The organism is Streptomyces sp. MB09-01 (assembly GCF_033794505.1).
Lineage (GTDB): Bacteria > Actinomycetota > Actinomycetes > Streptomycetales > Streptomycetaceae > Streptomyces.
In genome coordinates, this window is sequence record NZ_JARAYQ010000041.1 from 1 (window position 1) to 40,846 (window position 40,846).

Sequence of the window (40,846 nt, forward strand, 5' to 3'; positions counted from 1 at the left end):
GCCCGGCGCGCCCCGCCGCGGCGGCGGGGCGCGCCGGGCAGCATGCTCCCGGGCCCGGTTGAGTCTCCCGTGGGGGGAGACCTCAAGCTGGGGGCATGGACAGCGACGTGCTCCATTCCATCGGAGAACTATCCCGCCGGACCGGCCTGACGGTGAAGACCATCCGGTTCTATTCCGACCAGGGCATCGTCCCGCCGACCGACCGGAGCCCGGCGGGCTACCGGCTCTACGGCCCCGACGCACTCGCACGCCTGGACCTGGCCCGCACGCTGCGCGATCTCGGGCTCGATCTGGCGACCGTGCGCAAGGTGCTGGACCGGGAGGCGTCCGTCGCGGACGTCACGGAAGCGCACGCCAACGCCCTGGACGTGCAGATCGAGACGCTCCGCCTGCGCCGGGCAGTACTCCGCGCCGTCGCCAGGCGCGGCCCCACCACCATGGAGATGGACCTCATGCACCGACTTGCCACGCTCTCCCAGGCCGAACGACGCCGACTGGTCTCCGGCTTCATCGACGACGCCTTCAAAGGCCTTCACACCAACCCCGAGTTCGTGACCCTGATGCGATCCGCGATGCCCGAGCTCCCCGACGATCCCACGCCCGAACAGCTCGAGGCCTGGGTGGAACTCGCCGGACTCTGCCAGGACGCCGACTTCCGCGTCGCGCTGCGCCGCACGGCCGAGGACCAGGCGGAAGAGCCCTCCCAACAGGACGTCGGCACTCTGCACGACGCTCTCGACCAAGCGATGCGTGAACGCATCGACGAAGCCGTGTCCGCCGGCCTCCTGCCGGCCTCCGCCCGAGGAGCGTCCCTCGCCGACTCGTTGGGCAGCCTCTACGCCCACGCGTTCGAGCGTGCCGACGAAGCCGATCTCCGCCGCTGGCTCCTCGCCCGCCTGCAGACGACCGCCGACCCGGACGCCGCGCGCTACTGGCAGCTCCTGGCAACGATCAACGGATGGCCCCCCTCACCCACACTCGCTCCCGTCCACTCCTGGTTCACCACCGCCCTCACCGCGAACGAGGACGACCGCAGCAAGGGTCTGACGCGATGAGGAGGCGCGACCTGAAGTTCGGCTTGTACGCGGACGAGCAGGGGCTGGCCTGGGTGAGGCACCTGGTCGGGGACGCCGTCGCCTCCCGGAGTGCGCGGGTCATCGGTGAGACCGCCGCGCACACTTTTTCCGGGAGCGACCTGTCGACCGCCGACGTCTACGACTTCCTGGCGGAACAGTGGGCCGTGGAACATCCCGCTCGGAGCAGCGGCACACGCCAACCGATCGAACTGCGCGTCCACTTGGTGTGTTCCCTGCGGACATGGCGGGCGATCCGCAAGGAAGTGATCAAGACCTTGTGTCCGGAGGGAACGGCTCCGCACACCTGCCGTGTTCCGTGGACGGCTGCCTGACACCGGTCACGAGCGGATCGTGAGGCGGGGGAGGAGGTCCAGGTGCTGGCGGGGGGCAGCGTCCGGGGCGGCGGCCGACAGGCGGTCCAGGAGGAGGGCGGCCGCTCGCGCGCCCACCTCGTGCTTGGCCGGTGCCACTGCCGAGAGGGGTACGTCGGCCATGCCGGCCACCTCGTCGTCGTACGTGATCACCGCCAAGTCCTCCGGCACTCGCACGCCGCGCGCCTGGAGCCTCGGGATCAGCATGATCGCGTCGGTGTCGCTGTGGACGAGGGCGGCGGTCACCCCGCCCGCCGTCACCGCCTCGCAGAGGTAGTCCAGCGTCCGGGCGAACATGTCAGCGTCCGAGAGCGGGCCCGGGCCCGCCGCCGGCCACGGCGGGGCCGGTTCCAGTCCGAGCGCGGACACGGCGGCCTCGTACCCGGCCCGCAGCCGTGCCGTGGTCGGGGTCGCGCGGCTGGCCAGGGCGATCCGCCGGTGACCCAGCTCCACCAGGTGCTGCACCGCGCGGGCCGCACCGTGCGCGTGGTCGGAGGCCACCCGGTCCAGCGAGGCCGCCGGATGCCCCGCCGGTGCCCAGCGCTCCACCAGTACCGTCGGAACCGGGAGTTCGGCAGTCCAGGCACCCTCACCGGGCCCCGGCGACCCGGCTTCCCAGTTCGGTGTCAGCAGCAGCCCGTGTGCCCCCGTGGACAGCAGCCGGTCCGCCTGCGTCCGGTCCTCGCCCGGCAGGTACCGGGTCAGTCCGACGGTCAGCCGCGCACCCCGTGCCTCGACCGCTTCGCGGGCCCCGCGGACGACATCGGCGTAGTAGTACTCGGTGGTCGGGACGACCATCCCGACCACCAGCCCCACTGCGGCGCCTGCGCCTGCACCTCCGCCCGCGCCCGCGACGGCAGCGGCCGGAGGAGCCGGAGCCCGGCCCGGGTCCGCCCGGCTGATCCCCCCGTGCATCCGCTGGATCTCGCCCCGCGCCGCCATCGCCTCGATGTCCCGGCGCAGGGTGACGGGGGAGACGCCGAGCTCCCGGGCCAGGTCCGCCACGCGCACGGTGCCGCGTGCCCGGACGAGCTCGAGCACCTGTGCCTGACGCTGGTTCACGTGTCTTCTCAAGGTGTCCCCCTGCAATCCGCCGGAGTGGCTGGTGTCGGCGACATCATAGGGAATCGAATCGATCGATTCGATCGAATCCGATCAATTGGTCATTGACGGCTCGGACGGTGCGTTCATATATTCGGCGGCGTTCCGTACTTCTCGGCATCTCGACCTCTCTCGGGAGTCAGCGCATGCTCACGTACGACCAGGACGGATTCCGGCGCGCGGGCCGCCCCCACCGCATCCTCTCGGGCGCCCTCCACTACTTCCGGGTCCACCCGGACCTGTGGGAGGACCGGCTCACGCGCCTGCGCGCCCTGGGGGCGAACACCGTGGACACGTACGTCCCCTGGAACTTCCACGAGACCGCCCCCGGCAAGGCCGACTTCACCGGCTGGCGCGACCTCGGCCGGTTCCTGCGCCTGGCCCAGGACCTAGGCCTCGACGCCATCGTCCGCCCCGGCCCGTACATCTGTGCCGAATGGGACTTCGGCGGCCTGCCCGCACGCCTCCTCGCCGTCGACGGGCTCCACCTGCGCTGCTCAGACCCGCGCTTCGAGGCCGAGGTGGACGGCTGGTTCGAGCTCGTCGTCCCGGAACTGCTGCCGTTGCTCGCGAGCCGGGGCGGCCCCGTCGTCGCCGTACAGATCGAGAACGAGTACGGCTCCTACGGCAACGACACCCACTACCGCGCCCACGTGGAGCAGTCCCTCGTCGAACGCGGCGTCGACTGCCTGCTGTTCACCGCAGACGGCCCCGAGGACGCCATGCTCCAGGGCGGCATGCTCCCCGGCCGGCTCGCCACCGCCACCTTCGGAGCCCGGCCCGCCGAACGCCTCGACGCCCTGCGCGGCTACCAGCGGACCGGCCCGCTCGCCGCCATGGAGTTCTGGATCGGCTGGTTCGACCACTGGGGCGAGGACCACCACGTCCGCGCCGTCGATGACGCGGCCGGATCACTCGACGAACTCCTCGCCACCGGCGCCTCCGTCAACCTCTACATGGCCCACGGAGGCACCAACTTCGGCTTCTGGGCCGGCGCCAACCACACCGGATCCCGGCCCGGAGACGCCGGCTACGAGCCCACCGTCACCAGCTACGACTACGACGCACCCATCGGCGAGGCCGGCGAACTCACGCCGAAGTTCCACGCGTTCCGCGAGGTCATCGGCAAGTACCTGCCGCTCCCCGACGCACCGCTGCCCGAGCCGCCGCCCCGGATCACCCCCGCCCTGGCCACCCCCGCGGGCACCGCGGACCTGCTCGACCGCCTCGACCTCCTTGCCGGGCCTGCGGTACTGCGCCCCGCCCCCGAGCCGATGGAGCGGCTCGGACAGAGCCACGGCCTGATCCACTACCGCACCGCCGTCACCGGCCCGCGGCCCGCCATGCCCGTCAGGATCGACGGCCTCGGCGACCGCGCGTACGTGTTCGCCGACGGAGTGCCGCTCGGCGTCCTCGACCGGAACACCCCCGACGAGGGGCTCCACCTGGCGGTCGGCGAGAGCGGAGTGGTCCTCGACGTACTGGTCCGGGCCCAGGGGCGGGTCAACTACGGCCCGCTCCTCGACGACCGCAAGGGCATCTGGCGCGGAGTACGCCACGGTCACCAGCAGCTGTTCGAGTGGGAGATCCGGCCGCTGCCGCTCACCGATCCGACCGGAATCGACCGGCTCGACTGGTCCGGGAACCACGCCGCGGCCCCCGCAGCGGACCGGCCGGCCGGACGCCCCGCCTTCCACCGTTTCACCCACGCGCTCGCCGACGGCCACGGGCCGGCCGACGCCTTCCTCGACATGTCCGGCTGGGGGACCGGGCTGGTCTGGCTGAACGGCTTCCTCCTCGGCCACTACGACACCCCGCGCGGCCCGCAGCGCACCCTTTACGCCCCCGGACCCCTGTGGCGCGACGGAGAGAACGAGATCGTCGTCCTCGAACTGGAGCGCCCCGGCACCGAGCTGCCGCTGCGCGACCGGCCCGACCTCGGCCGCACGACGGTCGTCACGCTCCAGTAGCCCTGTCCCCCCGCCGGCCCAAGGCAACCTGTGCTCCCCGATGTCCCTCCTCCCTGACGGAACGGTCGGGTGAGACAGGGGAGTCGGGGACATGAACAGCCGGACACGTCGGATCAGCCGGATCAGCCGGACTCGCGGGATCGGCCGGACCCGCGGGATCGGCCGCACCGCGCCCGCAGCCGCCTTCGTCGTATGCGCCGCGGCCCTGGCGGTCGGGGCCGCGGCCACTCCGTCCTGGGCGAGCGGATGGGCCTCCGCGGAGCAGGACGGCCGCGCGGGGGAACTCGTACCGGTGATGGCCAAGGACGATCCGCAGCACGAGGCCCGCGTTCCCGCGGGGCGGCAGCTGCGCGTGGTCAAGGTGAGCAGCCCGGTCCTGACGGAGGAGCCGGAGGACAACCAGATCGGCTACAACGGCCGGTCCTACCTGGGCTGGGCGCGGATCAGGGCCGACGCGCGGCCCGGTGAGTATCCGCTCTCCGTCACCTTCGACTACGTGAACCCGCTCGACTCCGGCGACACCGCGGGGAGCCGCCCGTACACCGCCGGGGGCGGCACGGTCACCGTCGTGGACGCGGAAGGGGACGGAGAAGGGGACGAGGAAGGGGGCAGCGCCGGCCGCCCCGAGGTGTGGGCCCTGGCCGGCGCCGCGCTGGCCGGGCTCGCGACACACGGTGTTCACGTCGCACGGCGCCGACGCCGTACCGCCACCGCACCGGGCGGCCTAGACTGACCACTTGGTTGATCATGTACCCGACGAGTCTGAGGAACGAAACGCATGCGCTATCTCCCCCTGGGCAGTTCAGGTCTGCAGGTCTCCGCCGTCGGCCTCGGCTGTAACAACTTCGGTGGCCGGCTCGACGCCCAGGCCACCCGCGCCGTCGTCGACGCCGCCCTGGACGCGGGCATCACCCTCCTCGACACCGCCGACATCTACGGCAACGCGGGCGGCTCCGAGGTCCACCTCGGGAAGGCCCTCAAGGGCCGCCGCGACCAGGTCGTCCTCGCCACCAAGTTCGGCTACGACGGGGTGGACATGAAGTACGGGCCCGCCGCCGGATCCCTCGGCGGCCGCGCGTACATCCGGCGGGCCGTCGAGGAATCGCTGCGCCGCCTCGACACCGACCACATCGACCTCTTCCAGCTGCACAGCCCCGACCCGGCCACCCCGATTGCCGAGACCCTGGCCGCGCTGACCGAGCTCGTGGCGGAGGGCAAGGTCCGCTACATCGGCCACTCCAACCTCTCCGGCTGGCAGCTCGCCGAAGCCGCCCACGTCGCGCGCGAGACCGGCTCGGTCCCCTTCGTGTCGGCGCAGAACGAGTGGTCGCTGCTCGAGCGGTCCGTGGAGCGCGAGCTGGTCCCGGCGGCCCTGCACTACGGCGTCGGCGTGCTCCCGTACTTCCCGCTCGCCAACGGGCTGCTGACCGGCAAGATCCGCCGCGGCGCGCCCGTCCCGGCCGGCTCCCGCCTCGAAGGCCGCGACGCGTACCTCACCGACGAGCGCCTCGACGTGGTCGAAGCCCTGGCCGCGCTGGCCGAGAAGCACGGCCGCACCGTCCTCGAACTCGCCATCGGCTGGCTCTCCGCCCAGCCCGGCTGCGCCTCCGTCATCGCGGGAGCCACCTCCGCCGAGCAGGTGCGCGCCAACGCGGCCGTCGCCGACCGCCCGCTCGACGCCGAGCTGCTCGCCGAGATCGACGCCATCGCCCCGGGCACCGGCGCGTGACGGGCGGCGGGCGGCGGCCCCTGCGCTGTGCGCTCCTCGACGACTTCCAGGACGTCGGGAGCACCGCCGCGGACTGGTCGCCGCTCGCCGGCCGTGTCGAAGTGGTCGCCTTCAACGACCACACGGACGACGAGGACGTGCTCGCCGGACGGCTGGCCGGCTTCGACATCGTGGTCACCCTGCGCGAACGCGTCCCGTTCCCGGCGTCGCTCCTCGACCGGCTGCCGCGCCTGCGCCTGCTCATCGCCTCCGGCATGCGCAACTCGGTGATCGACTACGCGGCAGCCGCACGCAACGGCGTGACCGTGTGCGGGACCGGCAGCTCCTCCACGCCGCCCGTCGAACTCACCTGGACCCTGCTGCTGGGCCTGGCCCGGGGCCTGGTCCAGGAGAACGCCGCCCTGCGCGGCGGCGGCCCCTGGCAGCAGGGCGTCGGCGCGGACCTGCACGGGCGGCGGCTGGGGCTGCTCGGCCTCGGCAAGATCGGCAGCCGGGTCGCCCGCGTCGGGCTCGCCTTCGGCATGGACGTGGTGGCCTGGAGCCCGAACCTCACCGAGGAACGCGCCGACGAGGTGGGGGTGGCCCTCGCCCCGTCCAAGGAGGAGCTGCTGGCGAGCAGCGACTTCGTCTCCGTCCACCTCGCCCTCGGCGAGCGCAGCCGCGGCCTGATCGGCGCCGCCGAGCTCGCGCTGATGCGGCCGACGGCCTACCTGGTCAACACCTCCCGGGCGGCGATCGTGGACCAGGCGGCGCTCCTCGAAGCCCTGCGCGCGGGCCGGATCGCGGGTGCGGGCATCGACGTCTTCGACATCGAGCCGCTTCCCGCCGAGCACCCCTTGCGCACGGCCCCGAGGCTGCTCGCCACACCGCACCTGGGCTATGTGACACGGTCCAACTACGCCACCTATTACGGCGAAGCCGTCGAGGACATCCAGGCGTTCCTCGACGGCTCACCCCTCCGCGTCCTGCAGCACCCAGGGCCGTTGCCGCACTGAGCCCCAGGCGCCGTGGGGACCGCTATCCCTTACGGCTCAGGAGGACGAAACCGTCCTTCTCCTTGACGGTGCGGTAACCCCGGATGCGGGCGAAGTCGAGGGCGATCAGCTCCTGCCGGACCGACATCGGCCAACGGTGGTTCGGCGCGACCTTGGTGTCAACGATGATCCACTCGGGATCGGGGCGGCTGTCCCCCCAACCGTAGACGCTCACGCTGGTGCGGTCGGCGAGGTGGGGCCCCAGGTTGTTCGACGCCTGGACCGTGGCTCCGTCCGGGATCTCGGCCATCACACTGCGGGCCACCGCGCTCCGGGGATCGGTCTGCCAGGTCGCCGGCTGGACCAGCTGCCACAACGGGAAGTGCGGCAGCAGCAGCAGGGTGACCGCCGCGGAGCCCGCCAGGTACCGGTACAGGCTGCGGCCACTCGCACCCCGTCGGTGCAGGGCGTCGATGAATGCCGCGAAGACGATCGGCATGATCAGCAGCCCGTAGTGGTAGCTGGTGCCCCAGTGCGCCGGGTAATCCGAGGCGAGGCGCCACATCACGGTGGGCAGCGCGATCAGCAGGAGCGGCGAGCGCAGCGCCAGGAACAGGGTGGGAGCCAGCATGAGGATGAGGGTCGTCACCTTCTCCTGCGGGGTGATGAGACCGAGCGTCCCCTGGTGGAGGAGTTCCACGAAGCCGCCGTCCGACCCGCTGTCCGCGCCGCCGCCGGGATTGTGGGAGGCGAAATAGCCGTCGAAGCCGCCCGGATGGAAGGAGGCCAGGGTCAGCACGGCGAGCGTGGCCGCAGCCAGCCCGGCCGCGGCCGTGACGAGCCCCAGCCTGCGGCCACGGCGTCCACCCCGCCACGCGATGACCACGCCGATCACGGCCACCGTGAGGCCGAGGTCCTCCTTCACCAGCACGAGCGGCAGCGCCCAGTACGCGGCGGCGCGCAGCCGGCCGCTGCCGAGGGCGGTCAGGGAGAAGGCGAGCAGCGGAACGGCGAAGGCCCATTCGTGGAAGTCGTAGGCGACCCCGCTCGCGATGCCCCACGAGACGGCGTAACAGCCGCCGATGACCACGGCGGCCGCGGATCCGAGAGTCCTTCGGGCCCAGAAGGCCAGTGGCAGCACGCTCGCGGCGACCAGGGCGGCCTGCGCGACGAGCAGTAGCTTCACCGACGGCCACAGCCAGTACAGCGGCGCCAGAACGGCCAGGATGGGAGAGAAGTGGTCGCCCAGGACGGGGAAGTCCGGCCCCTTGACCTCGGAGACGGGCAGGTGCCCGTCTGCGTAGGACCGCACGACCTGTACGAAGATCCCCAGGTCGAACGAGTGGGAGAGCAGATGCTCGTGGATCCGCAGGGACAAGGCCGTGTAGGCGAGGAACAGCGTTCCCGCCATGGCCCAGATCCACCAGGTGGCCCCGGGGCCGCTGGCCGCGGCCGGCTCCGGAGCCGCCTGTTCCGCGGTACCCGACTGTTGCGGTGGGACTGTGGCGGCGTTGCCGGTGGGTGCTTGCATGAACCCTCAAGATGCCAGCAACCACACGGGCCGGATGCGGAGCTGCGGCCCGTGGGGGCAGTTTCCTTCGAATGGCGGACGCCACAGGACCTCCGCGCCACCCCCGACCCCTGCCCTACCGGGCCGGGTCCGGGGGTGTCCGCTCACGACACGATGTCCTTGCGCGAGAACCCGCGGAACGCGAGCGCGAAGAGCACCAGCGCGTACGACACCGACACCACCGCCCCCTTCACCATCCCGCCCCACTCCAGCTGCGGCTGCAACGCGTCCGCCCACGCGAACTGCCAGTGCGCCGGCAGGAACTCGCGCCACGATCCGAGCGCCGTCACCGCGTCCAGCACATTGCCGACGATCGTCAGACCGACCGCCCCGCCCACCGCGCCCAGCGGCGCGTCCGTGCGTGTGGACAGCCAGAACGCCAGACCCGCCGTCACCAGCTGCGACACGAAGACGAAGGCCACCGCCAGCGCGAGCCGCGGCACGGTGTCCCCGGCCGCCAGCGCGACCACCGGCAGCAGCACCATCGCGGCCAGGCTGAAGCCCAGCGCCACCACCAGCTTGCTCCACAGCAGCCGCATCCGCGGCACCGGCGAGGCCAGCAGGTAGCGCAGCGAGGACCAGCTCGCCTCCGAGGCCACCGTGTCCCCGCAGAACAGCGCCACCGGCACCACCAGCAGGAAGCCGGCCGAGACGAACAGACAGGTCGCGGCGAAGTTCGCGCCCGAGGCCGTGGCCGTGTCGATCAGCGTGACGCGGCCGGTCCCGCCGTCCCGGCTGCCCGGACCGCCGCCCACCGCGAACGCGATCATCAGGATGAACGGCAGCGCCGCCAGCACCCCGCCCATCACCAGCGTCCGCCGCCGGCGCCACTGCCGCAGCGCTTCCACGCGCAGCGGCAGCGTACGGCTCGCCCGGTAGCCCGCGGCCACCTCCTGTACGGCGCTCACGCCGAACCTCCGATCAGGGTGAGGAACGCGTCCTCCAGTCGCCGGTGCGGTCCCACTCCGGTCACCGGCACCTCCAGCCGTACGAGTTCGGCGATCAGCCCCGCGGCCGTCGCGCCTTCGAGCCGTACGAGCAGCCCGTCGTCGGCGGCCACCACGGAACCCACTCCCTCCAGTGCCGCCACCTTCTCGACGCCCACCGCGTCCACCGGCTCCGCCAGCGTCACCAGCAGCGTGTCCCCGCCACCGGTGATCTCGGCGACCTCGCCCGCCGCGACCCGCTGTCCGCGGTCCATGACCACCAGGTGCGTGCAGGACTGCTCCACCTCGGACAGCAGGTGGCTGGAGACGATGACCGTCCGCCCGCCGGCGGCGTAGCGGATCATCACGTCCCGCATCTCCCGGATCTGCGGCGGGTCCAGACCGTTCGTCGGCTCGTCGAGGATCAGCAGGTCCGGCATCCCGAGCATCGCCTGCGCGATCGCGAGGCGCTGGCGCATGCCCTGCGAGTACGTGCGCACCGCGCGCTCCAGCGCGTCGCCCAGCCCCGCGATCTCCAGCGCCTCCGCCATGTGCGAGTCCTCGGCAGGCCGGCCGGTGGCCTGCCAGTACAGCTCCAGATTGGCGCGGCCCGTCAGATGCGGCAGGAACCCCGCACCCTCCACGAACGCCCCGACCCGCGACAGCACCGGAGCGCCGGGCCGCACCGCGTGCCCGAACACCCGGATCTCCCCGGCGTCCGGCGAGATCAGCCCCATCAGCATCCGCAGGGTGGTGGTCTTGCCCGCCCCGTTGGGCCCGAGCAGCCCCAGCACCTGCCCCTTCTCCACCCGGAACGACAGGTCCCGCACCGCGTACCGGTCCTGCGCCTTGGCGTACCGCTTCGTCAGTCCGGTGATCTCCAGGGGTACGCCGGCCAGCGCGGCGTCCGGCTGTGCCGGGCCCGGCCGCGTCCCCGCGGCCCCCCGGCCGGTGCGCCGGATCCCGAGCAGCCCCGCGGCCAGCGCCGCCGCGCCCAGCGGCAGCCACCAGGTCCAGGCGGGCAGCCCGGCCGAGGCGGTCCGTACCCCGGTCGCGACGGGCACGGCCAGCGGGCCCTCCACGGAGACCGTGTAGGCGGCCGGCGCGGCCGGGGTGGCGTAGCCGAGGTCGGTGGCGGCGACCACCAGCCGCAGCCGGTGCCCCGCCACGGCGGAGTGGTCGATGGCGGGCAGCTTCAGCTGCACGCTCACACCCTGCTGCGCGTTCTCCACGCGCACCGGGGCGACGAGCTGACCGGGCAGCACCTGCTGCTGCCCGTCGGGTCCCACGTCGTACATCTTGCCGAACAGCACGGCCGACCCGTCGGCCGCTGTCGACCTCACGTTCAGGGTTACGGTCGGGGTCCCGGTGACCTGTACGTCCTCGGTCAGCGGCGCCGACTCGAACCGGGCGTTCTGCCCGGGGAAGTCCAGGGAGAGCCCGGCGCCGAAGGCGGCGAGCTGCCCGCCGATGCCGGGCAGCGAGGACAGGGCCGGAGGCGCGCCGCCCGCCGGATTGGCGAAGGTCTGCTCCCGCCCCGTCAGGGCGAACTGCCGCGGGCCGGAGACCAGCCCGGGGTAGCGGTCGCCGGTCGCGCCGCGCAGCGTCACCTGGCCATCGGTGGAATCGATGCCGCCGGAACGGGAGACCCGGAACGCCGGGCCGGTTTCCGCGCCCTCGTCCCCCTTCAGGTGGCGGTCGAACCAGGCCGCCACCCGGTCCTCGACCCGGTCCGCCTCGCGCATGCCGCCGTCGTGCCCGCCGGCCGCCCAGTCCACGGAGACGGGGGCCCCGTTCGACGCGATGGCCCGGGCCATCGCGTCGGCCTGGTCCAGCGGGAAGAGGGAGTCGTCCTGGCCCTGCACGATGAGGGTCGGCACCTTGATCCGGTCGCCGACGGCCGAGGGGCTGCGCTGTTCCAGCAGGGCGCGCGCCTGGGGATCGGGCTTCCCGGCCACCGCGACGCGTTCGTACATCGCGCAGAGCTCGGGCTGGAACCGGCCGCAGCCGGGAGCGGCCGACGGGTCCGGCCGCCCGGGCCGGGCCTGCTGCATCCCGCCGGACGAGCCGGTGGTGAAGAAGATGCCGGACCACAGCTTCTTGAAGACGCCGTTCGGGAAGAGGGAGTCCGCGAGGTTCCAGTAGGTGATCTGCGGAGCGATCGCGTCCACGCGACGGTCGTGCCCGGCGGCGAGCAGCGAGACCGCCCCGCCGTACGAGGCCCCGGACACGCCGACTCGCGGATCACCGTCAGCGTCGAGCCGCACCTCCGGCCGGGCCGCGAGCCAGTCGATCAGCCGGGAGACGTCCTTGACCTCGTTCTCGGGGTCGTTCAGCCCGATCCGGCCGCCGGAGCGGCCGAAGCCGCGCGCCGACCAGGTCATGACGGCGTACCCGTCGCGGGCCAGCCGCTCGGCCTGCTCGCGGACATCGTCCTTGCTGCCGCCGAAACCGTGCCCGAGGAGCACGGCGGGACGTTTCTCCGCCCCGTTCCCAGCACCGCCCGCCGTGAAGTAGGAGGTGTCGACGGCGGCGCCGGGCATGTCCAGGACCTGGTCCTGACGGTGCACGACCGGAGCGTCGCCGGCCGCCGACGCGGCCGTCCAGGTACCGGCCCCCGCCACGACGGCGAGCGCGGCGGCGCCCGCGAGGAGACGGTCCCGGCGGCGCCGGGGCATTCGGAGCTTCATACGGGCACCCTAAGGGCCCGGCAGCCGGCCTCCGAGCACCCACAGGCGTAACCCCCGACCTTCTCAGGGACTAGGCGGGCGCCCGCACGTACCGCACCTGCGGTACGTGCGGCCGACCTGCACCGCATCCCGACCTGCGCGCCGCGCCGTCCGGCGGGAGGATGGCCGCATGCTGCTGGCCGACGTCGCGCGCGTGTCCCGGGAGGTCGCCGCCGCCTCCGCCCGCTCCCGCAAGACCGCCCTGCTCGCGGAGCTCTTCGCCGCCGCGCCGCCCGACGAGGCCGGTCTGGTCATCTCCTACCTCGCCGGGCGGCTGCCGCAGGGCCGCCCGGGCATCGGCTGGCGCGTCCTCGCCCAGGAGACCGAACCGGCGCTGGAGCCCACCCTGACCGTCCGCGGCGTCGACGCGGCGGTCACCGAACTCGCCGCCGTCGCGGGCCCCGGCGCGCAGGCGCAGCGGCGCCGGATCGTCGACACCCTGCTGGGCGCGGCCACCGGGTCCGAGCAGGCGTTCCTGCGCAGCCTGCTGTCCGGCGAGGTACGGCAGGGCGCACTGGACGCGGTGGCGCTGGAGGGCGTGGCCGCGGCCGCCGGAGTGCCGGCCGCCGACCTGCGCCGGGCGGTGATGCTGGACGGCTCGCTGCCAAGGGTGGCTGCCGCGGTACTCGCCGAAGGGGCGCAGGCGCTGAGCTCCGTCACCCTGCGCGTCGGCCGGCCCGTACAGCCGATGCTGGCGGGCACCGCCACATCGGTCGCCGAGGCGCTGGCCGCGCTCGGGCCGTGCGCGGTCGAGGAGAAGCTCGACGGGATCCGCGTTCAGGTCCACCGGGACGGGGACGACGTACGGGTGTACACGCGCTCCCTGGACGAGATCACCGGGCGGCTCCCGGAGGTGGCGGAGCTGGCCCGGGCGCTGCCGGGGGAGCGGTTCATCCTCGACGGCGAGGTCATCGGACGCGCGGCGGACGGCCGCCCCGTCCCCTTCCAGCAGATCGCGAGCCGGGTCGGCTCCCGCATCGACGTCGAGGCCGCAAGGCGGACGCTCCCGGCCGCCCCCTACTTCTTCGACGTCCTGGCCGCCGGTGAGGACGTCCTGCTCGACCTCCCGGTCCGGGACCGGTACGAGGCCCTGGCCGCCCTCGTGCCCGAGCACGCCCGGGTCCGGCGCCTCGCAGTGGAGGATCCGGGCGCGCAGGCGGCCGAGGCCGAGGAGTTCTGGTCCGAGAGCCTGCGCCGCGGCCACGAGGGGGTGGTGGTCAAGGCCCTGGACTCGGCCTACGCGGCCGGCCGCCGCGGCAGACACTGGCTCAAGGTGAAACCGGTGCACACCCTGGACCTGGTGGTCCTCGCCGCCGAATGGGGCCACGGCAGGCGCACCGGACTGCTCTCGAACCTGCACCTGGGGGCGAGGGCCGCCGACGGCACGTACGCCATGCTCGGCAAGACCTTCAAGGGGCTCACGGACGAGATGCTGCGCTGGCAGACGGGGGCGCTGCGCGCACTCGCGACCTCCGACGACGGCTTCACCGTGCGGGTGCGGCCCGAACTGGTGGTGGAGATCGCCTACGACGGCCTGCAGCGCTCCCCGCGCTACCCGGCCGGAGTGGCCCTGCGCTTCGCACGGGTCCTGAGGCACCGCCCGGACAAGGACGCGGAGCAGGCCGACACGGTGGAGACCGTGCTCGGACAGGAGGCCGGGCCGTAGCCGAGGTCGCGGGACGGCACCGAGCTGCACCTCGCGGTTTTGCCTCAGAGGCAAGGGAGATTGCCAGGCAGGCAAGGTTCTGGCTCAATCGGGGCATGAAACCCGGTCCTGCCCCCGGCCCCGAAGACGCGGCCGACGAGCTGCCCGCCGTGGCGCCGCAACTGCGCGAACTGCGCCGCCGCGCCGGACTCACCCTGGAGGCCGCCGCCGCCCGGGCCCGGCTCTCGCCCGCCCACCTGTCCCGTCTGGAGACCGGCCGGCGCCAGCCCTCGCTGCCGCTCCTGCTCGGGCTCGCTCGCACCTACGGTACGACGGTCTCCGAGCTGCTCGGCGAGACGCCCGCCGTCGCCGATCCCATCGTACGGGCCGGCGGTCCCGGTGCCCGCGAGGCCGACGGGTGGACGTACTGGCAGGCGGGCGGATCCGGCCGCGGCATGCAGGCGCTGCGCGTGCACGTCCCCCACGGCCGCAGCCAGGGCGAGCTGGTCCGCGTACACCCCGGCGAGGAATGGCTGTACGTCCTGGACGGGCGGCTGCGGCTCCACCTGGGCGAGGCCGAGCACCTCCTGGAGCCGGGGGACAGCGCGCACTTCGACTCGCTCACCCCGCACCGGATCGGTGCGGCCTCCTCCGGGGGCGCCGACCTGCTGTTCGTCCACACCCTGCTGCAGAGCAGCCTCGCCGGGCTGTGCCTCGGCGGGACCTCCACCACGCACCACCGATAGCCGAGGAGCCGTACCCATGTCCCGAGGAGAGAACCCCGTCACCGTACGGGCGCGCATCGAGGCCAAGTTCCCGCGCGGCCTGGTGATCCGGCTGATCGCCTACTTGTTCGTCGGCCACCTCTTCGCCTTCTTCGTCTACCTCCTCTTCGTCCTGGGGGCCCAGAACCAGTAGCCCACCGGGGCGAGCGCCCCCGGGCGGCGACCGGGGGCGGCGAGACGGCGCCGCGGGACTCTAGGAAGTTGCAGGTCCTGTGGCTACCCTCCGCGCATGATTTCCACGGTTGTCTGGGGCACCGGCAACGTCGGCCGTCTGGCCATCCGCGCCGTCGAGGCCCATCCCGCGCTGAGACTCTCCGCCGTCATCGTCCACAATCCAGCCAAGGCCGGCCGCGACGCGGGCGAACTCGGCGGCCTCGACCACCTGTTGGGGGTCGAGGCCACCGCGGACATCGAGGCCGTCCTGGCCACCCGCCCCCGGGCCGTGGTGTACGCCGCGTCCGGGGACATCCGCCCCGACGAGGCCCTCGCCGACATCACCCGGGCGATCCGGTCCGGCGCGGTCGTCGTCAGCCCCGCCCTCTATCCGCTCTACGACCACCGCAGTGCCCCGCCGGAGTTCCGCGATCCGGTGCTCTCCGCCATCGCGGAGGGCGGCGGCTCGCTCTTCGCCTCCGGGGTCGACCCCGGCTGGGGCAACGACGTGCTCCCGCTCCTGCTCAGCGGACTCGGCACCACCATCGACGTCATCCGCTGCCAGGAGATCTTCGACTACTCCACCTACGACCAGCCCGACTCCGTCCGCCACCTCGTGGGCATGGGCCACCCCATGGACTACGAGCCGATGATGCTCATGCCCTCGATCCCGGCCATGGTGTGGGGCGGGCAGATACGGATGATGGCCCGGGCCCTCGGCGTCGAACTCGACGGGATCCGCGAGACGTCGGAGCGCCGCGCCCTCGACACCACCGTGACCACGCGGACCATGGGCGACTTCGAGGCCGGCACCCAGGGCGCGATCCGCTTCGAAGTGCAGGGCATCGTCGAGGGCGAGCCCCGCATCGTCATCGAGCACGTCACCCGCATCCACGCCTCGTGCGCACCGGACTGGCCCACGCCGCCCGACGGCGGCGACGGCGCCCACCGGGTCGTCATCGAGGGCCGGCCGCGCATCGAGGTCACCATCGAGGCCACCGACGAGGGCGAGAACCGCTCGGCCGGCGGCAACGCCACCGCCGTCGGCCGACTCGTCGGCGCCATCGACTGGCTCACCGAGGCGGAACCCGGACTCTACGACGCCCTCGACGTCCCGCTGCGCCCCGCCACCGGCAGACTCGGAAGGAAAACGTCATGAGGATCGACATCCCCGAAGGCCAGCACCCGATCGAGTACGTGTGGGGCGACATGGTCCCCGGCATCGGCATGGCCGCCGCGAACTTCTCCCTGTCCGTGTACGCCCACACCACCCTGGGCCTGCGCGAGTTCGAGGCGGCCCGGCTGCGCGTCGCGCAGATCAACGGATGCGTCTTCTGCCTGGACTGGCGTACCGAGCGGGAGGGGGAGAAGGTCGAGGAGGAGTTCTCCGAGGCCGTCACCGAGTGGCGCACCACGGAACGCTTCGACGAGCGCACCCGGCTGGCCGCGGAGTACGCCGAGCGGTACACCCTGGACCACCACGGCCTCGACGACGAGTTCTGGGACCGGATGACCGCGCACTACAGCCAGTTGGAGATCGTGGAGCTGACGATGAGCATCGGGTCCTGGCTGGCCTTCGGCCGGCTCAACCACGTGCTCGGCCTCGACAGCGTGTGCGTGCTGCCCGGCCACTGAGCGGGGCGGAACGAGGAATGACAAGGGGCCGTTCGGTGAATCCGAACGGCCCCGGCCGCTGGGGGGAGGACGCGGCCCTACCGGAGGTCAGTTGCGATGATCTTCTCGATGTTGCGCTCGGCGAGTGCCGTGATGGTGACGAACGGGTTGACGCTGGCGTTTCCGGGGATCAGCGCTCCGTCGATCACGTACAGGCCGGTATAGCCGTGCAGGCGCCCGTAGTTGTCGGTGGCCCTGTTCAGGACGGCGCCACCGAGCGGGTGGTAGGTGAGGGTGTCGTTCCAGATCTTGTTGCCGCCGAACAGGTCGGTCCGGTAGATCGTCCCCTCCTTCGAGTTGATCTTGTCGAAGATCGTCTTGGCCATGCCGATGGACGGCTGCTTCCAGGCGGTCTGCCAGCTCAGGTCGGCTCGCCCCGTCGCGGCGTTCCAGGTGAATTCGGCGCGGTTCGGGTTCTTCGTGATCGACAGGTAGAAGGAGGCGTACGTCTCGATCCCGGTGGGGAGCGGTGCGACCTCGGCGAAGGCGCCGCCGGCGTCCCAGTTGTCGATGCCGGAACAGGGGATGGTGGACTGGAGCTTGCCGGTCGGGTCCCACAGGTGGTTGGCGCGGCCGCACATGACGTTGCCGTTCTCGCCCCAGCCCTTGCCGACCTCGTTGTCGAGGTTCGGCAGCGCCCCGGTGGCCTTCAGCTTGACCAGGAGCTTGCTGGTGCCGACGCTGCCGGCCGCGAAGAACACCCGGTCCGCGCTCACGGTCTTGGTGGCCACGGTGTCGCCGGTGGTGTTGATCTGGTCGATGGTGACCGTGTAGCCGCCGCCCGCCGCGGGGAAAACCGAAGTGACCTTGTGCAGCGCCGAGATGGTGACCTTGCCCGTCGCCCTGGCCTGGGCGAGGTACGTCTGCACCAGCGACTTCTTGCCGTGGTTGTTGCCGTAGAGGATCTCGCCGGCCAGGGCCGACTTGGTGGCGGTGCCGGCGGCCTCCTGCTTCATGTAGTCCCAGTCGTACACGTCGGGTACGAAGGTCCAGGCGAAGCCGGAGCGCTGGGCGTGCTTGCGGCCGACGCGGGAGAACTGGTAGCAGTCCGCGGTGTCGAACCACGCAGGGTCGACCATGCCCACCCCGAGACCCGCGTTGGCCCGGGGGTAGTAGGTCGCGTACATCTCGTCGGCGTCCACCGAGGGGAGCACGGCGGCGAAGTTGGCGCGCTTGGGCGTGACCGCCATGCCGCCGTTGACCAGCGAACCGCCTCCGACGCCGCGGCCCTGGTAGACCGTGATGCCGGCGAAGTCCTCGGCGTCCAGGATTCCCGTGTACTTGGGGACGTCCTTGTCGATGGGGAAGCCGAGGAAGTTGCTGAGCGGGGCCTTGGTCCGGGTGCGGAGCCAGAACGACCGGTAGTCCGGGCTGGTCACCTTCGGGAAGATCTTGCCGTCCGAGCCGGGGGTGTCCCAGGCCATGCCCATCTCGATCATCTGTACGTCCACGCCGGCCTGCGCGAGCCGCAGCGCCGCGACCGAGCCGCCGTAACCGGTGCCGATGACCAGCGCCGGTACGCGGGCGGCGTCGGCTACCGGGCCGGCGGCGGAAGCCGCCCGGGCCGGGGTGATGTGACCCGCCAGGGCCACGGTCCCGACAATGGAACTCGTTCTACCGATGAATCCGCGACGGGAAATTCCTCTGGGGCCGTTTCCGGGCAGGGTTTTGTCACCCATGTGACGTTCCTCACTCTCGGTGGAATGGGAACGAGTTCTACTGCCGGGTGCATGTGAAGTCACTACATACGTCTAGGTAACTTTCGGTCATCGTGCGGCCGGGGAGTGGGTTCCGGGCGCCGTACCCAGCCGAGGCGAGCACGGACGCGACCGCGGCGAAGGCACACCAGGTGGAGGCGAATTCCAGCCGCCACAGCGCTGAGCAGGCCGGCGCGCCGGCCGCCGGCACCGCACCGAGGGTCCGCAGCCGCCGGTCGCCGGCGAGGAGCAGGGAGCAGGGAGCCGAGCGTGGCGAACAGATGGCCCGTCGGTACGAGCGGCGTCCACGGAACATTCACTCCGTAGCCGATGGTGCGGCCCCGGATCTCGGCGGTCACGGGCCGGGTCACGAGGCAGTACGCGAGCACCGCGGCGGTGGCGAGACCCACGGCCACCGGCCCCCACAGGCGGCGCCGGACCCCGGGCGCGGCCGTGAGCAGGACCCCTACCGGCACCCGGACCGGCAGCAGCGGCAGGGCGATCACGGCCCAGGCCGGGGCGGCCACGGAGCACCCGCCGCCCGAACCCCAGACGGCGGCCTCCACCAGCTGGTGCGCGCCCGGCAGTAGCGGAAGCGCGGCGATCGGCAGATCGCGGGCCAGTCGCACGCGCGCCACGCACACGACTCCGACGGCGGCGACGACCGTGCCCGCCGCCAGATCGGCCGTCGCGCTCCAGTGCGCGGGGATCAGCCGGACCCGACGTGGGGCTCACCCGAGTCCCCGCTTCTCCTCCCGCGGGGGTTCGAGCGGCGGGGCCGTCACCGCGCAGTACGTATGGCACTGCGGGTGGCATGCCTCGGGCACGGGGGAGCGCACGGTCGCCCAGGCCACGGCGGCGCCGGCCACGAAGGCCCCGGTGCACCAGAGCATGGCCCGCCCGAAAGCGGCGTCGAACTGCGTCGCCGAGCGGTACGACTCCGGCCCCATTCCGGACAGCAGCGGCAGCGCCGCCACCGCGAGCAGCCCGGCGACGCGCGCCGCCGCGTTATTGATGCCGCTGGCCAGGCCCGCCCGGCCGGGGTCCACCGAGGCCAGCACGGTGGACGTCAGCGGGGCCACCAGGGCCACCAGGCCCATGCCCATCACGACCATCGCGGGCAGCACGTCCCGTACGTACGAGGCCGCGGGCCCCACCCGCAGCATCAGCAGCGTCCCCGCCGCGCACAGCAGCGGCCCCACCGTGAGCGGGATCCGCGGCCCGATCCGCTCCCCGAGCTCACCCGAGCGCGCCGACAGGAGGAGCATCAGAAGGGTCGTCGGCAGCATCGCGGCCCCGGCGGCCAGCGCCGAGTAGCCGGACACCACCTGGAGCTGGAGCACGACGAGGAAGAAGAACCCGCCGATGGCCCCGTACACGCACAGGGTGACGAGGTTGACGGCGGTGAACAGCCGGGACGCGAAGATGTCCGGCGGCAGCATCGGGTCGGACCGCCGCCGCTCCACCTGGACGAAGGCGACGCCCAGCAGGACCCCGAGCACCGCCGCGATGATCACTGCCGCCGCTCCCGACCGGGCTTCGATCAGCGCGTAGGTGACCAGCCCCAGGGAGGCCGCGCCGAGTACCGCCCCGGCCACGTCGAACCGCCCGTGCGCCTGCGGGTCCCGCGATTCCGGTACGTGCCGCAGTGCGACCGGCACGCACACCGCGGCCAGCGGCACGTTCAGCAGGAACACCCACCGCCAGCCCGGCCCGTCCACCAGCCAGCCGCCGAGGAACGGCCCCACGGCCGCGCCCACACCGCCGAACCCCGACCACAGTCCGATCGCCCGCCCCCGGTCCTCGGCGCGGATCGACGCCTGGATCAGGGCCAGGGAGCCGGGCGTCAGCAGCGCCCCGCCGATGCCCTGCAGGGCCCGGGCGGCGATCAGCACCCCGGCGTTCGGCGCGATGCCGCACAGCAGCGAGCCGACGGCGAACCACCCCACGCCGAGGATGAAGATCCGGCGCCGGCCGAAGCGGTCGCTCAGTGACCCGCCGACCAGGATCAGCCCGGCCAGGGTCAGCAGATAGGCGTTCACCGTCCACTGCAGCACCGCCAGGTCGGCGTCGAGGTCCTCCCCGATGCGCGGCAGCGCCACGTTCACCACGGTCCCGTCCAGCATGGCCATGGTCGACCCGAGCACCGTGGTCAGCAGGATCCAGCGGCCGCGCGCGGACGCGATCGGGACACCGGCTCCGGACGGCTCGGCGGGCGCAGTCATGTCTTCAGGCTGGCCCGCGCCGCCGGGAAGGGCCACCGGGAGGGCGTTCTGCGAGGCCGGCTCGATCCGGCTCAATAGGCGCTCTTGTAATGAGCATGACCTCTCCTTCACCATGACCCGCGCACGTCACGCGCACCCTTTCCGCACAACCCGCACACGGCGTACGAGGAGACAACACGTGGCCCAACGCGACAACCGGTCCTCACGAGCCTTAAGGCCCACAAGGTCGACAAGGCCCGCACGGTCCTTACGCGCGGCGCTCGCCGCCCTCACCTCGGTCCTGCTGCTCCCGCTCGGCGCGGGCGTCGCCGCGGCCGCGCCGGACCCCGGTCCCGCCGCACCGAGCGCGGCCGAGCGCAAGATCGAACCCAAGCTCCGCGCCCAGCTCGACGGCTCGGCCAAGGCCGTCTTCTGGGTGTACCTCGACAGCGCCGCCGACCTCACCGCCGCGGGGAAGCAGCAGACCCGCGCCGCCAAGGCAGAAACGGTTCTGCGGACCAAGAGGGACCACGCCGCGCGCAGCCAGGCCGGGATCCTCAAGGCCCTGGAAGGCGCCCAGGCCGAGTACACCTCGTACTGGATCGTGAACGCCGTGCGCGTCGTCGGCAGCGAGAAGCTCGCCGGGGCCCTCGCGGCGCGTCCCGAGGTCGCCCGGATCGACGCCGACGACAAGGTCGAGCTCCCCAAGCCCGCCGAGGGCCAGCGGGAGAAGGCCGCCGCCGACGCCGTCGAGTGGAACATCGACCGGATCAAGGCCCCGCAGGTCTGGGACCAGCTCGGTGTCCGCGGCGAGGGCATCGTCGTCGCCAACATCGACAGCGGCGTCGACCACACGCACCCGGCCGTGAACAACCAGTACCGCGGCAAGAGGGCGGACGGCTCGTACGACCACGCCTACAACTGGTTCGACCCGGCGGGCGTCTGCACCACCGCGGCCCCCTGCGACAACAACGACCACGGCACCCACACGATGGGCACGATGGTCGGCGACGACGGCGGCGCCAACAAGATCGGCGTGGCCCCCGGAGCCACGTGGATCGCCGCCAAGGGATGCGAGTCCAACTCCTGCTCCGAGGCCTCCCTGCTCGCCTCGGGCCAGTGGATCGTCGCCCCGACCGACCTGGGCGGCCAGAACCCCCGCCCCGATCTCGCCCCGCACATCGTCAACAACTCCTGGGGCGGCACGGGCGGCGACGCCTGGTACCAGGAGATCGTCAACACCTGGCGGGCCGCCGGCATCTTCCCGGCCTTCTCCAACGGCAACGCCGGCCCGGGCTGCTCCACCAGCGGCTCCCCGGGTGACTACGCGAGCTCCTACAGCTCCGGCGCCTTCGACATCAACAACGCGATCGCGTCCTTCTCCTCGCGCGGCGCGGGCCCCGGCGGCATCATCAAGCCGAACATCGCCGCCCCGGGCGTGAACGTGCGCTCCTCCGTACCCGGCGGCGCCTACGAGGCCTTCTCCGGCACCTCCATGGCCTCGCCGCACACCGCCGCCGCCGTGGCCCTGCTCTGGTCCGCCGCGCCCACCCTCGAAGGCGACGTCGCGCAGACCGAGTCGCTCCTGGACGGCACCGCCCAGGACACCGACAGCAGCCAGTGCGGCGGCACGCCCGCCGACAACAACGTCTTCGGCGAGGGCAAGCTCGACGTCCTCGCCGCCGTGAACGCCGCCCCGCGCGGGGCGATCGGCGCGCTCGGCGGCGTCGTCCGCTCCGGCGGCCAGCCGCTCGCGGGCGTGAAGGTCACGGCCGACGGCCCGATCGACCGCACGGCGACCACGGCCGCCGACGGCAGCTACGCCTTCCCCTCCCTCTCGGTGGGCGACTACACCCTGACCGCCGCGAAGTTCGGCTACGGGCAGCAGACCGCGACCGCCACGGTGACCGAGAACGGCACCGCCACCGGCGACTTCACCCTCACCCAGGCACCCTCCGGCAAGCTCACCGGCACCGTCTCCTCGGCCGCCGGACCCGCCGCCGGCGCCTCCGTCGCCATCGCGGACACCCCGGTGACCGCGACCGCCGACGCGCAGGGCCGCTTCGAGGTCACCCTGCCGCACGGCACGTACGACGTGAACGCCACGCACGCCTCCCGCTGTGTCACCGGCGGCACCGCGAAGGTCACGGTCGCCGGCGACGCCACCGTCGCGGTGAACCTCCCCGAGCGCACCGACGGGTACGGCTACGCCTGCGCCACCGCCGGCGACCGCCCGTACACCGAGGGGAGCCGGCAGCTCGCGCTGACCGGAGACAACACCACCGAACGCGTCGACCTGCCCTTCCCGCTGCCGCTGTACGGGAAGACGTACGGCCAGGCCTGGATCGGGACGAACGGCACGGTCAGCTTCGGCGGCAACAACACCGGGGACATCAACGGGGACATCCCGAGCACGGCCACGCCCAACGCGGCCCTGTACCCGTTCTGGGACGACCTGGTCGTCGGCGCCGCGGGCAGCAGCTCGGGCGTCTTCACCGGCGTCACCGGCACCGCCCCGCACCGCAGTTACGTGATCGAGTGGCGCCAGGTGTCCCACTGGTCCGCGCAGGCCGACAAGTTCTCCTTCTCGGCGGCGATCGGCGAGGACGGCACCGTCTCGTACTCCTACAAGGGGACCGGCGGCACCGGCATCAAGGGCGGCTCCACGGCCACGGTCGGCGTGGAGAACGCGGCCGGCACCGACGCCTTCAAGTACTCCTTCAACACCGCGGTCATCACGGACGGCCTGTCCATCGCCTTCCGGACCACCAAGAGCGGTGTGGTGGCGGGCCGGGTGCTCGACGCCAACGACGGCAACGGCGTCGCGGGCGCCACGGTCACCGTCGGCTCCGGCGACACGGCGGTCTCGGCGACCACGGCGGCGGACGGCGGATACGTCGTCCAGAGCCCGTCGGGCTCGCGCGCCCTCTCCCTGGCGGCCGCGCAGTACGAGTCCGCCACGGCGACGGTCGACGTGAAGGCCGCCGACGTCACGACGGTGACGCAGTCCCTGCGCACCGGCAAGGTCACGGCGTCCAAGCCGTCCGTGGAGATCGTCCTCCCGGCGGAGCAGAAGCGGACGCGAACCCTGGACCTGACCAATCCCGGCCTCGGCACGGCGTTCACGGTCTCCGAGGACGCGGCCTGGCTGACGGCCACACCGGCCGGCGGTGACCTCCCGACGGGCGGGAAGATCCCGGTCACCCTTTCGGTGGACACGGCCGGACTCGCCCCCGGGACCGTGCTGACCGCCGACCTGAAGATCACCTCGGCGAGCGGCCGCACCCCGCTGCTCACCGTCCCCGTCAAGGCCGTCGTCCCGCGCTACCAGGTCGGCGTGGACGCGGGCTCCGGCTACGGCAGCACGGACGTCCTGGGCGACGCCTGGTCGCCGGACCGCAAGTACACGGCCGGCTCGTACGGCTACCAGGGCAACGGCACGGTCCAGTCCACCGGCCGCACGATCGCGGGCACGGACGAGCAGCGGCTGTTCCGCAACGCGCGCGAGGGCATGTACGAATACCGCTTCGACAACGTGCCGAACGGGACCTACACGGTGGAGCTGGGCTTCGCCGAGCTCTCCTCCACCAGGCCCAACAAGCGCGTCTTCGACGTCCTGGCCGAGGGCACCCAGGTCCTGCCCTCCCTCGACATCTCCCTGGAAGCGGGCACCTACAAGGCCCTGACCCGCGAGTACACGGTCAAGGTCACGGACGGAGTCCTCAACATCCGCTTCGTCACGCACAACGGATTCGGCAAGCCCCTGCTGAACACCCTGCGCGTGACCGACCGCCCCGACAAGAGCTGACGCTCCGAGGGGGCGGGGCGCCCGTGGGCGCCCCGCCCCCTCCGCGTCCCCCGCCCCATTCGGGTGGCGGGGGACGCGAATGCGCCACGACGTGCCGGGAGCCCGGGCCGGGCTCGTTAACGTGGGGGACCATGACGCTCCTGAGCGACCAGGCAGACGACATCCGGGCTCTCGTCGAGTCCGCCGACCCCGGGGCGGTCTGGGCCGTCGGCGGCGCCGAGGGCGTCCACGCGGGGTCGGACTCCGCGGGCGCGGGCACCGGGGACACCAGGGACGCGGTCTTCGACGTCGGCGGTCTCGCCGCCGTCCTCGCCCTCTGGCCGGTCGTGGGAAGCCTCGTGGACGAGGGCGCGCTCCACTTGCACACCCCGCTCGCCGTCTACGGGGACGAGGCCGCCGTCGGCGCCCCCGCGGGGACCACCGCCCACCACCTGCTCACCCGCCCCGGGGGGACCGCCGCCCTCACCCGACTCGCCGAACACGTCTGCGGCAGCCCCCTCGCCGACCTCGCGGTCACCCGGGTCTGGCACCCCCTCGGCATGGCCGGGACCCGGTTCGCCGAAGGCACCCTCCGAGCTCCCCTCGCCGACCTCGTCCGCTTCCTGCGCCACCTCCTCGCGCCGGTGGACACCGGCGGCCCCCCGGAAACCGCCCACGGCATCACCCGCGCCTGGACCGCCGAGTCCCTCCGCATCCGCACCGGCGAACTCACCCCCGCGCGCGGCCTCCTCTGGCACCCGGCCCCGCACGGCGTCTGGACCCACCACGCCCCGCAGGACGGCGGCCCCGCGCTGTGGGTCTCCCCGCGCCACGGCCGCTGGGCGGTCCTCCTCCCGGCCGGCGCCCGCGGCCCGCTGCGCACGGCCTTCCGTGAGGCAGTCTTCGCCCCAACTGCGCGTAGGTGAAGGCTCGTTGTGTGCGATGCTGGGTGCCGCCCCGCCAGGAGGTCCCGGCCGCATGAAGAAGACCCGCCGGCGTGACCGCGACGTGCCCGGGCCGCCGCCCACCTCGTGGGACGAGATCGCGCCGGGACTGTGGATGGGCGGGCACTACCGGACCGACCCGGCCGGGGAGCTGCGTCCCGTCGTGGTGGCGGACGAGTTCGACCTCGTCATCAGCCTCTTCGCCCGGACGGGGCACGGCCCCGGCCCGCGCGCCGAGCACGTGGTGGCGGAGATGCCGGACGCCGAACTCACCGCCGCCCAGCTCCGCACCGTGCAGCGCCTCGCACGGACCACCGGCCTCGCCCTCGACAGCGGCCTCACCGCACTGGTCCGCTGCCACTCGGGCTACAACCGGTCCGGTCTCGTCGTCGCCCAGTGCCTCGTCGACCGGGGCCTGGCACCCGCCGAGGCCATCGCCCTCGTACGCCGCCGGCGCTCCCCGTGGGCCCTGCACAACGAGACCTTCACCTCCTACCTCACCGCCGGACTCGACGCCGCGGCGCTGCTCGTCGGGCTGGACCCCCTGGCGTAGTCGGGGCGCGGAGTGCGCAGCCGGGACGTACGGTGATGCCGACGTCACCGACCGTCGTCGGTCCGGCTGCGGAGGTACACGGATGCGTACGGTCCAAGGGGTCGCCCTGGACGGGCTGAGGGCCCGGGTTCGCGCCCTCGCGGAGCGGACCGGGCTGCCGGTGCGGACCGCTCCCTTCGCCGCGCGGGCGGCCGGAGCGGGCGCCGCCCGCCGCCGCACCGAGCGCGTCGACCGCTCGCCCCGGGGCGGGATGCCGCTCGCGGACCGGAGTCCGGTCGGGAAAGGGCTAGGCGCGGAAACCGCCGACCGCCGGACATGCGTAAAAGAATCGTTTCGGCATCCGGCCGCCGCCCCGTCAGGGCCCGCCACCCCCGCCGTCCCCGGTGTCCTCCGCGCCCTTCTGAGCGGCCTCGCCCCCGCGCGCCCGCTCCGAGGCCCGGGAACGGTGCGCGCGTCCGCCGCCGCGCTGCGCGCCCTGCGCGCCCGGCACGGGGACGCGCCCGCCCTCCTGCGCACCCGCTCCGGCCGGACGGCCCTCGTCCTCCTCGACCCGCAGGACCTGCGGCGGTTCTACGAGGAACCCGTCAGCGTCCTCGCGGCCGACCCGCCCGAGAAGTGCCGGGGCCTGGGTGCGGCGGAGCCCGCCGGAACCGGCTGCTCCCGCGCCGAACTGCGCACGGAACGGCGGCAGATCAGCGCCGAGGTACTGGCCGCCGACCTGCCCGTGCACCCCTCCTGCGAACCCTTCCTGGCGGCCGTCGCCGAAGAGGCCCGGCACCTGACCGCCACCGGCACCCTCGACCTCGCCCGCGCCCGGCAGGCCGTGAACCGGGCCGCCCGGCGGATCGTGCTCGGCGACGCGGCCGCCGCGGACGAGGAGCTCGCCGGCTGGCTCACCCAACTGCGCGCCGAGGGCAAGGGCCTGCGCGGCGGCCGTGTGCGCTCCGCCCGCACCACCCGCTCGGTACGGGACAAGGCACGCGCCCGCATCCAGGAGTACGCCCGCCACGCCGACGGCGGCACGCTCGTCGGGCGGGCCGCCCGCCACGCCGACCCCACCGGCACCCTGGACACCGTGGGCGAGGCCGAGCACTGGCTCCTGGCCATGGGCGCCGTCCCCGACACGCTGATGCGCACCCTCCTGCTGCTCGGTGCGCACCCCGCGGAGCAGGACGTGGCCGCGGCGGAGGCGGTCGCCGAAGCCGGGGAAGGTCCGGGCCGGGGCGAACTGCCCAGGCTGCGAGCCTGCGTACGGGAGTCCCTGCGCCTGTACCCGGTGGTGCCCGACCTGATCCGCGTCACCCGCGCCGAGACAGAATGGCGGGGCGTGCGCTACCCGGCCGGCACCTCGGTGCTGCTGCCCGCCGCGTTCCACCAGCGCGACCCCGAACGGGTCCCGGCCGCGCACGTGTTCGTGCCGGGCCGGTGGAAGAACCCGCGTGCGGACCAGGACATCCGGATGGCGCCCTTCAGCCATGGCGGCGGCCGCTGCCCGGGTGACCAGCTCGGCCTGATGATCACGGCCGCGCTCTGCGCCGAGGTGCTGCGGGGCCATCGGATCGGGGCCGGCCGGCCGGTCCTGGACCCGGTGGGGCCGCTGCCCTCGACGCTCGACCCGCGCGGCATCCGGCTCACCCTCACCCGCCGCTGACGGCGCCGCACGCATCCGTCCGCGGCCCGCCCCCCACTGCCCGACCCTGCTCGCCGCACGCTCCCCGAACCTGCCGAACCTGCCGAACCTGCCGAACCTGCCGAACCCCACGAGGATCCCATGCCCGACGCCGCGACCTCCGCGTCCACCGACCCGGACGTCGACCTGCTCGACGCCCCGTGCCGCACACTTGCCGAGGCTGCTGACGCGGTCGGCGAGGCCGCCCGCTACGCCTCCGGCCTGGCACTCGGCGCCCGGCTGCCCGCGGCCGCCCTCACCCGCGGCGGCAGCGCCAGGCGCGGCTGGCGGACCCTGCTCCGTACGCTGACCGACCCGGCGGGCCTCGGCTGGGCCCCGCGCGGCCGAGGCGTGGCCCGGGCCGGCCGGCTCGCCGGAATCCTGACGAGCCGGGAGAGCCTCGCGATCAGCATCGCCGTCTGCGGACTCCGGGCCCGGATCCGGGCCGCGAGCGCGGGCCGCCCCGAACTCCTGGACGACCCCGGCGCGGCGGCGGTCCTGCGGGCCGTCGAGGCGGGCCTGTTGGCGGAGGCCGTCCGCCTGTTCCGCACGATCATGCGCGACCAGGGGGCCGAGCACGCCTTCTCCCTGCTGGCCCCGTCCTTCGCGGACATCCTCGCCTGGAAGGCCCTGACCGACGCCAACCCCTTCAACGACCACGCCGGCTGGCAGGTTGCCACCGGCCGGGCCGAGACCGCTGAACCGCTGCTCGGGCTGGGCGCCGCCTTCTGGGCCCTCTGCGACCGCGGGCAGGGCCTGCCCGAACGGCGCCCGACGGGGAGCGCACCCGCCCGCCGACCCGCCCGGCGCCGGGTCACGGGCCGGCCGCTCCGGCCGGCGCCGCGACCGCCGGACGGCGGCCTGCGCGGTCACGCCACCGTGCTGCGCACGCACGCGGCCCGGCTGAGCGGGGCGGCCGCTTCCGCGCCGTACTGGCACGGCCCGGACGCCGTGGTCCTGCGCGCCGAGGTCACGAACCTCGCGACCCGTTGCGAGACGGCGGCGGACGGCCTCGCCCTCGCCGCCGCCCAACTGCAGGGCCGGCTAAAGGACCAGTGACAGCAGCAGGACGCATCCCAGACCGACCACCGAGATGATCGTCTCCATCACCGACCAGGTCTTCACGGTCTGGCCGACGGTCATCCCGAAGTACTCCTTGACCATCCAGAAGCCGGCGTCGTTGACGTGGCTGAAGAACAGCGAGCCCGACCCGATGGCGAGGACCAGCAGCGCGGTCTCCGTGGTGGACGTGCCGGCCGCGAGCGGGGCCACGAGGCCGGCCGCCGAGATGGTGGCCACCGTCGCCGAGCCGGTCGCCAGGCGGATGGCCACGGCGATCAGCCAGGCGAGCAGCAGCGTCGGCACGGCCCAGCCCTGCGACAGGTCCAGGATCATCTGGCCCACGCCCACGTCGATCAGGGTCTGTTTGAAGCCGCCGCCGGCGCCCACGATCAGCAGGATGCCCGCGATCGGGCCCAGGGACTTCTCCACCGTGACCGACAGTTGCCCCTTGGTGAAGCCGGCCGCCCGGCCGAGGGTGAACATGCCCACCAGCACCGCCGAGAGCAGCGCGATCAGCGGGGAGCCCGCGACGTCGGTGACGCGCTGCACCGGGTTGGACGGGTCGTTGACCACGATGTCGACCAGGGCCTTGACCAGCATCAGGACCACCGGCAGCAGCACGGTGAAGACCGTCGCCCCGAACCGCGGGCGGTGCTCCACGTCGGCCGAAGGGCGCTGCGCGACCATGTGCTCCGGCGCCGGGATGTCCACGCATCGCGCCGCGTACCGGGAGAAGAGCGGCCCGGCGATGATCACGGTCGGGATCGCGACGACCACGCCGAGCGCGAGCGTGACCCCCAGGTTCACGTGCAACGCGTCGATGGCGACGAGGGGTCCGGGGTGCGGCGGTATCAGCCCGTGCATCACGGACAGGCCGGCCAGCGCCGGGATGCCGATCCGCATCAGGGAGTAGTTCCCCCGCTTGACCACCATCAGCACCACCGGGATCAGCAGCACGATGCCGACCTCGAAGAAGAGCGGCAGCCCGATCACGGAGGCGATCAGCACCATCGCCCAGGGCATGGCCCGGCCCTTGGCCCGCGCGAGGATCGTGTCCACGATCTCGTCCGCGCCGCCCGAGTCCGCCAGCAGCCTGCCCAGGATCGCGCCGAGGGCGATCAGTACGCCGACGCCCGCGACCGTGGCGCCGAGGCCGGCGGTGAAGCTGGCGATCGTCTTGGCCAAGGGCGCGCCCGCGAAGACCCCGAGGGCCAGCGAACCGACCGTCAGGGCGAGGAAGGCGTGCAGCTTGAGGCGGGTGATGAGCAGGACGATGACGGCGATGCCCGCGAGGACGGCGAGCCCCAGCTGGGTGTTCCCGGCCGAGGTGATCGGACCGGTGGCGGCCGCTGCCAGTGTCTCGGCGCTGAGACGGGTCACGGTGGCTTCTACCTTCTTCTTCAGTTTTCGGAGGTGCGGTGCGCGGGACCGCCGCGTTCGTCCGTGCCGAGCCGGCGCAGGGCGGCCAGGGCGCGTTCGGTGATCTCCTGGGGAGAGCCGGACACGTCGACGGCGACGCCGAGTTCGTCGTCCTGGAGCGGTTCCAGGGTGGCGAACTGCGAGTCCAGCAGGGTGGTGGGCATGAAGTGGCCCTTGCGGTCGGCCATCCGCTTCTCGATCAGCGGGCGCTCACCGGTGAGGTGGACGAAGACCGCCCCGGGGGCCGCGGCACGCAGCCGGTCGCGGTAGGTGCGCTTGAGCGAGGAGGCGGCGACCACGCCGCCGCGCGGCCCGGCGCAGTTGCGGATCCACTGGCCGATGGCGTCCAGCCACGGCCACCGGTCCGCGTCGTCCAGCGGGGTGCCGGCCGCCATCTTGGCGACGTTGGCCGCCGGGTGGAACGCGTCGCCCTCCGCGTACGGAATGCCGAGCGACGTCGCGAGCAGCCGGCCCACGGTCGTCTTGCCCGTGCCGGCCACGCCCATCACCACAATGACGCGCTGGGTGCTCACGCCTACCTCGCTGTCCTCGTCGACATCGGGTCGTGCGGCACCACCGAAGCGCATTAAGTACTACTTATTCAAGGGTCGGGTGGCAAACATCGCATCTTTTGCCGGGCGGGGCCTCACCGTACGCTTGCGCCATGACGACCGAAGGCAGTCCTGGGCAGGGGCTCCACTCCCACGTGCTGGACACCCTCGGCCTCGCGATCACGGCGGGGGAGTACCCGCCCGGCAGCGTCCTGCGCACGGACGAGATCGCCGAACGCTTCGACGCCTCCCGCACGGTGGTGCGGGAGGTCGTCCGCGTCCTCGAGTCGATGCACCTGGTCGAGTCCCGCCGCCGGGTCGGCGTCACGGTCCGCCCCACCGACGAGTGGAACGTCTACGACCCGCGGGTGATCCGCTGGCGGCTGGCGGGCACCGACCGGCCCCGGCAACTGCGTTCCCTCACCGTGTTGCGCTCCGCGATCGAGCCGGTCGCGGCCGGCCTCGCCGCGACCCTGGCCACGCCGGAGCAGTGCGCCGAACTCACCGAGGCGGCCCTCGGGATGGTCCGCACCTCGCGCGGCCACCAGCTCGAGGGCTACCTGCGCCACGACATCGCGTTCCACCGCGTCGTGCTGAACGCCTCCGGCAACGAGATGTTCGCCCGGCTCGGGGACGTCGTCGCGGAGGTCCTGACCGGACGCACCGAACACGCGGTGATGTTCCACGATCCCGACCCGGCGGCCGTCACCCTGCACGTCCATGTGGCCCAGGCGGTACGGGAGGGGGACGCGGCCCGGGCGGAGGCGTTGACGCGGCAGATCGCGGTGGGCGCGCTGGAGGAGCTGGACGTACTGGCGCCGTAGGGGGCCCGGCGGCGCGGCCGGGTCGCCGCGTCGCCGGAGAGGCCCCGACGGGTGCGCCCGCCGCGTCTTCTCACTCGGCGCTGAGCCGGCCGCCGATCCATTCGAGAGCGGGCGGGATCTCGCGGTTCCAGGTGTTGAAGCTGTGGCCTCCGCGGTCGAGCGTGATCGACGAGACGCGGGCCGGATCCTTCACCGCCTTGATGAACTGCTGGGTCGGTTTGTAGTTCTCCTCGCCCTGCAGTGAGGTCGTCACGAGGAACGAGGACGCGCCCTGCGGCCGGTTGGCCAGATGCCACAGCAGGTCGGATCGTTTCTCCTCGTCCTTGTCGCCGTGGAAGAGGTCCCCGGAGTCCTGGTCGATCTCCGGCTTGTAGTCCGCCGAAAGGCCGACGCCGGCCGCGTAGGTCTCCGGATGCTGCACCGTCATCTTCAGGGCGCAGTAGCCGCCGGTCGAATCGCCGATGATGCCCCAGCTCCGCGCCGAGGTGCCGGCGCGGTACGTGCTGGATACGGCCCGGGGGACGTCCGCACCGAAGAAGGTTTCGCTCTGCGGGCCGCCGCCGCGGACGTCGACGCACTGGGTGTTCGCGGCCGAGACCGTGGGCCGCATCATCACCAGGATCATCGGCTGCGCCTTCTTCTCCTTGGCCAGGGTCCATGCCGTCTTCGGGTAGCGCAGCCCCTTCAGCAGGTTCTCCGCCGTGCCCGGGTAGCCCGTCAGGACCACGGCCGCGGGGAACCTCCGCTGCTCGTTGCCCTTCTGGAAGTACTCCGGCGGCAGGTACACGTAGGCCTGGGCGGCGCTCCTGGAACGCTCACCGTGCAGGGTCACCTTCTCGATCACGCCGCTCACCAGGGGGTTGCCGCCGCCCGGCACGTTCGGAGCCTGCCGCCCCAGCACCTCCACGGCCACCCCGCCGCGCACGGCCTCCTGGCGCGCCCGTCCGGCCAGGTCCGCCCACGAACCGTAGATCAGCAGGCTGCGGTTCGCCGCGAGCGCGACGGATGCGAACAGGAACGCCTGCACGAGGACGATCAGCCCCGTGCGTCCCAGTACCGGTGTCAGGCTCCCCCGTGCCAGCCGCGGCCAGAGCCACACGGTGACGGCGAAGGCGAGTGCCGTGCAGAGCACGGCACACAGGAGGAGCGCACTACTTGTCAGACCCATGGATCAGCGGAACCCTCTGCGACGTGTCGGTCTGGACGCACCGGCCCAGAGCACCGCCAACCGGTGCGCATCAGGCTAGAGAGGTACCGGGGCCGAAGCGTTCCACCGAGCGGCGGCGGGCTTGCAAGGTCCCGTCGCCGGCGGCGCGTCGGCCCACCGCACACCCGCGGTCACCCGCAGCCGCCGCATCCCCCTCCGCATCCGCCACCGTCACCGCATCCACCGCCGCAGCCGCCCGCGGCGGAGTCCGAGCTCCGCGACTCCTTGCGTTGCCGCTCCCGTTCGCGCCTTCGCTCCTCGGCCAGGCGTACCGCCTCCCGGACGGCCTCGCGGAACGAGCGGCCGGCCGGCTTCCAGCCGCGCAGCCAGTGCCGGCGGCGCGGGAGCAGCGGGGCGGCGGTGACGTACGGGACGAGGCGGGTGCCGCCCTCGTAGACGGCGCTCTCCAGGACGACCTCGGCCCCCTCGTACACGGCTCCGTACACGACGGCCTCGAAGGGTTCCGCCTGGGCGTCGATGTCGTGGTGGTCCGTGCGCAGGGTCCGTTCGGAGCCGGAGAGGAGGATCCGCCGTCCGGTGAGGATGTCCCGGGCCCGTGGCCGTTGGGCGATCAGGGGCGGCCCGGCCGGGGTGTCGGCGTCCGGGTGGATCCAGTGGTGTCCGGAGGCGGAGATCCGTACGCCGACCAGGAGCGCGGGCTGCGGCCGGCCGTTCAGGCGGCGCGCGGCCCGGCGGCGGGCCAGGCCCCGGCCGAGGACGGTGGTACCGGGCACCAGGAGCACCAGGGCGAGCACTTGCAGGACCCCCGGGTCGTACGGGTGCGCGCTGCCCGAGGCCCGCACTTCCAGGAGGACGCCGCTGGTGAGGGCCGCGGCGGCCGCGAGGCAGCACGCGCAGCCGAGGACGATCGCCGTCCGTCCGCGGCGCCGGTGTGCGGCCGGAAGCGGGTCGGGCAGCGGGAAACGGGCGGACCCGGCGGCGGCCAGGGCGAGTTCGCGCTGGCGGCGGCGGGCGAGGAGGCGGACCAGCGACCCGGTGAACGCCCACGCGGCGAGGGCGAGGACCAGTCCGCGGCCGATCCCGCCCGCCGCGTCGGGGGCGGGAAGCGCGAGGGCGGCGCCCGCCGCGATGACGGGTGTGGCCAGCAGGGTGGCCACCGGTAAGTGGCGGAACCAGACCGGCAGCGCGATCAGGAGGACGCCCAGGGCATAGCCGCGCCAGTCTTCACCGCGCCCGGGTTCCGCGTCGCCGAGGGCGCTGAGGGCGATCGCGAGGAGGACCACGCCGCCGAGGAGCCAGCCTCCGGCGACGGGTGCGAACGCCGCCGGGACGCGGGCGCGGAGCCAGCGCTGGGCGTCCTCGACGCCCCACGCCGCGACTCCGCCCTCCGGTATCCCGGCGGTCGGCAGGTGCTTGACGTAGTCGGTCACGGCGCCAGTATGGGAGCGCCGTGCCGCGGCCCAGAAGAGGCGGCCGCGGCACGGAATCGCTACGGCCGCTTCCGGGCCGAGGCGGCCCCGGGATCGGCGTCGCCGGCGATCGGGCTCGGGTCGGCGCCGGGATCGGGGTCGGTCGGGTCGGGGTCGGGTCAGGCGTCGAGCACGGCGAGTTCCAGCCCGTCGAGGCGCTCCGGCTCCGCGACGATGTCGATCTCGGTGATCAGGCCGTCCTCGATGGTGAAGTCGAGCACCAGGAACAGTCGTCCCAGCGGCGCCATCGCCAGGCCGACCACACCGTTGACGAGGGCGGGCTGCGTGGACCGCGCCCGCTGCATGGCGGCCATCGCACCCGTGGCGACGGTGACGGCGCCGCTGAAGGAAAGGGGCGCGGGGGTGGGCCCGACGGCCCGGTCGGCCCGGAGCACCACATCGGGGTGGAGCAGCGAGACCAGTGCGTCGAAGCTCCCGCCGCGGGTGGCGGCCAGGAAGGCCTCCACGACGCTGCGCTGGCGGGTGAGATCGGCCTCGGGCACCATCGGGGCGCCCTTGACCCGGCGGCGGGCGCGGCTCGCGAGCTGGCGGGTCGCGACCGGGGTCTTCTCGATCAGGGGGGCGATCTCGTCGAAGGGCACGGCGAACAGGTCGTGCAGTACGAACGCCAGCCGCTCGGCCGGCGCGAGCGTGTCGAGCACCACCAGCAGGGCCAGCCCGACGGAGTCGGCCAGTACGGCCTCCTCCTCGGGGTCGACCGTGTCCTCACGGCTGACGACGGGGTCGGTGGGATAGGCCTCGATGGAGTCCTCGCGCCGGGAGTCGCGCGAGCGCAGCAGGTTCAGGCACACGCGCGACACGACCGTGGTCAGCCAGCCCCCGAGGTTCTCGACCTCGCTGATGTCGGAGCGGTTGAAGCGTATCCACGCCTCCTGCACGGCGTCCTCGGCCTCGGCGAGCGAGCCCAGCATCCGGTAGGACACCGCTCTCAGATGAGATCGGTGCTCTTCGAACTGCTCGGTCAAGCCGGAACTCTGGTCCACGGGTCTCATTCCTTCCTCACAGCGGATCCTCAAAATAGATCACGAAGAAATCGCCCGTGTGAGGGGGGAGTTGGGCCCGGGGCCGCGCACCGCCCCGCCGGGGCCGGCCGGCGCGGGCGGCTGCGACGGCCGCCACTGCTGGATAATGGCGCCGAACAGCAGAAGCACCGGAGACGCCGGGGACACGTGGTGGCCCGGCAGGAGAGGGAGCCCCCGATGGAAGCGCAGCACTTCGAGCGGATCACCGCGTTCATCGAGGCACGGCTCACCCCGCTGTTCGACGCCGAGACGGGCAGCGAGTACGGCTTCGGCATGGACGACACCTCCCGTGCGCTGCGCGCGCTGCGCAATTCCGTCCTGGAGGCGTCCGCCATCAAGGGCCTCATCGCGCAGCGGGCCACGGCCGAGCCGGCCATGCGCCGCGTCATCGACCAGTCGGTCGAGCACAACTGGGACGTGCTGCGCGGCATCGCCCGCCAGTGGGAGGACCACGCCGACTTCCGCCACGAGTTCAAACACCACGCGTGGGAGCTCGACCACCACCACGCCGCCGCGGACGCCTGAGCCCCTGCGCCCTCACCCCGGCGGCGTGCTGATTGCGCGTGCGGCGATGGCCGTGCGCAGGCGCGCCGCCGCGGCTTGCGCCTCCTGAGGCGACGGCGAGAGCACACCGTGCTCGGTCATCAGGGCGTGGAACTGCTGCCGCTCGTACGGCACTCCGGGCGGCAGCGCCGCGACGTGCCAGTGGAGGTGGGTGTTCCCCTGCTGGCTGCCCAAGGAGTACAGGTAGGTCCGCTCGGACGCGTAGACCTCCTCGACCGCGAGGGCGACCTCCCGTACGACGAGCATGATGCGGAGGTAGGCCGCCGCGTCCAGATCACGGACGGCATGCTCGACGTGTGCCTTCGGCGCCACCAGGACCTTTCCGGGGAGCGTGGGCCACCGGTCGAGGAAGGCCACGTGGTGATCGTCCTCGAAGACCGCCTCGTGCGCGTACTCCGGGTCCCCGGCGAGGAACGCGCAGACGAAACACGGCCCGCTGCGCGTCCGCTCGACGTACCGCCCGAGATCCATGGCCCCGCGTTCCCCCGGCTGCGGCGCGGCTGCTCCGGACAAGGCCTAACCCGCCGCCTTGCGCGGGGTGGTCTGCTGGACCGCCCAGCCGTTGCCGTCCGGGTCCGAGAAGTAGACGAAGGAACCCCAGGGCAGGTCCTGGATCTCCGTCACCTCGACGCCCCGGGCCCGCAGGTCCTCGTACGCCTCCTCGATGTCGGTGACGACGACCTGCATGTTGTCCAGCGATCCCGGGGTCATCCGGGTCAGTCCCTTGCCGATCGCGATCGAACAGGCCGAGCCCGGCGGGGTCAGCTGCACGAAGCGGATGTCCTCGCTGACCGTGACGTCGTGGTCGGCGTGGAAGCCGAGCTTCTCGTAGAAGGCCTTGGCCCGATCGACATCGGTGACGGGGACGGCGACCAGTTCGAGTTTGATGTCCATCACAGCATCATGCTCCCGGCGCCGGTGCCGCGCCGCCCGGGGCCAGGTCGGCAGGCGTGTCCGCCGTCGCGAACTGGGTGCGGTACAGCTCCTCGTACCGGCCGCCCGCCGCCAGCAGCTCGGTGTGCGTGCCCCGTTCCACGATCCGGCCGTCCTCGACCACCAGGATCAGGTCCGCCGCCTGTACGGTCGACAGCCGGTGCGCGATCACCACCGCGGTCCGGCCCGCCAGGGCCTCGCCCAGCGCCTCCTGGACCGCCGCCTCCGAGGTGGAGTCCAGGTGCGCGGTCGCCTCGTCGAGGATCACCACCCGCTGCCCGGCCAGCAGCAGCCGTGCGATGGTCAGCCGCTGCCGTTCCCCGCCCGACAGCCGGTAGCCGCGCTCCCCGACCACCGTGTCCAGCCCGTCCGGCAGCGAGGCGACGAGCCCGTCGAGGCGCGAGCGCCGCAGGGCCTCCCAGATCTCCTCCTCGGCGGCTTCGGGCCGGGCCAGCAGCAGGTTGGCCCGTACCGACTCGTGGAAGAGGTGCCCGTCCTGCGTGACCATGCCGAGCGTCTCGCGGATCGAGTCGGCCGTGAGGTCCCGTACGTCGATCCCGCCGAGGCGCACCGCGCCCGAGTCGGTGTCGTACAGCCGCGGCAGCAGCTGGGCGATGGTCGACTTGCCGGCGCCGGACGAGCCGACCAGGGCGATCATCTGGCCGGGTTCGGCGCGGAAGGACACCTCGTGCAGCACCTTCGTACCGCCCCGGGCGTCGAGGGCGGCGACCTCCTCCAGGGAGGCGAGCGAGACCTTGTCGGCGGAGGGGTAGCCGAACGAGACCCGGTCGAACTCCACGGCCACCGGACCCTCCGGCACCCGGCGGGCGTCCGGCTTCTGCGCGATGAGCGGCTTGAGGTCGAGGATCTCGAAGACCCGCTCGAAGCTCACCATCGCGCTCATCACCTCGACGCGGGCGCCGGCGAGCGCGGTCAGCGGGGCGTACAGCCGGGTCAGGAGCAGGGCGAGGGCGACGACGGAACCGGCGTCCAGGGAACCGCGCAGGGCGTAGAACCCGCCGAGCCCGTAGACGAGGGCGAGGGCCAGGGCCGAGACGAGGGTGAGGGCCGTGATGAAGGCCGACTGGGCCATCGCCGTACGGATCCCGATGTCCCGCACCCGCGCCGCCCGGGCCGCGAACTCCGCGGATTCGTCGGCGGGCCGGCCGAACAGTTTGACCAGCGTCGCGCCGGGGGCGGAGAACCGCTCGGTCATCTGGGTGCCCATCGCGGCGTTGAGTGCGGAGGCCTCCCGCTGCATCGCCGCCATCCGCGCCCCCATCCGGCGGGCCGGCAGCACGAACACCGGGAGCAGCACCAGCGCCAGCAGGGTGATCTGCCAGGAGATGCTGAGCATCACGGTGAGGGTCAGCAGCAGGGTCACGGTGTTGGCGACCACCCCCGACAGGGTGTTGCTGAAGGCGCGTTGGGCGCCGATCACGTCGTTGTTCAGCCGGCTGACCAGGGCCCCGGTCCGGGTGCGGGTGAAGAAGGCGACGGGCATCCGCTGCACGTGGTCGAAGACCGCCGTCCGCAGATCCAGGATGAGGCCCTCGCCGAGGGTGGCGGAGAGCCGGCGGGTCAGCAGCCCCAGCCCGGCCTCTGCGACCGCGATCAGCGCGATGAGCAGGGCGAGCCGGGTGACGGCGGCACTGTCCCGGCCGTCGACGATGGCGGTGACCACCCGGCTGGCGAGCACCGGGGTGGCCACCGCCAGCAGTGCGGTCACCACGCTCAGAAGGAGGAAGAGGGTGAGCCCGCGGCGGTGCGGGCGGGCGAAGGCGGCGACGCGGCGCAGACCGGCCCGGGAGAGCGGGCGGCGGTCCTGCTGGGCGTTGATCGCACTGTGCAGCGAGGTCCAGGCGGTGATTTCCATGTCCATGACCCGAACGCTAGGACCTCAACTTAACCTGAGGTCAAGGTTTCGGTGCCGGACCGCCCGCGGGTGTCTCCAACTCCCGCCCGTACGAACGATTTTCGCCTTCTCCGTCCGCTGTCGGTACCCGGTGGCATCATCGGGTCATGACGCAGGGATCCGAGTCCGTACGCTTCGGCAAGCGAACCGCCGACACCGTCCTGCAGCGCTTCGAGCAGTGGGCCCGCGACACTCCCGGGACCCACGCCCTCATCGCAGGCGCCGAGAGCCTCACCTACGGGCAACTGGACGAGCGGGCCGACCGGCTGGCGCACCGTCTGCTCGCCTCCGGCCTGCCGCCCGGCGGCCTCGTCGCCATCGGCACCGCCCGGCAGGCCGAACTGGTCGTCGCCCTCCTGGCCACCCTCAAGGCCGGCGGGACGTACGTCGTCGTCGACGCCGAGACCCCGCGCACCGGGCAGCGCCAGCTCACCGTGGCCGAGCCCTTCGTGCTGCTCACCCCACTCGCCCACCGGGCGGCCCTCGACAACGGAAGCGGGGTGAAGGTGATCCGGCTGGGCGCGGAGGCCGCCGCGATCGCCGGACAGCGGGGGGAACAGCCCGCGGAACACCCCGCTGACCAGCCCTCCGACCGGCCCACCGACCAGCCGTCACACCAGCCGTCCGGACAGCCCGCCACGCAGGCGGCAGCGTCTCCGCCGCCCCCCGCCCCCGGCCGTACCGCGGCCCTCCTGTTCACCGGTGCGGCCGAGCCGCGCGCCGTCCCCGTCAGCCACGGTCTGCTGCTCGCCGCCCACGAGAGCTGGGCCGAGGTGGCCCGGCTCACCCCGGCGGACCGGCACCTGATCGCGGCCGGGACGGACGTCACCGCCTTCGCCGCCGGCTGGACCCGGGCCCTGTGCTCGGGCGGCGCCCTCGTCCTTCCCCGGCGGTCCCCCTGGAAGCCCGAGGACATCCGCGCTGCGGTCGGGACCGAGCACGTCACCGTCCTGCACACCGACCCGGCCACCGCCCTCGAACTCCTGAAGGGGGAAGAAGCGCCGGGCACCGCCTTCCGGTCGCTGCGGCTGCTCGCCGTCTCGGGCGACCGTCTCTACCTCGACGACCAGGCCGCCCTGCAGGTCCTGCTGCGGCCCGGCGCACGGGTGCTCAACGTCTACGGGCTCGCGGAGAGCGCGGGCATCGGCACCTGGTTCGAACTGCCGCAGCTGCCCCGCCCGCTCGACGACCCGGAAGAGCTCTCCCTGCTCGGCACCCCCTTCCCCGGCTGGCGGGCCGAGGTGCGCGACGGGCAGATCCGCCTCACCCCGCCCGGCGCCGGTGACGTGATACCCACCGGTGACCTGGGCCTGCTCCGCGAGGACGGGCTGCTCGAGTTCGGCGGCCGGCTGGGGGACCGCATCACCCTGCCCGGCGGGCGCTCCGTCGACCCCCACCCGATCGAGTCCGCGATCCGCAGCCACGAGGGCATCGGCTCGGTGATCGTGAACGGGGTCGACAGCGCGCGCGGCCCGCGCCGCCTCGTCGCCTACGTCGCCCCGCCCACCGCAGGTTCCACGGCTCCCGTGGCGGCCCCACTGCCGGACATCGAGGAACTGCGCGACCATCTGGCGGGGAAGGTGCCCAGGGAGGAGACCCCGCGCACCGTGATCCGGCTGCGCGCACTGCCCCGCAACCGGGCCGGCCGGGAGGACCGGGCCGCCCTGCCGCTGCCCATCCTGCCCGCCGCCGCGGCGAAGGGGGGCGGCGGGAGCACGTCCGGGAAGTACGGGGCCGCCCCGGCCGGCGAGGGACTCCCGGCCTCCTGTGCGGGCGGCTGCGGGGGAGGCCTGGGCTTCGTCGCCCTCATCCTCACGAACCTCCTCTGGCCCGGATCCACCGACCTCACCGGGGTGCCGCAACCCTGGGCGTTCCTCTTCTCCGTCCTCTACCTGTTCGAGTGCGCCGCCTTCGGCGTCGGGGTGGTCTTCCTCTTCGGAGGGCGTGCCCGGATGCGGAGCCGGGGCCGCGGCCGGCGGATCACCGCGGCCGCCCATCTGGCGGTGTCCTACCTCCTGCTGGCCTGGTGGCCGCAGGACAACCTCTACCGGCTGGCCGCCAAACAGGACTGGCCGCGGCAGGCCGCGCTCGTCTACACCTTCAACGTCCCCCTGATGATCGCGGCAGCCGTCGTCGCCGCCTACCTCGTCGCGAAACCGGCCGATCCCTTCGACTTCGACGAAGACGACGACTGACGGATCAGGGGCCGGCGGGCGGGGCGGGCTGACGCGGCACCCCGATGGAACCCGGTGACCCTCATCCCCAACTGCCGCGGCCCCGTCCTCACCAGGGGCCCCGACGCGTGGCCGCTCGCCCTTCCATTAAAGCAAAGACAAGGGCG

General features: G+C 73.1%; 34 protein-coding genes and 1 pseudogene. 19 read left to right on the forward strand and 16 right to left on the reverse strand.

Annotated features, from left to right (window positions below; translation table 11 throughout):
- Positions 1–95: 95 nt before the first annotated feature.
- Entirely contained in the window at positions 96–1,055 is a 960-nt protein-coding gene (locus tag PV721_RS11795; protein ID WP_319723106.1) for a MerR family transcriptional regulator, read from the forward strand.
- Positions 1,052–1,408 (forward strand): hypothetical protein, encoded by a 357-nt coding sequence (locus tag PV721_RS11800; protein WP_319723107.1) that lies wholly within the window; start codon positions 1,052–1,054, stop codon positions 1,406–1,408. The genes PV721_RS11795 and PV721_RS11800 overlap by 4 nt, the downstream gene beginning before the upstream one ends.
- A 6-nt stretch (positions 1,409–1,414) precedes the next feature.
- Here PV721_RS11800 and PV721_RS11805 read toward each other — a convergent pair whose 3' ends face one another.
- Complete coding sequence (locus PV721_RS11805; protein ID WP_319723109.1) at positions 1,415–2,521, reverse strand: substrate-binding domain-containing protein; 1,107 nt, start codon at positions 2,519–2,521, stop codon at positions 1,415–1,417.
- 173 nt (positions 2,522–2,694) lie between these two features.
- Between PV721_RS11805 and PV721_RS11810 the strand changes: the two genes are divergently transcribed.
- The 4 genes from PV721_RS11810 (at position 2,695) to PV721_RS11825 (ending at position 7,242) form a co-directional block, all read left to right on the forward strand.
- Positions 2,695–4,518: a beta-galactosidase family protein gene (locus PV721_RS11810; RefSeq protein ID WP_319723110.1), complete on the forward strand. Its 1,824-nt coding sequence runs from the start codon at positions 2,695–2,697 to the stop codon at positions 4,516–4,518.
- Between the two features lie 91 nt (positions 4,519–4,609).
- The gene (locus PV721_RS11815; protein ID WP_319723112.1) at positions 4,610–5,251 is read left to right on the forward strand and encodes a hypothetical protein; all 642 of its coding nucleotides are present in this window, start codon (positions 4,610–4,612) and stop codon (positions 5,249–5,251) included.
- Positions 5,252–5,296: 45 nt separating this feature from the next.
- A complete protein-coding gene (locus tag PV721_RS11820) occupies positions 5,297–6,247 on the forward strand; it encodes an aldo/keto reductase (protein ID WP_319723114.1) in 951 nt (316 codons plus the stop codon).
- Complete coding sequence (locus PV721_RS11825) at positions 6,244–7,242, forward strand: D-2-hydroxyacid dehydrogenase family protein (RefSeq protein WP_319723116.1); 999 nt, start codon at positions 6,244–6,246, stop codon at positions 7,240–7,242. Before PV721_RS11820 ends, PV721_RS11825 begins: the two co-directional genes overlap by 4 nt.
- Positions 7,243–7,264: 22 nt before the next feature.
- Here the strand turns inward: PV721_RS11825 and PV721_RS11830 are convergent, their stop codons facing one another.
- The 3 genes from PV721_RS11830 to PV721_RS11840 all read right to left on the reverse strand — a co-directional run bounded on the left by PV721_RS11830 (position 7,265) and on the right by PV721_RS11840 (position 12,407).
- Positions 7,265–8,752: a DUF2079 domain-containing protein gene (locus tag PV721_RS11830; protein ID WP_319723119.1), complete on the reverse strand. Its 1,488-nt coding sequence runs from the start codon at positions 8,750–8,752 to the stop codon at positions 7,265–7,267.
- A gap of 143 nt (positions 8,753–8,895) precedes the next feature.
- Complete coding sequence (locus PV721_RS11835; RefSeq protein ID WP_319723121.1) at positions 8,896–9,699, reverse strand: ABC transporter permease; 804 nt, start codon at positions 9,697–9,699, stop codon at positions 8,896–8,898.
- A complete protein-coding gene (locus tag PV721_RS11840; RefSeq protein ID WP_319723123.1) occupies positions 9,696–12,407 on the reverse strand; it encodes an alpha/beta fold hydrolase in 2,712 nt (903 codons plus the stop codon). The genes PV721_RS11835 and PV721_RS11840 overlap by 4 nt, the downstream gene beginning before the upstream one ends.
- Before the next feature lie 169 nt (positions 12,408–12,576).
- Here PV721_RS11840 and PV721_RS11845 point away from each other — a divergent pair, with 169 nt between their 5' ends.
- The 5 genes from PV721_RS11845 to PV721_RS11865 all read left to right on the forward strand — a co-directional run bounded on the left by PV721_RS11845 (position 12,577) and on the right by PV721_RS11865 (position 16,664).
- Positions 12,577–14,112 carry an ATP-dependent DNA ligase gene (locus PV721_RS11845; protein WP_319723125.1) on the forward strand — a complete coding sequence of 512 codons (1,536 nt, stop codon included), beginning with the start codon at positions 12,577–12,579 and terminating at the stop codon, positions 14,110–14,112.
- A gap of 95 nt (positions 14,113–14,207) precedes the next feature.
- Complete coding sequence (locus tag PV721_RS11850; protein ID WP_319723127.1) at positions 14,208–14,837, forward strand: XRE family transcriptional regulator; 630 nt, start codon at positions 14,208–14,210, stop codon at positions 14,835–14,837.
- Positions 14,838–14,853: 16 nt separating this feature from the next.
- A complete protein-coding gene (locus tag PV721_RS11855; RefSeq protein WP_319723129.1) occupies positions 14,854–15,009 on the forward strand; it encodes a DUF6126 family protein in 156 nt (51 codons plus the stop codon).
- Positions 15,010–15,105: 96 nt separating this feature from the next.
- A complete protein-coding gene (locus PV721_RS11860) occupies positions 15,106–16,188 on the forward strand; it encodes a dihydrodipicolinate reductase (RefSeq protein ID WP_319723131.1) in 1,083 nt (360 codons plus the stop codon).
- The gene (locus PV721_RS11865; RefSeq protein ID WP_319723133.1) at positions 16,185–16,664 is read left to right on the forward strand and encodes a carboxymuconolactone decarboxylase family protein; all 480 of its coding nucleotides are present in this window, start codon (positions 16,185–16,187) and stop codon (positions 16,662–16,664) included. Before PV721_RS11860 ends, PV721_RS11865 begins: the two co-directional genes overlap by 4 nt.
- Positions 16,665–16,741: 77 nt before the next feature.
- On the opposite strand, the gene PV721_RS11870 is transcribed toward PV721_RS11865, so the two are convergent.
- The 4 genes and pseudogenes from PV721_RS11870 to PV721_RS11885 form a co-directional block, all read right to left on the reverse strand.
- A complete protein-coding gene (locus tag PV721_RS11870) occupies positions 16,742–18,382 on the reverse strand; it encodes a GMC oxidoreductase (protein ID WP_319723134.1) in 1,641 nt (546 codons plus the stop codon).
- A gap of 37 nt (positions 18,383–18,419) precedes the next feature.
- The gene (locus PV721_RS11875) at positions 18,420–18,716 is read right to left on the reverse strand and encodes a DUF6629 family protein (protein ID WP_319723163.1); all 297 of its coding nucleotides are present in this window, start codon (positions 18,714–18,716) and stop codon (positions 18,420–18,422) included.
- Positions 18,703–19,044, reverse strand: a pseudogene (locus PV721_RS11880) (DUF6629 family protein); the annotation flags it as partial. The pseudogene PV721_RS11880 and the gene PV721_RS11875, both read right to left, overlap by 14 nt.
- A gap of 87 nt (positions 19,045–19,131) precedes the next feature.
- Positions 19,132–20,625 carry an MFS transporter gene (locus tag PV721_RS11885; RefSeq protein WP_319723135.1) on the reverse strand — a complete coding sequence of 498 codons (1,494 nt, stop codon included), beginning with the start codon at positions 20,623–20,625 and terminating at the stop codon, positions 19,132–19,134.
- 178 nt (positions 20,626–20,803) lie between these two features.
- Here PV721_RS11885 and PV721_RS11890 point away from each other — a divergent pair, with 178 nt between their 5' ends.
- The 5 genes from PV721_RS11890 to PV721_RS11910 all read left to right on the forward strand — a co-directional run bounded on the left by PV721_RS11890 (position 20,804) and on the right by PV721_RS11910 (position 28,616).
- Positions 20,804–24,412: a S8 family serine peptidase gene (locus tag PV721_RS11890; RefSeq protein WP_319723136.1), complete on the forward strand. Its 3,609-nt coding sequence runs from the start codon at positions 20,804–20,806 to the stop codon at positions 24,410–24,412.
- Between the two features lie 131 nt (positions 24,413–24,543).
- Positions 24,544–25,317, forward strand: coding sequence for a hypothetical protein (locus PV721_RS11895; RefSeq protein WP_319723138.1), 774 nt, complete (start codon positions 24,544–24,546; stop codon positions 25,315–25,317).
- Positions 25,318–25,369: 52 nt separating this feature from the next.
- Entirely contained in the window at positions 25,370–25,888 is a 519-nt protein-coding gene (locus tag PV721_RS11900) for a protein phosphatase (RefSeq protein WP_319723139.1), read from the forward strand.
- Positions 25,889–26,333: 445 nt separating this feature from the next.
- A complete protein-coding gene (locus PV721_RS11905; RefSeq protein ID WP_319723141.1) occupies positions 26,334–27,539 on the forward strand; it encodes a cytochrome P450 in 1,206 nt (401 codons plus the stop codon).
- A gap of 120 nt (positions 27,540–27,659) precedes the next feature.
- Positions 27,660–28,616 (forward strand): hypothetical protein, encoded by a 957-nt coding sequence (locus PV721_RS11910; RefSeq protein ID WP_319723143.1) that lies wholly within the window; start codon positions 27,660–27,662, stop codon positions 28,614–28,616.
- Here PV721_RS11910 and PV721_RS11915 read toward each other — a convergent pair.
- Both PV721_RS11915 and PV721_RS11920 read right to left on the reverse strand, forming a co-directional pair.
- A complete protein-coding gene (locus PV721_RS11915) occupies positions 28,602–29,999 on the reverse strand; it encodes a gluconate:H+ symporter (protein WP_319723144.1) in 1,398 nt (465 codons plus the stop codon). The two genes, PV721_RS11910 and PV721_RS11915, sit on opposite strands and share 15 nt — an antisense overlap.
- Before the next feature lie 20 nt (positions 30,000–30,019).
- On the reverse strand, positions 30,020–30,571 hold the full coding sequence (locus tag PV721_RS11920; protein WP_319723146.1) for a gluconokinase: 552 nt from the start codon (positions 30,569–30,571) through the stop codon (positions 30,020–30,022).
- A gap of 131 nt (positions 30,572–30,702) precedes the next feature.
- Here PV721_RS11920 and PV721_RS11925 point away from each other — a divergent pair, with 131 nt between their 5' ends.
- Positions 30,703–31,413, forward strand: a complete 711-nt coding sequence (locus tag PV721_RS11925) for a FadR/GntR family transcriptional regulator (RefSeq protein ID WP_319723148.1) — start codon at positions 30,703–30,705, stop codon at positions 31,411–31,413.
- Between the two features lie 70 nt (positions 31,414–31,483).
- Here the strand turns inward: PV721_RS11925 and PV721_RS11930 are convergent, their stop codons facing one another.
- The 3 genes from PV721_RS11930 to PV721_RS11940 all read right to left on the reverse strand — a co-directional run bounded on the left by PV721_RS11930 (position 31,484) and on the right by PV721_RS11940 (position 35,063).
- Complete coding sequence (locus PV721_RS11930) at positions 31,484–32,581, reverse strand: alpha/beta hydrolase (RefSeq protein WP_319723150.1); 1,098 nt, start codon at positions 32,579–32,581, stop codon at positions 31,484–31,486.
- 170 nt (positions 32,582–32,751) lie between these two features.
- Positions 32,752–34,011, reverse strand: a complete 1,260-nt coding sequence (locus tag PV721_RS11935; RefSeq protein WP_319723151.1) for a hypothetical protein — start codon at positions 34,009–34,011, stop codon at positions 32,752–32,754.
- A 158-nt stretch (positions 34,012–34,169) separates the two neighbouring features.
- The gene (locus tag PV721_RS11940; RefSeq protein ID WP_319723152.1) at positions 34,170–35,063 is read right to left on the reverse strand and encodes a sigma-70 family RNA polymerase sigma factor; all 894 of its coding nucleotides are present in this window, start codon (positions 35,061–35,063) and stop codon (positions 34,170–34,172) included.
- Between the two features lie 207 nt (positions 35,064–35,270).
- On the opposite strand from PV721_RS11940, the gene PV721_RS11945 reads away from it, so the two are divergent.
- Positions 35,271–35,618: a hypothetical protein gene (locus PV721_RS11945; protein WP_319723153.1), complete on the forward strand. Its 348-nt coding sequence runs from the start codon at positions 35,271–35,273 to the stop codon at positions 35,616–35,618.
- 12 nt (positions 35,619–35,630) lie between these two features.
- Here PV721_RS11945 and PV721_RS11950 read toward each other — a convergent pair whose 3' ends face one another.
- From PV721_RS11950 to PV721_RS11960, 3 genes are read right to left on the reverse strand one after another with little or no spacing between them, the layout of a single operon-like run.
- Positions 35,631–36,128 carry an HIT family protein gene (locus PV721_RS11950; RefSeq protein WP_319723155.1) on the reverse strand — a complete coding sequence of 166 codons (498 nt, stop codon included), beginning with the start codon at positions 36,126–36,128 and terminating at the stop codon, positions 35,631–35,633.
- 45 nt (positions 36,129–36,173) lie between these two features.
- Positions 36,174–36,551: a VOC family protein gene (locus tag PV721_RS11955; protein ID WP_319723157.1), complete on the reverse strand. Its 378-nt coding sequence runs from the start codon at positions 36,549–36,551 to the stop codon at positions 36,174–36,176.
- A gap of 7 nt (positions 36,552–36,558) precedes the next feature.
- Complete coding sequence (locus PV721_RS11960; RefSeq protein ID WP_319723159.1) at positions 36,559–38,472, reverse strand: ABC transporter ATP-binding protein; 1,914 nt, start codon at positions 38,470–38,472, stop codon at positions 36,559–36,561.
- A gap of 140 nt (positions 38,473–38,612) precedes the next feature.
- Here PV721_RS11960 and PV721_RS11965 point away from each other — a divergent pair, with 140 nt between their 5' ends.
- Entirely contained in the window at positions 38,613–40,700 is a 2,088-nt protein-coding gene (locus tag PV721_RS11965; protein ID WP_319723161.1) for an AMP-binding protein, read from the forward strand.
- The last annotated feature ends 146 nt before the right edge of the window (positions 40,701–40,846 follow it).

Bases quoted from the DNA above. Each gene is read 5' to 3' on its own strand.
- PV721_RS11795 (WP_319723106.1), top strand. From the start codon at position 96: ATGGACAGCGACGTGCTCCATTCCATCGGAGAACTATCCCGCCGGACC.
- PV721_RS11800 (WP_319723107.1), top strand. From the start codon at position 1,052: ATGAGGAGGCGCGACCTGAAGTTCGGCTTGTACGCGGACGAGCAGGGG.
- PV721_RS11810 (WP_319723110.1), top strand. From the start codon at position 2,695: ATGCTCACGTACGACCAGGACGGATTCCGGCGCGCGGGCCGCCCCCAC.
- PV721_RS11815 (WP_319723112.1), top strand. From the start codon at position 4,610: ATGAACAGCCGGACACGTCGGATCAGCCGGATCAGCCGGACTCGCGGG.
- PV721_RS11820 (WP_319723114.1), top strand. From the start codon at position 5,297: ATGCGCTATCTCCCCCTGGGCAGTTCAGGTCTGCAGGTCTCCGCCGTC.
- PV721_RS11830 (WP_319723119.1), bottom strand. From the start codon at position 8,752: ATGCAAGCACCCACCGGCAACGCCGCCACAGTCCCACCGCAACAGTCG.
- PV721_RS11840 (WP_319723123.1), bottom strand. From the start codon at position 12,407: ATGAAGCTCCGAATGCCCCGGCGCCGCCGGGACCGTCTCCTCGCGGGC.
- PV721_RS11845 (WP_319723125.1), top strand. From the start codon at position 12,577: ATGCTGCTGGCCGACGTCGCGCGCGTGTCCCGGGAGGTCGCCGCCGCC.
- PV721_RS11850 (WP_319723127.1), top strand. From the start codon at position 14,208: ATGAAACCCGGTCCTGCCCCCGGCCCCGAAGACGCGGCCGACGAGCTG.
- PV721_RS11855 (WP_319723129.1), top strand. From the start codon at position 14,854: ATGTCCCGAGGAGAGAACCCCGTCACCGTACGGGCGCGCATCGAGGCC.
- PV721_RS11860 (WP_319723131.1), top strand. From the start codon at position 15,106: ATGATTTCCACGGTTGTCTGGGGCACCGGCAACGTCGGCCGTCTGGCC.
- PV721_RS11865 (WP_319723133.1), top strand. From the start codon at position 16,185: ATGAGGATCGACATCCCCGAAGGCCAGCACCCGATCGAGTACGTGTGG.
- PV721_RS11870 (WP_319723134.1), bottom strand. From the start codon at position 18,382: ATGGGTGACAAAACCCTGCCCGGAAACGGCCCCAGAGGAATTTCCCGT.
- PV721_RS11875 (WP_319723163.1), bottom strand. From the start codon at position 18,716: ATGTTCCGTGGACGCCGCTCGTACCGACGGGCCATCTGTTCGCCACGC.
- PV721_RS11885 (WP_319723135.1), bottom strand. From the start codon at position 20,625: ATGACTGCGCCCGCCGAGCCGTCCGGAGCCGGTGTCCCGATCGCGTCC.
- PV721_RS11895 (WP_319723138.1), top strand. From the start codon at position 24,544: ATGACGCTCCTGAGCGACCAGGCAGACGACATCCGGGCTCTCGTCGAG.
- PV721_RS11900 (WP_319723139.1), top strand. From the start codon at position 25,370: ATGAAGAAGACCCGCCGGCGTGACCGCGACGTGCCCGGGCCGCCGCCC.
- PV721_RS11910 (WP_319723143.1), top strand. From the start codon at position 27,660: ATGCCCGACGCCGCGACCTCCGCGTCCACCGACCCGGACGTCGACCTG.
- PV721_RS11925 (WP_319723148.1), top strand. From the start codon at position 30,703: ATGACGACCGAAGGCAGTCCTGGGCAGGGGCTCCACTCCCACGTGCTG.
- PV721_RS11930 (WP_319723150.1), bottom strand. From the start codon at position 32,581: ATGGGTCTGACAAGTAGTGCGCTCCTCCTGTGTGCCGTGCTCTGCACG.
- PV721_RS11940 (WP_319723152.1), bottom strand. From the start codon at position 35,063: ATGAGACCCGTGGACCAGAGTTCCGGCTTGACCGAGCAGTTCGAAGAG.
- PV721_RS11945 (WP_319723153.1), top strand. From the start codon at position 35,271: ATGGAAGCGCAGCACTTCGAGCGGATCACCGCGTTCATCGAGGCACGG.
- PV721_RS11950 (WP_319723155.1), bottom strand. From the start codon at position 36,128: ATGGATCTCGGGCGGTACGTCGAGCGGACGCGCAGCGGGCCGTGTTTC.
- PV721_RS11955 (WP_319723157.1), bottom strand. From the start codon at position 36,551: ATGGACATCAAACTCGAACTGGTCGCCGTCCCCGTCACCGATGTCGAT.
- PV721_RS11960 (WP_319723159.1), bottom strand. From the start codon at position 38,472: ATGGACATGGAAATCACCGCCTGGACCTCGCTGCACAGTGCGATCAAC.
- PV721_RS11965 (WP_319723161.1), top strand. From the start codon at position 38,613: ATGACGCAGGGATCCGAGTCCGTACGCTTCGGCAAGCGAACCGCCGAC.